This window comes from Bradyrhizobium sp. HKCCYLRH3073 (assembly GCF_051167995.1).
Classification (GTDB): Bacteria; Pseudomonadota; Alphaproteobacteria; order Rhizobiales; family Xanthobacteraceae; genus Bradyrhizobium.
In genome coordinates this window covers 1-55,794 of sequence record NZ_JBNPUD010000019.1, presented here as the reverse complement: position 1 = coordinate 55,794, position 55,794 = coordinate 1, and the positions used below count along the sequence as shown (strand labels likewise).

Here is a 55,794-nt window from a genome sequence, read left to right as displayed (position 1 = left end):
GAGGCGCGCGGAGATGCCGATGCGCAGGGCGCCGGTGACGAGCTTCAGCAGTGCCCAGCGCCCAGTTTCGTCGAGTTCATCCAGCCATTGCGCGAGCTGCCGCGGCATCTCCGTCTTGCCGAGCGTGCGCAAGGTGGTGACGACCTCGGTCAGCGTCGGCGGTGGCGGGTTGTTGTGGCCTGCGGCGTGCGATCCGGGTGTGTGCGCTTCAGGGAAACCGCCTGTGTGGCACCCCCCTCCCTGACCCTCCCCCACAAGGGGGGAGGGAACGGAGGGAGTGGTGCTCGGAGGAGCAAGAGCACTTTTCGAGCTGCCGTTCGCTATCGAATGAGATGCAAACTCCGGGTCCCACTCGGCTCCCTCCCCCCTTGTGGGGGAGGGCTGGGGAGAGGGGTACCCGGAAACGAGCTGCTCATTAGGAGCGCCCTTCGGCCACATCAGCGCGACCGTCTCCGAGAGATCGCCGACATAGTCATACGACAGCGCGAACAGCGCCGGATCGGTGCGCGCGGCGATGAGATCGCGGATCAGGGCCGGCTTGGCGTGCTTGAACGACAGCGCGCCGGTCAGCGCTGATAGCGCGTAGCCGCGATCGGGGTCCCCGACCTCGCGGAAATACGCCGTCAGCAGCCGCAGCTTGTTGTTGCGGCCGGGCTCGTAGGCGAGGCGGTCGAGCAGCTCGGCGAAGCGGTTCATGCCTCGGCGTCCTCCGTCGCCGCCACTTCGCTCTCCTCCTCGTCGCCGTAGCCGACCAGGTCGAGCGGCCGCGCGGCAAGCCCGCGCGACTGGCACCAATGCACCAGCGCGTCCTCCTGGCCATGGGTGACCCACACTTCGCTTGCGCCGGTCGCCGCGATCGTCGCGGTCAGCCCGGCCCAGTCGGCATGGTCAGAAATCACCAGCGGCAGCTCGATGCCGCGCTGCCGGGCCCTGGCGCGCACCCGCATCCAGCCCGAGGCGAAGGCGGTGACGGGATCGGGAAAGCGCCGCGTCCACAGGTCGGAGGTCGCGCTCGGCGGCGCAAGCGTGATGGTGCCGGCGAGCTCGGCCTTCTTGACGCCCTTCACAGGCCGCAGCTCGCCCAGCGCGATGCCCTTGTCCTGATAGTAGCGCGTGATCTTCTCCATCGCGCCATGCAGGTAGATCGGCCGATCATAGCCGGCCTCGCGGATCAGCGCGATCACGCGCTGCGCCTTGCCGAGCGAATACGCGCCGACCAGATGCGCGCGCTCGGGAAACAGCGCTACCGAGGCCAGCAGCTTGTTGACCTCCAGCGCCGCGTCGCCGTGACGGAACACGGGCAAGCCGAACGTCGCCTCGGTGATGAAGACGTCGCATTGCACGAGCTCGAACGGCGTACAGGTCGGATCGCGCGCATCCTTGTAGTCGCCGGAGGCGACGATGCAGGTCCCGCCGCAGGACACTTTGATCTGCGCCGAGCCCAGCACATGGCCCGCCGGGTGGAAGCTCACGGTGACGTCGCCGAGCCTGATCTCCTCGCCATAGCGGATCGGCTGCGTGTTGCCGGCAAAATTCTCGCCATAGCGCAGCCGCATGATGTCCAGCGTCTCCTGCGTCGCCAGCACCGCGCCGTGGCCGGCACGGGCGTGGTCGGAATGGCCATGCGTGATCAGCGCCCGTTCGACCGGGCGCACGGGATCGATATGAAAGCCGCCGGACTTGCAGCACAGGCCGGACGGAACGGGCAACAGAATGTCTTGCGGGCGCATCAAGTTCATATAGGTCTCGTCAGCCGGATTTTCAGCCTGTCCCATTCCCGGCCGGGATGCGCGGGCTTGACCCGCGCATCCATCTCCTGGAATGACAGCCCGCCCAGACCACGGTTCCAGCATGCCCCACCGTTTCTTCCTCTCCTCCGGCGACCTGATCGCCGACCGCCGCTACGAGTTCGCCCGCGACCTGCAATTGAAGGGCGATCTGGCCGCGGCCGCGGAGGTGATGGAGCAGGCCATCGAGGTCGCGCCGAACTTCGCCTCGGCGTGGTTCGAGCTCGGCCAGATCAGGATTGCGCTCGGCGAAACCGACAAGGCGGTCGCCGCGTTCCAGAACGCCCGGGCCGCCGATCCGGATGACCGCCATGGCGCCGGCGTGCGGCTGATGCAGCTCGGTGCCGCGCCGCTGTCGGATATGCCGAAGGCCTATGTGCAGTCGCTGTTCGACCAATACGCGCCGCGCTTCGAGTCCGAGCTGATCGAGCGGCTCAACTACCGGGCGCCGAACATCCTGTTCAAGGCCGTGCTCGCGGTGCGCGCCGCTGAGCGCAAGCCGGCCTACTTCAAGCGCGCGATCGATCTCGGCTGCGGCACCGGGCTGGGCGCGGGGGCGTTCGCCAAGAATGTCGACAGCATCATCGGGATCGACCTGTCGGCCGGCATGATCGCGGAAGCGCGCGCCACCGGGCTCTATGCCGGGCTCGAGGTCGACGATATGACGGCAGGGCTGGCGCGCCAGGACGATGCGTCTGCGGATCTCATTCTTGCTGCCGATGCGATGGTCTATGTCGGCGACCTCGGCCCGGTGTTGCGCGAGGCGCAACGTGTGCTGATGCCGGGGGGGCTGCTGACCTTCACCGTCGAGACCCATGACGGCGACGGTGTCATCATGGGCAAGGGGCTGCGCTATGCCCATGGCGCGGAATATGTCCGTGGCGTGATTGCGGCCGCGGGATTGAAGCTGGCCCATCTCGCGCCGGCGTCGCCGCGGACCGAGGAGCAATTGCCGGTGCGCGGCCTGGCCGTGGTTGCCACCAGGACTTGAGTCTACACGCTATTGAATGCGTTGCACGCGGCGTCCAATGCGGCAACTTCGCTCTTGCCGCAGCTCTCCCGATGCCAAAAAATGCCGGCAGTCCAGGGAGAGACAAAAATGAAAAAACATCTGACGCGGCGCGATTTCTGCGCCACCGCGCTTGCGACCATCGGCGCCTCGACGATCGCTTCGCCCTATGTCTGGGCCGCCGAGAAGAAGTATGACGCCGGCGCCAGCGATACCGAGATCAGGATCGGCCAGACCATTCCGCATTCCGGCCCCGGCTCGCTGTATGGTGTGCTCGGCCGTGTCGGCGAGGCCTATTTCCAGATGCTGAACGAGCAGGGCGGCATCAATGGGCGCAAGGTCAAGTTCCTGACGATGGACGATGCCTATAGCGCGCCGAAATGCGTCGAGGCGACCCGGCGGCTGGTCGAGCAGGACGAGGTGCTGGCGCTGTACGGCTCGCTCGGCACCGCGCCGCAGACCGCCGTGCACAAATACCTCAACTCCAAGGGCGTGCCGCAGCTCCTGCTCAACACCGGCGCCTCGAAGTGGAACGACCCCAAGAACTACAAATGGACCATGGCCGGCCTGCCGCTTTATCCGACGGAGGCGCGCATCCTCGCCAAGCATGTGCTGAGCGTGAAGCCGGAAGCCAAGATCGGCATCCTCTATCAGAACGACGATTTCGGCCGCGATTTCCTGGGACCGTTCAAGAAGGTGCTGGCCGATGCCGGCGGCAAGGCGCAGGTGATCATGGAGCAGACCTATGATCTCACCGAGCCGACGGTGGACTCCCAGCTCATCAACCTGTCGAAGTCCGGCGCCGACGTGTTCTACAACATCACCACCGGCAAGGCGACGTCGCAGTCGATCCGCAAGGTGGCCGAGCTCGGCTGGAAGCCGCTGCAGCTGTTGTCGGCCGGCTCGACCGGCCGCTCGATTCTCTCGGCCGCCGGACTCGAGAATGCCAAGGACATCGTCGCCATCCGATATTCCAAGGATGCCGGCGTGCCGCAATGGAAGGACGACCCGGACGTCAAGGGTTTCGAGGCGCTGCGCGCCAAGTACCTGCCCAACATCGATCCCGACAACACCATCGCCTATGCCGGCTACGGCCAGGCGGTGTCGATGGGCGAGATCCTGCGCCGCTGCGGCGACACGCTGACCCGCGAGAACGTGCTCAAGCACGCCACGACGCTCGCGGGCTTCCACTCGCCGTTCTTCCTCGATGGCGTCAACTACGCCTACACGCCGGACGACTACACGCCGATGAAGACGCTCTACATCTCGATCTTCGACGGCAAGGATTGGAGCATCTCCGAGAAGCCGATGACAGAGTAGGGATTTTCTCTCCATCGGATGATGACACCGGAGCTGTGGCCGCACTCTCCGGTGTCGTGCCGGCGAGCGCAGGGACCCATACCGCGGGGTCAATCGGTCAGGCATAACTGCCAGTCATCGTCTCGTCGGGGCCGGTGGCTATGGGTCCCTGCGTTCGCAGGAACGACAAAGGAGTTTGCTGAGGCGCTGGTGCGCTTCAGCATGGGCTGGGCCGACGGCGGAGGTGGTCGAGGCAATCGCGTGTTATCGCCCCGACCCTCGACGAACCGCGCGTGACTGCCTACCTTCCCCCGGTGCCGCCCCGCGTCTCACCAGTCCCGTCCGACGACAGCGCCGCGCTGCCTGACCATTTCGCAAAATGGTTCGCGGCGCGCGGCTGGGCGCCGCGCGCGCATCAGCTCGCGCTGCTCGACAAGGCGCGGGCCAACCGGTCGGCACTGCTGATCGCCCCGACCGGTGCCGGCAAGACGCTCGCCGGGTTCCTGCCAACCTTGGTGGAATTGGGCTCGGCCTCTGCGTCGAATGACCGATCTGCTCGCGCCAAACAATCCGCTCTCTCCTCTCCCTCCCCCCTTGTGGGGGAGGGGCGGGGAGGGGGGCCTCCGGCGGAAGTATCGATGAGTCCCGCGCCTTCACGCCGGTACGCCTCGCACGAATCCGGCGAGTCCACTGCCGCGGATCCCGATCCTTCGTCTTCGCGAGTAGCAGGAACCAACCCGGCAGCTGCAAAGGTGATTTCAACGGGGCGATCCGTCGTTCGCTCCACCGGCCTGCACACGCTCTACATCTCGCCGCTCAAGGCGCTCGCGGTCGACATCGCGCGCAATCTCGAGGCGCCGATCTCCGAGATGGGCCTGCCGATCAAGGTCGAGACCCGCACCGGCGACACGCCGGTGTCGCGCCGGCAGCGGCAGCGCCGCTATCCGCCGGACATTTTGCTGACCACACCCGAGCAGATGGCGCTGCTGCTGTCGTCGGACGATGCGCCGTTCCTGTTTTCCTCGCTGAAGCGCGTCGTGCTCGACGAGCTGCACGCGCTGGTCACCTCCAAGCGCGGCGATCTCTTGTCGCTCGCGCTGGCACGGCTGTGGCGGCTCGCGCCGGACATGCGCATGATCGGCCTGTCGGCGACGGTCGCCGAGCCCGAGCAGCTCGCGCGCTTCCTGGTGCCGCAGCCGCGCGGCGGCATCGCTGCGGCCGATGTCGTGGTCGCCGGCGGCGCCGCACCGCCGGTCGTCGAGATGCTCGACACCCAGGAGCGGTTGCCCTGGGCCGGCCACAGCGCGCGCCACGCGCTGGCCGAGATGTACGAGCTGATCAAGAAGAACAAGACCACGCTCGTGTTCGTCAACACCCGCAGTCAGGCCGAGATGCTGTTCCAGGAATTCTGGCGCATCAACGACGACAACCTCGCCATTGCCCTGCATCACGGCTCGCTCGACGTCGCACAGCGCCGCAAGGTCGAGGACGCGATGTCGGCCGGCCGGCTGCGCGGCGTCGTCTGCACCTCCTCGCTCGATCTCGGCGTCGACTGGGGCGACGTCGACCTCGTCATCAATGTCGGCGCGCCCAAGGGCTGCTCGCGGCTGATGCAGCGGATCGGCCGCGCCAATCACCGGCTCGACGAGGCCTCGCGCGCGGTGCTGGTGCCGGCCAACCGCTTCGAGGTGCTGGAATGCTCGGTGGCGATCGACGCCATCGCCGACAACGCGCAGGACACGCCGCCGCTGCGCATTGGCGCGCTCGACGTGCTGGCCCAGCACGTGCTCGGCTGCGCCTGCGCCGAGCCGTTTCTCAGCGACGAACTCTATGCGGAGGTGATCACCACCGCGCCCTATGCGTCGCTGTCGCGGGCCGATTTCGACGACGTCGTCGACTTCGTCGCCACCGGCGGCTACGCGCTGAAGACCTATGAGCGGTTCGCGCGCATCAAGCAGGATGCGAAGGGCCGCTGGCGCGTCGCCAATCCCAAGGTGCGGCAGAGCTATCGCCTGAACGTCGGCACCATCGTCGAAGAAGCGATGCTGAAGGTGCGGCTGGTGCGCGCGCGCGGCGGCGGCACGGGAGCGACCGGCGCGATCGCGCGCGGCGGCCGGCTGCTCGGCGAGATCGAGGAGGCGTTCATCGAAGGCCTCACGCTCGGCGACACTTTCGTGTTCAGCGGCGAGATCGTGCGCTACGAGGCGCTGGCCGAGGACCAGGTCTATGTCAGCAGGGCCAACGACTCCGATCCGAAGGTGCCGTCCTATATGGGCGGCAAGTTTCCGCTGTCGACCTATCTCGCCGAGCGCGTGCGCGGCCTGCTCGACGACCGCACGGCCTGGAGCGCGTTGCCGGAGCAGGTGCGCGACTGGCTGTCGTTGCAGAAGGACGTGTCGCGCATCCCGGCTCGGCGCGAGCTGCTCGTCGAGACCTTTCCGCGCTCCAACAAGCACTACATCGTCTGCTATCCGTTCGAAGGCCGGCTCGCGCATCAGACGCTCGGCATGCTGCTGACGCGCCGGCTCGAGCGGGCGCGCGCCCGGCCGCTCGGCTTCGTCGCCAATGAATATGCGCTTGCGGTGTGGGGGCTCGGCGACATGTCGCTGATGGTCAAGCAGGGGCGGCTCGACCTCGCAGCTTTGTTCGACCCGGATATGCTCGGCGACGATCTCGAGGCATGGCTCGCCGAATCCGCGCTGATGAAGCGCACGTTCCGCTCCTGCGCCATCATCTCCGGCCTGATCGCGCGGCGGTCGACGACCGAGGAGAAGACCCGCCGCCAGGTGCTGTTCTCGACCGATCTGGTCTACGACGTGCTGCGCCGGCATCAGCCCGATCACATGCTGTTGCGCGCGGCGCGCGCCGATGCCGCCACCGGCCTGCTCGATCTGAAGCGACTCGGTGATATGCTCCAGCGCATCGAGGGACGAATCACCCATCGGGAACTCGATCGCGTCTCGCCGCTGGCGGTGCCGGTGATGCTGGAAATCGGCCGCGAATCCGTCTATGGCGAGGCCGCCGACGAGCTTCTGGCCGAGGCTGCCGAGGAACTCGTGAAGGAAGCGATGGGGTAGATCGAGAAGCGAGGCGGACTTGCGGGGGACTTTCTGTGCATCGGGCATGATGGACGTCGCCGGCACCGCGCTGCGCGTCGATCTCTCCGGCGCGCTGGTGTGGGACGAGCAGCGCCTGCTCGTCGTCTCCGATCTGCATCTGGAAAAGGGCTCGAGCTACGCCTCGCGCGGCACCTTGCTGCCGCCGTTCGATACCGTCGCGACCCTCAATCGCCTCACAGCCGTGATCGCCCACTACAATCCGCGCATCGTGATCGCGCTCGGCGACAGTTTTCACGATCGCGACGCGCATACGCGCCTGACCGGCGACGATCGCGCCTGCATCGCCAACCTCCAGGTTGGCCGCGACTGGATCTGGATCACGGGCAACCACGATCCGGCACCGCGTGGCATCGGCGGCGAGGTGGTCGACGCGATCACGATCGGCGCGATCAGCTTCCGCCACGAACCGACCGGCGCGCGCGGCGAGATCGCCGGCCATCTGCATCCCAAGGCGCGCGTGGCAACACGAGCCCGCACTTTGGAGCGGCGCTGCTTCGTCTCCGACGGCGAGCGCGCCGTGATGCCGGCGTTCGGCGCCTATGCCGGCGGCCTGAGCGTGCGCGACGCAGCCTTTGCCAAGCTGTTTCCCAAGCGTGCCTTCATCGCGCATGTGCTGGGCGATACCAGGCTGCACAGCATCGCCGCGGCGCGGTGTTATTAGTTCAGTGAATGGTCGGCAGTTGGATGAATTCGGATTGCACTGATCATACCCGCAAGGAACTCCGCTGCGCCCTCTCCCCCGCGTGCGGGGGAGAGTTGGAGAGGGGGCGTCGCGCGCAGCGCTGCTGGAGCGGCCCCCTCCCTAGCCCTCCCCCGCAAGCGGGAGAGGGGACGCACCGCCGTCGTGGCGGCAGAGTGGCAGGAGGGGTAGACAGATGCTCGTCACGCCGCCTTCGCCTGCACCTTCTCGCAGAACTCGGCCAGCCGGTCCGCGAGCCGCAGCGTCGCCGGGCTGGCGTCCGGCGAGGCGACCAGCGCGACCTCGGTGCGGTCGATCGGCGCAAAGCCTTCGCGGGCCGTCAGCACGCGGTGCTCCGCCTGCACCGACATGTCGGAGAGAATGCTCAGCCCCATCCCGGCGGCAACCGCGGCCTGGATACCGGCGAGGCTCGACGATGTGTAGGCCATGTGCCAGGCGCGTCCCTCGCTCTCCAGCGCATGGATCGCGCGGGTGCGATAGATGCAGCCGAGCGGGAAGCCGATCAGCGGCAGCGAGCGGGCATCGAGGCTGACCGGATGGCTCTTGCTGGTCACCCAATAGACCTGCTCCGGCCATGCCGCGATCGCCGCGTGTGAGTCGTCGGCGCCGCGCTTGAGCAGCGCCAGGTCGAGGTCGCCGCGCTCGATGTCGCGCTTGAGGTTGAGGCTCTGGTCGGCACGCACGTCGAGCCGCAGATCGGGGTGGGCGCGCGAGAATGCAGCCAGCAGCTTGGCGAGCCGATAGGCGGCGAAGTCCTCGGGAATGCCGAGCTTCACCGCGCCGGCCGGACCCGGACGTGCCACGACGTCGCGGGCCTCCTCCGCAAGCGCGAGCAGGCGGCGGGCATAGGACAACAGCCGTTCGCCGGCCTCGGTCGGCGTGACCTCGCGGCCGTCGCGGTTGAGCAGCGTCTGGCCGAGATCGTCCTCGAGCCGCCGGATCTGCTGGCTGATCGTCGACTGCGTACGGTGGACGCGCTCGCCCGCGCGGGTGAAACCGCCCGCCTCGACCACCGAGACGAAGCTGCGCAACAGGTCCAGATCGAGCATTCCTGGCCTCCATTTGGAAAACCACTGAGTTTCAGTCTATCATTTAATTTCCAGATGGGAAAGAACAGCCCTACATCGAGGACGAAGGAGATCCCCGATGTCGTCCGTATCCTCCGTTGCGGTGACCCCCGTGAAGTCGAACCTGCTGCCGCTCGAGATCGGCCTGTTCTGCCTGCTGTGGAGCTTTGCCTTCGTCGCCGGCAAGATCGGCGTCACCTATTGTCCGCCGCTGCTGCTGCTCGCGGCGCGGTTCTCGCTCGCCGGCGTGCTCATTCTCGCGGTGCCGGCTATCCGGGGCGAGCTGCGCATGAGCTGGCGCGATGCGGCGGTGTTCGCGATCATCGGCATCGCCAACAACGCGCTCTATCTCGGCCTCGGCTACACCGGCTTGCAGACGGTGTCGGCGGGGCTCGGCGGCCTGATCGTCTCGGCCAATCCGGTGTTCACCGCGGTGTTCGCCGCCCTGCTGCTTGGCGAGCCGCTGACCCTGCGCAAGGTCGCGGGCCTCGCGCTCGGCACCATCGGCGTCGCCATGATCGTCTGGCACCGCATGTCCGTCGGCACCGACCACCTCGAAGGCATCCTCTATACGCTGGCGGCGCTGGCCTCGATCGTCACCGGCACCATCCTCTTCAAGCAACTCGCGCCGAAGGGCAGCCTGTGGGTCGGCAACGGAATCCAGAATCTCTCCGCCGGGCTGGTGCTCTGGCCGGTGGCGCTGGGCGTGTCGCACGTTGGCGAGATCGTGCTGAATGCGCAACTGATCGGTGCGTTCGCCTTCCTGGTGCTCGGCGGCTCGATCCTCGCCTACGTGCTCTGGTTTCACCTCCTGAAGGTCTGCGGTGCGACCGCCGCCAGCGCCTATCACTTCGTGATGCCGCCGCTGGCGATGATCTTCGCCTTCGTGGTGCTCGGCGAGCACGTGGCGCTGCAGGACCTGCTCGGCGTCATACCCGTCGCGCTCGGGATCTATCTGGTCACGCGGGCGCCGGCCCGCACGGTGGGAGCACAAGCATGAGCGTTGCGATCACCCTGATCGGCGGCCCGACCGCCCTGATCGAAATCGACGGTTTCCGCCTGCTGACCGATCCGACCTTCGACGATCCCGGCACATATCAGCTGCCGCACGTCACCCTGGAGAAGCTCTCGCGACCGGCGCTGACGGCAGATGCGGTCGGCGACGTCGACGCAGTGCTGCTCAGCCATGATCAGCATTCCGACAATCTCGATCATGGCGGACGGGCCTTCCTGTCCCGTGCGCGGCGCGTGCTGACCACCGAGATCGGTGCAATACGGCTCGGGGCGTCAGCCGAAGGGCTCGCGCCCTGGAGCGAAACCGAGCTGACGAAGAATGGCAGGTCGTTGAAGGTTGTGGCAACCCCGGCGCGCCACGGTCCGGCCGGCATCGAGCCGGTCGCGGGCGATGTCATCGGATTCGTGCTGCAGTCGAAAGGGTCTGCGCCGATCTATGTCAGCGGCGACACCGTGTTCTACGACGGCGTCGCCGAGGTGGCGCGGCGCTTTCGTGCGGGAATCGTGCTGCCGTTTGCTGGCGCGGCGCAGACGCGCGGGCCGTTCCACCTGACCATGGACACCAACGACACGATCGAGACGGCCCGGGTGTTTTCTGACGCGCTGATCGTTCCCGTCCACACCGATGGCTGGGCACATTTCCGGCAGAGCGCGCAGGACCTGCGCAACACGTTCGACGTACTCGGCTTCGGGGCGCGGCTGAAGCTGCTGGAGCCAGGTGTGCGGACGGTGATCGAACGCTGACCTCGCACAGCGACTAGTCCCTTCGGAACACGATCGACGCCATCCATCCCGTCATCAGCGCCATCGCGGCGGTGACCAGGCCATAGACGAAGCCGTTCTGCTTGGCGGAGGCCGCGACGAACTGCTCGAAGCCGACCTTGACGATCTCGAACGCAGTCTCGGTCTTGGTGACCAGCGCGCCGTCGGCGAGCAGCTTGATCTCGACCTCGTAGGTGCCGATCGGGACCGCAGCGGGCAACGGGATTCCGGTGCGGAACAGCGTCGGCGTGAGGAAGGTCACCGCGGACGTATCCTCGCGGTACAGGCCGTGCTGCGACTGCAGCCGCACGAAGGCGCTGCGGAACGCGTCGTTCGGGACGACATCGGCATAGTCGGGACCGACGCGCTGCGTGAGCAGCACGTTGTTGAGTCCGAGCTGCTGCCGGCGCAGCACCTCGGGCGCGGCCATCGCATCGAAGGGGCGGTTGGCGAACAGCGCCAGATAGCCGGGCACTTTCAGGAACTGGCGGGAGTCGGTGTTGATCCAGATGCCGAACTTTCGTTCCTTGCGTCGCGTCACCATGTCGGCCCGCGGTCCGCGGACGGTGACGACGAGGTCATAGGCGGTGCGGCCCGGCGGCGTCTGGATGTCCTTCTCGACCGAGCCGAACAGCACCAGCTCCTCGCCGGAATAGTTCGGCGTCACCGTCACGCGATGGTTGGAGACCGAGACGATCAGGCGCTCGGCGCGTGCGGATGCGGCGCCGGCCAGCAGCAGCATGACGATAAGGCTGGCGAGGCGGAGCGGCGTCATTGGCTGATCTCGGTCTCGCGGATCGTGAACAGGTCGTCGGGCTTGATCACGAGCTCGATCGCGAACCGGATGCCGACGGCGAGAATCAGCAGGCCGAGCAGCAGCCGCAACTGCTCGCCGCGGATCATCTGGCCGGCGCGAGCCCCGAACTGCGCGCCCGTGACGCCGCCGACCATCAGGATCAGCGCCAGCACGGCGTCGACCAGATGATTGCTCATCGCGTGCAGCATGGTCGCGATCATCATGGTCGCGAGCGTCAGGACCATCGAGGTGCCGATGACGGTCGAGGTCGGCACACGCAGCAGGTAGATCAGCAGGGGCACCAGAATGAAGCCGCCGCCGATGCCCATCACGGCGCCGAGGAAGCCGATGATCAGACCGATGGCGATCACCGGAATGACGGAGACGTAGATCTTCGAGCGCTTGAAGCGCATCTTCAGCGGCAGGCCATGAATCCAGACATGGCTGCCCGGACGCCGCACGGTCGCGACCGCGCCCTGGCGCGCGCGCATCATCGCGCGCAGGCCTTCCCAGAACATCGTGCCGCCGACGCTCGTCAGCAGCGCGACATAGGACAGCGCGATCATCAGATCGAGCTGGCCGAGCGACCGCAGCAGGGTGAAGGTGGCGACGCCGAGCCCCGTGCCGAGCGCGCCGCCGATCATCAACACCGAGGCCAGCGAGGGATCGATGGCGCGCCGCCGCCAATAGGACAGCGCGCCGGAGAACGACGAGGCGGCGATGTGGCTGGAGACCGAGGCGACCGCAACTGCTGGGGTGATGCCGACGAAGATCAGGAGCGGCGTCATCAGGAACCCGCCGCCGATGCCGAACATGCCGGAGACGAAGCCGACGGCCGCGCCCATCGCCAGCAACAGGAAGATGTTGACCGGGATGTCGGCGATCGGAAGATAAATCTGCATCCGCGCGGCCTCTGCCATCCTTCGAGCGAGCATCCCGCGCATGCCATGCAGGACGCCAAGCTCCTGCATAACCGAAAATCGCAGCGAAGGGATCAGTCATTCCCGCCCGAAGTCACATCCGCCGACGCCGAGCGTGGGGTTCTGAGGGCTCGGTCAAAGGGCCTTGAGCTGCGCGGTCACCAGCCTCATGGCCTCGGCATCGCTCGGATCGAGCCAGCGGATGTCGCGGGTCTGCGACATCGCCTCGATGACCTGCGACGATACGCCCATGCGCGTCATGTAGCCGAGGATGGCACCGGTGACGCGCTGGGTGTCGGCGACCGCGTCAGCGCCGCGGGCCTCAGACGTGAAGCGGTGCACGCCGAGCGCCGAACCATCGAGGCCGTAGCGGGTCTGCCCGCCGGCAAAGGCGAACACGCAGGCGCTGGCGCAGAAGCCCGGACGGATGCGGCCGCCGTTGTCGGCCACGCCGACGGCGGTCGCGAGTCCGTGGGCGCGGATGATCTCGCCCATCAGCACCCCCTGGTCGAGGTTGCCACCGGGCGAGGACAGCAGGATCACGTCACCCGGCTTGAGACGGGCCTCGCTGATCCGCTCACGCAGCCAGCCGGCCGCCGCTGGTCCGATGGGGCCGCTGACGGCGAGCACGGCGCGCCTGTCGCCCAGCCCGGCAAGGACGGGGTCGGCGACCAGCGCCGCCGACAGACTTGGCGAAATGTACTGATCCTTCCAGAACGACCAGGCGTCAGGCCGCGACAGGTCGCGGTAGGCGCGAATGCCCCCGCCGAGCACGATTGCAACGAAGAAGATGACGGTAGCCAGCCGGCGCCATCGGAACGCCGCAGGATAGCCGTCGGTCACGTGCTGCATTCGTTGGCGAGGAGGCGGAGCAGCGGCGACGTTCGCCGTGGTCCGCGGCGGCACGCGGGGCCCCGTCGGCGACTGCAGGAAGCGCGCGCCGTCCGGTTGTTCGTTCCCCGCTGACACCTGTCGATGCTCCTCGCGGCGCTCGTGATGATCCGCCGCGACAATCTATATCGATCGACCGCGCGACACTATGGCGGCGCGATCGCAAGCCGGGAGGATTTTTTTGGGCTGCGCGCGAGCGCTCGTCCATGTCGAGAGGGGGGGCGCTATACCCGTGTCAGCGCGGCGCCGTCGCCGCCGCGCGCTTCGCCAGGGCCGCCTTGGCGGCGGCTGCCCTGGCGATCGCCTGCGTGCCATCCCAGCCGCCGGCGGGCGCCGGCACGTTCACGGCGTCGTCGGGCTGCGGTTCGACCGTGAAGGTCTGGATCGCGAGCTTGGCCGCGGCGAGCGACTGGACATCGAGCCGCTTGGCGACATCGTCGCGCTTGCGCCCTGCGTCGACGTCACCCTGCGCTGCGGCCAGGGTGAACCATTTGTAGGATTCGGCGAGGTTCTGTTCGACGCCGATGCCACGGGCATAGAGAATGCCGAGGTTGAACTGGCTATCGGCGACGCCGCGCTCGGCGGCCTTGCGGAACCATTGCGAGGCGCTCTTGTAGTTCGCGCCCTTGCCGCCGCCGTCGGCGTCCAGGACGGCGAGATTGTGCATCGCCTTGGCATTGCCGCGCTCGGCGGCGACCACGTAGTAGCGGCGGGCGATGTCGGCGTCCTTCTTCACGCCGAGACCCTTCTCGTAGAAGGTGCCGAGACGGAAGACCGCCGGGATCAGCCCGGCCTGCGCCGCGCGGTCATACCACTTCGCGGCTTCCTCATAGTTCGCCGCGACACCCTTGCCCTCGGCAAAGCGCACGCCGACTTCGTAGGCGGCGGTCGGATCACCCTTCAGTGCGGCATTGCGCAGCGCCAGTCCGCCGATGGCATCGGGCAGCTTCTCGGAGGCGGGCACCTGCACCAAACCGAGCTTCTGGCCGTTGGCAGCGGTGGGGATCGTGCCGGTGACGTCAGTGGGGACGGCAGCGGGTAAGGTGGCTGGCTTTTCGACGTCCTGCGGGATCGCGAGCATCGCGATCGTCTCCGCTTCGCTCGGCATGGCCCGATTGTAGGACTGACGGTCGAGCGGCGTCGGCGAGGTCAACGACGGCGCGCTCTGGTCGGGCGTCGTCGGCCGCGGCGACAGGCTCGGCGAGGCCGACGGCATCTGCGCGCGCGGCGCCTCGCCCTGAGTCTCCATCGGCGAGATCGGCGGCGGCGTGCTGCCGCTGTCGAGCAGCGACATCGCGAATTTGAAGGTGCCGAGCACGATCACCACGACGCTTGCACCGACCAGGAGCGAACGGATCTTCGACCCGATGGTCGAGACCTCTTCGTCGCCCTCGGCGGTGAGAGCGAACGTCGGCTTGTCCTTGGGTTTGGCCTTGGGCTTGACAGCGTCGCTGGCGACGTCCTTGGGGAGGTCTTTCGGCGGCTCCTTGGCCTTGTCCTTCGGCTTGTCCTTCTTCGCCTTCTTGGCGTCCACAGGCTGTGCGGCCGCCGCGGCCTGCGCCGCGCGGCGCGCAGCCGCGATGAAGCTCGATGTCGACACCGGCTCCCGCTTGCCGGCGGGAAGCTCGCTCAGGGCATCCTCGGACGCGGCGATCCGCTCGGCGGGCGATGCGGTCCGGCCAGGCGGACGGGTGCCGGGTTCGAGCGGATGATCCGGTGGCAGCTCGGGGACGAAAACGGTCGGGCGGGGCGCCTGCGCTGCGTGCGGCTCCAGGATGTCGGCGATCGCCTTCGGCGGAATCGGCGGCGGCATGGCAGCCGATGGCGCCTGCGCGGCGTGGAAGTCGCGCGAGGCCGCTGCGAACGCCTGTTGACCCGCGGCCGGAGCGACAATCTGTCCCGCTGGCTCCTCGGCCGCCGGATTGGGCAGCTCCGGGCGGTAGGCAGGCTCTGGCTTGGCCGGCTCGGCATAGGCCTGGGGCGCTGTCGCGCGTGCGGCCGGCATCGGCGACTCGATTGGCGGCGCCAGCGGCGGCAGCGCGGCCGGCGGGCTCGCGGTGGCGCGCACATTGCGCAGGTCGCCTTCGATCATGGCGAGGCGGTCGACGACGTGCCCCAGCGTGTTGTGGACGGCCTCGAGCGAGTCCTGGGTGTTGCGGTCGGTCTCGGTCTGGCTGAAGCGGATGTCGGACAGCTCGCGCTTGACCATGTCGATCAGGCCGCCGTCCTGCGACGTTTCGCGCTGCGACCGGCTCTCCGCCAGCGCTGCGAAGGTCGCCTGCTGCCGTTCGAGATAGCGCAGGATGTCCTGCAGGCCATCCTCGACCCGGGTCATGTTGCCGCCGCGCGGGTCGTTGGCGGCTTCGAGCCGCTCCAGCAGGTAGCTGATCCGCTGTTCGAGATGCGTGATCGCCGATGAGCCGTCGCTGCCGACCTGCAGGCGGTCGATCCGGTCGGACAGGCCGCGCAGCGCGTCCTCGATCTGGGCGGTGTTGTCGGGCGCGGCCGCCGGCGGCTCGCGGCTCTCCAGGGTCGAGGTCAGCGCGGCGATGCGCTGTTCGAGCGCCGCAAACGACTCGTGGAACGAGTCGTGATTGTCGCGCGCCTGCGTGACCTGGTCGACCTTCGACGACAGCTGGCGGAGATCGTCCGACAGCCGTTCCAGCGCGTCGTTGGAGGCGACATTGGCGACGATCGCACGCAGCGCCGCGATGGCGCTTTCGAGCTGCTGCACGGTGCCGGGGTCGTCATTGGCGCGCAGGATCAGGTCGAGCTTGGCGCCGAGATTGCGGATCGCCTCGTCATAGACGGCGAGCTGCTCGGCAGGCTTCAGCGAGCCGACGACCTCGCGGATGTCGGTCAGCGCGCGCTCGATGCCGGCCAGAGCCTGGCCGTCGACGCCGGTGTTGCGGTTCTCGTCGATGCGGCGCGACAGCGAGCGGATCTCGTTCTCGATCGACTCGATCGCGCGGCGCGGCATCGCCTCGGTAATGGCGTGACGGATCTCGGAGAGCTCGTTGCGGAAGCCGGCGATCGACTGCTCGATGCCGTCCTCGGGGCGATGCAGCGCCTCGATCTGGCTCGTGATCTTCAGCAGATGGCGTTCGAGCAGCGAGAAATCGGGAGTGGGTGCCGCCGGTTGCGGCGGCGTCAGCGGCGCGCTGATCGGGGTCATCAGCGGCGCTGCTGCGGATGCCATGGCAGGCGCGGTCGGCGGCGCCTGGTGCGGCGGCAGCGGGCGCGCATTGTCGAGCTCGCTCTGGCGGGCGCTGATTTCGGCGACGGCCACGTCGAACGAGCCTGCGCTGAGCGCCTGGGCCGGCCGGTAGAGCTGTGCGGCGGCGCGCTCGACGCCGTCAGGACCACGATAGCGGTCCTCGGTGTCCGGCTTGCGCAGCGGCGTCGAGATCTGTGACAGGCGGGCGTCGAGCCGCGAGATCGCGTCGTTGAGCTGGCGCGCGACGCCCTGCTCGTCGCGCGGCGCATCCTTGCGCGCGACGGGGCGCGACATCTGCTCGATCTGCCGTGCGATGGAGTCGAGCCGCTGATGGATGTCGGTCACCTCGCGGGCATCGCGGCTGACGGTCGGCGTGCTGCGTGGCGCGGGGCTGCCGCGGAAATCGGGCGGGGCCGATGCGCCGAGCGTGGAGTTGATCCAGTCGTTCAGCGTCATGCCGGCGCGTTGCGCCGCGGCCTCGGCCCTTTCACGGACGGACGGGTCGATGCCTTCATTACTCCACGGTACGCGCGAATTCATGTCTCGTCCGGTTCCGCTTCCAGCGCTCCACCAAGCGCCTCCAGCCTCCCCACGCGTCCCGGACATGAACATGAACGGGTCCGCGCAGATCGTCTGCTCCAGGTCCCGACTTTTGACTTTTACGGTAAATAACGCGTTAAGTTTACCGCCGGCGCGGTCAGAAGTTTTGCGCTGTCAAACGGCGCGTATCAGCCGGCATTTTCGCGTGATGATGGATCGAGCGGCCGCACGCTGCTCGCGCCGGATATCGTCGACAGCGCGGTGATCGCCTCTTCGCACCATTCCGCCACCATGCGCTCGTGGCGCAGTCCGAGCCGCAGGTTGAGAAGCTTGCCCATATCGGCAGGGGCGACGCTGCCATCAGCGTAATGCTTCTTGAGGATGCGGTCGTAGCGCTCGGCACGGTCGCGATGATGTTCCAGCCGCGCCATCAGGTCGGCCCGGATCGGCCCGATGTCGGCGGCGCCCAGCGCATAGAGCCGGACGAGAAGATCGTCCTTCGTGGAAGCCGGTGTGCTCGGCCGCGCCGCCCAGCTGCGGAACGCCGCGCGGCCCTCGGGGGTCAACGTGTAGACCAGCTTGTTGGGCTTGCCGGTCTGCACCACCTCGCGACCCTGGATGTAGCCGCGGTCGCGCAGCCGCGACAGCTCGCGATAGATCTGCTGGTGGTCCGTCTTCCAGAAGAAGCCGATCGAGGAGTCGAACGTCTTGGCGAGCTCGTAGCCCGTCATCGGATGTTCGGTAAGGCAGGCGAGGATGGCGTCGCCGAGGGCCATGGCCGGAAACTGCTCCCGTTTTTCTGATCGTGTTCTGCCCCGCTCCACGCTTGACATTATGCACACTGGCGCATATGCGTCAATGTGCATATGGGGTGGTTGTGGTGCTGGCCTGTTCCGCCCCGAGGAGACGCCCAATGACAATGACCGGCCTCGATGGATGGTACGGCTATATGAGGTCTCACGATCTCGGCGCTTTGCGGGAGCTGCTGCACCCGGACGCCGTATTCGAAAGTCCCGTCGTGCATACGCCGCAGCGTGGCCGCGACATCACCTTCAAATATCTCGCAAGTGCCGAGAAAGTCCTGGGCGGTCCCGGATTCAAGTATGTCGGGGAGTGGCGTAACGCCACGGGCGCCGTGCTCGAATTCGAGAACGAGATCGAAGGCATCAAGCTCAACGGCGTCGACATCATCAGCTTCGACGACGCCGGTCTGATCACCCATTTCAAGGTCATGGTGCGCCCGCTCAAGGCGATCAACCTGCTGCACCGCCTGATGGGCGAACAGCTCGCCGCGATGAGCAAGCCGTCGTGACGTGACCGACGGCCGCAACGTGACGGCTGCCGCAAGTGCCTCAAACCCGCTACAGTCCGCGGCCTGCATTGTCTGCCGCGTCCGTGGAAATCCCAGTCTGAAACTTCAGCCTTCCTGCCGGAGACGCCGATGCCGATCTACAAAGCCCCCGTGGAAGATGTCACCTTCCTGCTCAACGACGTGTTCCAGATCGACCGCTACGACAATCTGCCGGGCTTCTCCGATGCCTCGGCCGATGTCCGCGAGGCGATCCTCGGCGAAGCCGCCAAGCTCGCCGAAGAGGTTCTGCACCCGCTGAATCGCGTGGGCGATCTCGAGGGCTGCAAGCGCCATGACGACGGCAGCGTGACAACGCCGAAGGGCTTCAAGGACGCCTACAAGCAGATCGTCGAGGGCGGCTGGCTCGGCCTGTCGGCACCGACCGAATATGGCGGCCAGGGCCTGCCGGTGACGCTCAGCCAGACCGTCAACGAGTTCCAGTGCTCCGCCAACATGGCCTTTTCCATGTATGGCGGCCTTACGATGGGCGCGACGGCGGCGCTCATCGTGCACGGCAATGAGGAGCAGAAGAAGACCTACGTGCCGAAGATGGTCGCCGGCGAATGGACCGGCACCATGAACCTGACCGAGCCGCATTGCGGCACCGATCTCGGTCTCTTGCGCACCAAGGCGGTGCGCCAGGCCGACGGCAGCTTCAAGATCTCCGGCACCAAGATCTTCATCTCCGCGGGCGAGCATGACCTCGCGGACAACATCATCCACCTCGTGCTCGCCCGCATCGAGGGTGCGCCGGCCGGCATCAAGGGCGTGTCGCTGTTCGTGGTGCCGAAGTTCATGGTCAACGCCGACGGCTCGGTCGGTGCGCGCAATGGCGTCAGCTGCGGCTCGATCGAGCACAAGATGGGCATCCACGGCAACTCGACCTGCGTGATGAACTACGACAACGCCACCGGCTGGCTGATCGGCGAAGAGAACAAGGGCATGCAGGGCATGTTCGTGATGATGAACGAGGCCCGGCTCGGCGTCGCCGTGCAGGGTCTCGCGCAGTCCGAGGTCGCCTATCAGAACGCGGTGGCCTATGCGCGCGAGCGCATCCAGGGCCGCTCGCTGACCGGCGCCAAGGCGCCGGACAAGGCCGCCGATCCGATCATCGTGCATCCCGACGTGCGCCGCACCCTGCTGTCGATCCGCGCCTTCAACGAGGCCGCGCGCGCGATGGTGGTGTGGACCTCGCTGAAGAGCGACGTCGCGCACCGCTCGGCTGACCCGAAGGACCGCCAGGCGGCCGACGACCACATGGGCCTGATGACGCCGGTCATGAAGGGCTACATGACCGACATGGGCTTCGCCAACGCCGTCCAGGCGCAGCAGATGTATGGCGGCCACGGCTACATCGCCGAGCACGGCATGGAGCAGTTCGTGCGCGATGCCCGTATCGCCATGATCTACGAAGGCGCCAACGGCATCCAGGCGCTGGACCTCGTCGGCCGCAAGCTGCCGCGCGACGGCGGCCGTGCGGTGATGGCGTTCTTCAACGAGGTCGGGACCTTCGCCAAGGAGCAGGGCGGCAATGACGCGATGAAGCCGTTCGTAGCTCCCTTGTCGACCGCGCTCGGCCATCTGCAGCAGGCCACGACCTGGCTGATGCAGAACGCGATGACCAAGCCGGACAATGCCGGCGCCGCCGCGACCGACTACATGCATCTCTTTGCGCTGGTCACCTTCGGCTACATGTGGGCGAAGATGGCCAAGGTCGCGCAGGACAAGATTGCGGCCGGTGACAGCTCGACCTATCTCACCACCAAGCTGGTGACGGGGCGCTTCTTCATGGAGCGCGTGCTGCCAGAGACGGCGGCGCATCTCGCCCGCCTCCAGGCCGGCTGCGCGACCGTGATGGAATTGCCGGCGGAAGCCTTCTGAGGATCAGACGAGAGCCGGTGCGCGCCGCGCGCCGGCTCCGTCGTCAATGCCAACAACAAATCTGACCAGATGAGGAGGGCGTGATGCCTGAGGCCTTTATCTACGACCACGTACGGACTCCCCGCGGCCGCGGCAAGGCCGACGGCAGCCTGCATGAGGTGACCGCGCTCGCGCTCGCCACCGTGCCGCTGAAGGCGCTGAAGGACCGCAACAACATCCCTGAGGACGCGGTCGACGACGTCGTGCTCGGCGTGGTCGATCCGGTCGGCGAGGCCGGCTCCGACATCGCGCGCTTCGCCGCGCTGAATGCGGGTCTCGGCGATGCCGTTCCGGGCATTCAGATCAGCCGCTTCTGCGCCTCCGGCCTTGACGCCGTGAACTTCGCCGCGGCGCAGATCATGAGCGGCCAGCATGAGCTGGTCATCGGCGGCGGTGCGGAATCGATGAGCCGCGTCGGCATCGGTGCTTCCGGCGGTGCCTGGCCGATGGATCCGTCGATGGCGGTGCCCGCCTACTTCATGCCGCAGGGCGTCTCGGCGGACCTGATCGCGACCAAATACGGCTTCTCGCGCGACGACGTCGACGCCTATGCGGTCCAGAGCCAGCAGCGCGCCGCGAAGTCCTGGGAGGAAGGCCGCTTCGACAAGTCGGTTGTGCCGGTCAAGGACATCAACGGCCTGACCATCCTCGCCAAGGACGAGCACATGCGTCCGTCGACGACGATGCAGTCGCTGGCGCAGTTGCAGCCGTCGTTCGTGCAGATGGCGCAGATGGGCGGCTTCGACGCAGTGGCGATCCAGTCGCATCCGGAGATCGAGCGCGTCAACTACGTGCATCACGCCGGCAACTCCTCCGGCATCGTCGACGGCGCAGGTGCGGTGCTGCTCGGCAGCAAGGAGGCAGGCGCGAAGTATGGCATGAAGCCGCGCGCGAAAATCCGCGCCTTCGCCAATATCGGCTCGGAGCCCGCGATGATGCTGACCGGTCCGGTCGACGTCACCGAGAAGCTGTTCGAGCGCTCCGGCATGAAGAAGTCGGACATCGACCTGTTCGAGCTCAACGAAGCCTTCGCCTCGGTCGTGCTGCGTTACATGCAGGCGTTCGAGATCGACAAGGACAAGATCAACGTCAATGGCGGCGCGATTGCGCTCGGCCATCCCCTGGGCGCCACCGGCGCGATGATCCTGGGCACCGTGCTCGACGAGCTCGAGCGCACCGGCAAGGCGACCGCGCTGGTGACGCTGTGCATCGGCGGCGGCATGGGCACCGCGACCATCATCGAGCGGGTGTGACAACCGTAGGGCGGGTTAGCCGGAGGCGTAACCCGCCGTGTTGCGAGAGGCGGTGGGTTACGCTGCGCTAACCCACCCTACGATCGACGAATACAGGACAACGCCGCGCCGACCGGCTGCTGGCACCGAGGGAGATCCATATGGCCTTCAAGAACTTCAAGCTCGAAACCGATGCCGACGGCATTGCGCTGATCACCTGGGACATTCCGGGCCGTTCGATGAACGTGCTGGACGAGACCTCGACCAACGAGCTCGAGGCCATCGTCAAGCAGACCACCGCCGACGCCGCCATCAAGGGCGTCGTCATCACCTCGGCCAAGGAGGCGTTCTGCGCCGGCGCCGATCTGTCCATGCTCGAAGGCATGAACCGCATCTATGCGGATGTGCTGAAGAGCAAGGGTGAGGAAGCCGCCAACCAGATGCTGTTCGACACCAGCCGGCGCTTCTCGCAGATCAACCGCTCGATGGAGACCTCGGGCAAGCCGTGGGTCGCCGCGATCAACGGCCTCGCGCTCGGCGGCGGCTTCGAGATCACCCTGTCGTGCCACTACCGCGTCGCGGCCGAGAACCCGAAGACCCGCCTCGGCCTGCCCGAGATCAAGGTCGGCCTGTTCCCCGGCGCCGGCGGCACCCAGCGCGTGCCGCGCATCGTGCAGCCGCAGGACGCCATGAACCTGCTGCTGAAGGGCGAAGCGCTGACGCTGGACAAAGCCAAGGCGCTCAAGCTGGTCGATGCGATCGTGCCGGCCGCGGATCTCATCAAGGCGGCCAAGGACTGGATCAAGGGTGGCGGCAAGGCGGTTCAGCCGTGGGACGAGAAGGGCTTCAAGCTGCCCGGCGGCCCGGTGTTCTCGAAGAACGGCATGATGATGTTCCCGGCCGGCAACGCCATCTATCGCCGCGAGACCTACGACAACTATCCGGCCGCGCGCGCCATCATGAGCTGCGTGTATGAGGGCCTGCAGTTGCCGATCGACGCCGCGTTGCGGGTCGAGTCGCGCTACTTCACCAAGATCCTGCGCTCCAAGGAAGCGGCGGCGATGATCCGCAGCCTGTTCCTGTCGATGCAGGAATTGAACAAGGGCGCGCGTCGTCCGGCCGACGTGCCCGCGACCAAGCTGAAGAAGATCGCCGTCATCGGCGCCGGCTTCATGGGCGCGTCCGTCGGCTATGTCTCGGCGCGCGGCGGCCTCGAGGTGGTGCTGATCGATCGCGACCAGGAGAGTGCCGACAAGGGCAAGGCCCACGCGCAGAGCGTGATCGATGGCCTCGTCAAGAAGGGCCGCGCCAAGCCGGGCGAGGCCGAGGCGATCATGGGCCGCATCACCGCCACCGCCGACTACGCCGCGCTGAAGGATTGCGATCTCGTCATCGAGGCCGTATTCGAGGACCGCAAGGTCAAGGCCGAGACCTATGCCAAGGCGCAACAGCACCTGAAGGACGGCGCGATCTTCGCGTCGAACACCTCGACTTTGCCGATCACCTCGCTGGCCGAGGAGTTCAAGGACCAGGGCCGCTTCATCGGCATCCACTTCTTCTCGCCGGTCGAGAAGATGATGCTGGTCGAGATCATCATGGGCAAGGCCACCGGCGACGTAGCGCTGGCGACCGCGCTGGACTATGTCCGCACCATCGGCAAGACCCCGATCGTCGTCAACGACTCCCGCGGCTTCTTCGCCAACCGCTGCGTGATGCGCTACATCGCCGAGGGCAACGAGATGTTCCTCGAAGGCGTGCCGCCGGCGATGATCGAGAACGCGGCCAAGATGGCCGGCATGCCGGTCGGCCCGCTGTCGCTGTCGGACGAGGTCGCGCTCGATCTCGGCCTGAAGATCATGAAGGCGACCGAGCACGATCTCGGCCCCAACGCGATCAACCAGGACCACAAGAAGCTGATGGTCGAGCTGGTCGAGAAGCAGGGCCGCTTCGGCCGCAAGAACGCCAAGGGCTTCTATGACTATCCCGAGAAGGGCAAGGGTCAGAAGAGCCTGTGGCCGGATCTGGCCAAGCTGCAGCCGAAGCATCTCGATCCGGATACGCTGGATGTCGAGGAGCTGAAGCAGCGCTTCCTGGTGGTGCAGGCGGTCGAAGCCGCGCGCACGGTCGAGGACCACGTCATCACCGACGTGCGCGAGGCCGATGTCGGCTCGATCCTCGGCTTCGGCTTCGCGCCGTTCACCGGCGGCACGCTGTCCTACATCGACTTCATGGGCACCAAGAAGTTCGTCGAGCTGTGCCACACCTTCACGGCGAAGTACGGCTCGCGCTTCGCGCCGCCGAAGCTCCTGGAGGAGATGGCCGCTAAGGGCGAAACCTTCTACGGCCGCTTCCCGCCGAAGAAGGCGGCGGCTTAGTCCTGTTGTGAGTTAGCACGGAGCCGGCCTCGCCCGATCTCCGTTCCCTCCCCCCTTGTGGGGGAGGGTTAGGGAGGGGGGTAGCCACAGGCGACGGTGTCCGTGGCTACCCCCCTCTCTATCTCTCCCCCACAAGGGGGGAGAGAACCTACTGCCCGGGTGGCAGCAGAGAGCTCTTTCAACAGCGAGCTCACCCCGCCTTCATCAGCCCTTCCTTGGTCAGCGCTTCCTGCACCTTGGGGCGGGCCGCGACGCGGTTCTTGTAGGCCACGAGATTCGGCATCGCCGACAGGTCGAACTTCATCCGGTCGGCCCAGGTCAGGATGGTGAACAGATAACCGTCGGCCACCGTGAACTGGCTGCCCATCAGGTAGTCGCGGCCGGCGAGCTGGCCGTCGATGTACTTGAACTTGCCCATCACCCGGTCCTTGAAGAACGCCTTGGCCTCGTCGGCGAGCACGGGAGAGAACATCGGGCCGAAGTTCTTGTGCAGCTCGGAGGTGATGAAGTTCAGCCACTCCAGCAGCTTGTAGCGCTCGCCGCTGTCGCGCGCCGGCGCCAATCCCTTGTCCTTGGCCTGGTCGGCGATCATCTGGACGATGACCGGTCCCTCGGTCACGATTTCGCCGCTCGGCAGCCCCAGGGCCGGCACCTGGCCCTTCGGATTGACCTTGAGATAATCGTCGCCATTTTCCAGGGTCTTGGCGCGCAGATCGACCTTGACCAGATCATAGGGCAGGCCGGCCTCGAGCAGGGCGATATGGGGCGAGAGCGAGCAGGCGCCGGGTGAATAATAAAGCTTCATCTTGTATTCCCTCCGTGAGACCTTTTCTTCGTGGAACCGGTCGGGGCGCCACATCCGCCTTTACATGCAGATGCATGGAATAGTCAAGATTGATGCAGCTGCATCGAATGCGCTAGACTGCGCATCTGAGGATACGAGCCGGCCCATGAAACGCAAACCATCGACCGAGGCGACCGCCGCCTGGATCCGCCTGATGCGGGTCCAGAGCCGGGTGCTGGACTGCGTCGAGCAGGAGCTGAAGAAGGCCGGGTTCCCGCCGCTCGCATGGTATGATGCGCTTCTCGAACTGTCGCGCGCGCCCTCCGGCGAGCTGCGTCCGGTCGAGCTGGAGCGGCAGATGCTGATCCCGCAATATTCCACCTCCCGGCTGATCGACCGTCTGGTCGACGAAGGTCTGGTCGTCCGGCGCGAATGCAAGATGGACAAGCGCGGCCAGTTCGTCGAGATCACCGAGGCCGGGCGCGAGCTGCAGAAGCGGATGTGGTCGGCCTATTCGGCCGCGATCGAGAAGCATGTCGGCTCCAAGCTGTCGGATACCGACGCCGCAAAGCTCTGCATGCTGCTGGATCGCCTCGGCTGCTCCTGTGGTCAGGCCGCTCCGTTGGCGGCCGGAGAGGGCGCAGCGATCCGATGAAGCATCCGTTCCCATTCACATCCGCGGCCCCCTGGGGTCCGCGGCCCTTCCTGTCACCACGCGCGACCCTCGAAGCGCTTCTGAACCGAGACTCCCATGGCGCGTGACCAGATCGATATGACCCCGCTGCAGTCGCGCGACGAGCTCGTGGCCTGGCTGGCCGCCGGCGTGAAGCCGCCGTCCGCCTTCCGCATCGGCACCGAGCACGAGAAGACGCCGTTCACGCTCGACGGTCACCGCCCGGTCCCCTACGAGGGTGCGCGCGGCATCGGCGCGCTGCTCGAAGGCATGAAGCTCTTGCTCGGCTGGGAGCCGATCATGGAGCGCGGCAACATCATCGGGCTCTATGACGTCACCGGCGGCGGCGCCATTTCGCTGGAGCCCGGCGGCCAGTTCGAGCTGTCCGGCGCGCCGGTCGAGACCGTGCACCAGACGCATGCGGAGCTGATGGCGCATCTGGCGCAGGTGCGCGAGATCGCGACCCCGCTCGGTATCGGCTTTCTCGGCCTCGGCATGACGCCGTCCTGGTCGCGCGCCGAAATTCCGATGATGCCCAAGGGCCGCTACAAGATCATGACCAGCTACATGCCGAAGGTCGGCAGGTATGGCCTCGACATGATGTACCGGACCTGCACAGTGCAGACCAATCTCGACTTCTCCTCCGAAGCCGACATGGTCAGGAAGCTCAGGGTCTCGGTGGCGCTGCAGCCGATCGCAACCGCGCTGTTCGCCAATTCGCCGTTCACCGAGGGCAAGCCGAATGGCTACCTCACGTTCCGCTCCGAGATCTGGCGCGACACCGACAATCAGCGCTCGGGCATGATCCCGTGGGCGTTCGAGGACGGCATGGGCTTCGAGCGCTGGGTCGACTACGCGCTCGATGTTCCGATGTATTTCGTGAAACGCGAGGAGACCTATATCGACGTTTCCGGCACTTCGTTCCGCGACTTCTTCGCCGGCAAGAATCCGGCGATGCCGGGCGAGCGGCCGACGCTGTCGGATTGGGCCAATCACCTCTCGACGATCTTCCCCGAGGTGCGTCTGAAGCGCTACCTGGAAATGCGCGGTGCCGACGGTGTGCCATGGGGCCGGCTACCGGCGCTGCCGGCGTTCTGGGTCGGCCTGCTCTACGACGATGTCAGCCTCGATGCGGCCTGGGACCTCGTCAAGGACTGGACCGCGTTCGAGCGCCAGAACCTGCGCGACGACGTGCCGCGCCTCGGCTTCAAGACGCGCATCCGCAATCGCTACGTGTTCGAGGTGGCGAAGGAGTGCCTGACGCTCGCCCATCACGGCCTGCGCCGCCGCAACCGCGTCGATCAGAATGGCCGCGACGAGAGCCGCTATCTCGAGCCGCTCGATCAGATCATCGATTGCGGCCGCTCGCCGGCGGAGGAGATGCTGGAGAAGTTCGACGGCCCGTGGGGCGGCTCGGTCGAGCCGGCCTACGACGAATATGCGTTCTGATCGGAACGGCCGTCCCTGCAGCCGTCGCAGGTTCGCTGCGTCGCCTGTTCCACGTTGAGGCGGTTGGCGGCTCGGGTCCCCTGTTCTCTGTTGCGATTTGTGTCTCAGGATCGATTCAGCGCCTGGGCGCCGCTGCTTTGCCTTCCGCAGCTCCCCCAGTCCGGGCCGTTCATCCGCCATACAGGTTCGTGGCGATCAAATGACTGCCTAAAAACTCGCAAGAAAACTCGAACATTAACAATGGGTCGGATGGTTCAGCGGCGGCGCGTGGGGCGCTTCATCGGGGCATGGCTGAGGGCACTGGCGTGCCTGTTCGTGGCTGCCTGCCTGACGCCGGCTTCAGCCCAGACCTATTCCGATCGCCCCGGCGGCGACTACATGAGCGCGCCGATCGCCTCCGGCGACCCGGCCGATTGCGCGCTGCTGTGCGAGCACGACCGGCGCTGCCGCGCCTGGAGCTTCAGTTATCCGACCGTGATGGAAGCGGGTGCGGTGTGCTGGCTGAAGAACAGCGTGCCGTCGCGGGTGCCGGACAATTGCTGCGTTTCCGGCGTGCGCGGCGCTGGTGTCGTCGAGATCCGCAACGATGCGGTCGAGACGTCGATCGACCGTCCCGGCGGCGACTACCGCAGCTTCGACATCAAGACCACTGATCTGAAGGGCGGCGACAAGGCCGAGAAGGCCGCCGACAAGGGCGACAAGAGCAGCGGCGACAAGGCGGCGGACAAGAAGGAAGAAAAGGCCGCCGACGCCGAGGAGATCTGCAAGGCCGCCTGCACCGGCGACAACAAGTGCCGCGCCTGGACCTTCGCCCGACCCGGCTATGCCGGCAAGGAGGCGCATTGCTTCCTGAAGAAGGAAATCAAGCCGCCGCGGCGCAAGGCGGGCTTCACGTCGGGCGTCGTTCGCTGACCTGGCAAACGTCCGGCCCGCAGATTTTCTGCATCGTCGGGTAACATTGCATCCGTCTCCTGCGTATTGAACGACGGCACCGGACGGCTTTCGCCGCCGGCTGCCTGTCGCAACGCAGAGATCGGGTGTGTCATGACGTTTTCGCGCAGGTTCTTCGTCACCGCAGCAGTCGCTGCCACGTTTGCTTTCGCGGGGCTGAAGGCGGCCTCCGCCATCGAGACCGCCTATTCGGACGCCGCCTTCAAGGCTGCTCAAGCGGCTGGGCAGCCGATCCTGATCGAGATCCATGCCGGATGGTGCCCGACCTGCAAGGCGCAGAAGCCGATCATCGACAAGCTCGCGGCAGAACCCAAATTCAAGGACCTCAAGATTTTCCGCGTCGACTTCGACGACATGAAGCCGGTGGTGAAAGCGTTCGGCGCGCAGATGCAGTCGACCCTGATCACCTTCAAGGGAACCACCGAGACCGGACGTTCGGTCGGCGACACCAAGGAAGCCTCGATCGCGGCGCTGCTCGACAAGAGCCTGTAGCGCATCATGCTCGCGCTGCTGCTGGCCTTCGTGGCCGGCCTGCTCTCGATCCTGTCGCCCTGCGTGCTGCCGCTGGTGCCGATCGTGCTCGGCGCGGCGGCCTCCGCGCATCCGCGCGGTGCGCTGGCGCTCGCGGCCGGCCTTGCGCTGTCCTTCACCGGTATCGGCCTGTTCATCGCGCTCGCAGGTAACGGCCTCGGCCTCGATGCCGGCGCGTTCCGTCTTGTCGCAGCGATCATCATGCTGGCGATCGGCGTCGTGCTGCTGGTGCCGTCCTGGCAGGCGCAACTCGCCGTCGCAGGTGGACCGGTGCAGCGCTGGGCCGACTGGCATTCCCAGGGCTTCGCAACGTCGGGCGCCGGCGGCCAGTTCATGATCGGGCTGCTGCTCGGCGCGGTGTGGTCGCCCTGTGTCGGTCCGACCTTGGGCGCGGCGTCGCTGCTGGCCTCGCAGGGACGCGACCTCGTGATGGTGAGCCTGACCATGCTGGCCTTCGGCCTCGGCGCCGGCCTGCCGCTGGTCGTGCTCGGGGTGCTGTCGCGAACGACCATGGTACGCCTGCGCGCGCGGCTGCTGTCGGCCGGCAAGCTCGGCAAGATGCTGATGGGGGCGGCCTTCGTCGTCGTCGCGGTCGCGATCCTCAGCGGCGTCGACAAGCAGCTCGAGGCGTGGCTGGTCGCCGTCTCGCCGGCGTGGCTGACGGAGCTGACGACGTCGATCTAACGTCCGAGCTGCATAGGCGGACCCACAACTCAGTGTCATTCCGGGGCGTGGCTCCGCGCGCCCCGGAATGAGCTGTTGCTATCCGCGCGGATCATTCCTCAGGAGCGATCACCGTGATCTCCGGCCACAGTGCCTTCCAGCGCGCCGCCTTGGCCGTGTAGTTCGTCACCGAGAAATTGGCCGTATAGTTCGGACGCACGATCATCTGGGCGATGTCGTCGAGGCCCTTGGGGGCATAGAGCTCGTAGCCGCCAGAAGCCGGTCGGATGCCGACCTGCGTGTTCACGGTGAGGAAGCGATCGATGCCGTCGGTGGACCGTGTCACGGCAGGGTAGGGCCGGCCGTGCTTGGTCGGATACCAGAGATGCACGCGCGCCTGATTGCGGACTTCGACTTTGGCATCGACCCGATCGAGACAGGATGCCATGCGCCGGATCACGGCATCCTCGGCATCCCACGACGTGTCGGGATCGAAGTAGAAGATATCGTAGTCGTTGATGCCGTGATCGACCGGGCGGCCGGTGCGCACGTTCCAGACCGTCTGGGTCAGGCAGCCGGCGACGATCCACGCATCAGGCAGCGTCGTCACGCGCAGCATATCCAGGATCGCCGTGTTGACGGGATTGCGGAGCGCTGACGCGACGAAGTCCTCTTCGGTCATGCCCGTGGATAGCATGCAAATGGCATCCGATCATGCGGACATTGCTGCACCCACCGCACCGGATGCGGGAAAAAGCCGAGCGCTCAACCGCAATCGAACGCGGCGACGGCTTTCCGGGACGCCAGTGCCCGCCACTGCCGCCGCAGCAGCGGCGCGACGTCAGCGGCTCTCGCCTCGGACAGCCGCAGCAGCACGATTGGATAATCGCGGTAGTGATCAGTGAAATAGAACAGCTTCGGCCGGCTTTCCACCAGCATCGCGCGTTCGTCCGGCGGCACGCCCGGAAGGACGAGACTGTCCCCGTCCTCCTTCAGGCGCGCCAGCATCTTGTTGCGCACCTTCAGCGCTGACGTCCCATAGGACGTGCCGTCCTCGACCTCCGGCCATGCCAGCGCGAGCGCCCTGACATCGTCGAAGGTCATCGGCGTTCGTTCAACGCACCGCGGTGAAGAAGCGATCCAGCCGGAAGCCGGACAGCCAGGCCCAGACCGGCTGGTTCTTGTAGCCAAGGTCCCAGGAGCCGACCACGGCATCGGCGCGGCCGACGAGATTGTCGATCGGCAGCAGGCCGACGCCGCCATCGCGCAAGGCCACGCGGCTGTCGGCGGAGTTGTCGCGGTTATCGCCGAGCACGAACAGCTTGCCGGGCGGCACCGTCACCTCCGGCGTGTTGTCGAGACGGCCGTTGTCGCGCATCTTGAAGATCAGGTGCGAGACGCCGTTCGGCAGCGTCTCGACGTAGCGATAGGCCGGATCGTTGCGGCCGGTGTCGTCCTCGGCATCGCCGATGCCGTCCGGCTTCAGCGCGGCCGCCTGGCCGTTGATGTAGAGCTGACCCTGGCGCATCTGGATGCGGTCGCCGGGCAGGCCGACGACGCGCTTGACCCAGGCCTGCGAGGTGTCGCCCGGCCAGCGGAACACGACGACGTCGCCGCGCTTCGGCGTCTCGCCGAACAGGCGGCCGGTCTCCGGCAGCGTGATCTGCATCGGCAGCGACGAGGTGCCGTAGCCGTAGGGGAATTTGGAGGCGAGCAGGGCGTCGCCGATCATCAGGGTCGGCTCCATCGAGCCCGACGGCACGTAGAACGGCTCGGCGATCGCGCCCTTGGCGACGAACACCACCATGACGACCGCGACGAGCTGCGCGAGCTGGCCGCCCCAGGTGCTTTCCTTGCGGACGGCGCCCGTGCGCGGGGCCTTGGTGCTGGTCTTGTCCGTGGACATCTTCTCAAGGCTCATCGGCCCGTGCCTCCGACCGTAATGCGATCCATGCGAAGCGTCGGCTGGCCGACGCCGACCGGCACGCCCTGGCCGTTCTTGCCGCAGGTGCCGATGCCGGTGTCCAGCGACAGATCGTTGCCGATCATGCTGATGCGGTTGAGGTCGGTCGGACCGTTGCCGATCAGCATCGCGCCCTTCACCGGCGCGCCGACCTTGCCGTTCTCGATCCTGTAGGCCTCGGTGCACTGGAAGACATATTTGCCCGAGGTGATGTCGACCTGGCCGCCGCCGAAATTGACGGCGTAAATGCCGTTCTTGACGGAGGCGATGATCTCGGCCGGATCGCGCTCGCCGGCCAGCATGTAGGTGTTGGTCATGCGCGGCATCGGCACGTGTGCGTAGCCCTGGCGGCGGCCGTTGCCGGTCGGCGCCATGTTCATCAGCCGGGCGTTCTGGCGGTCCTGCATGTAGCCGACCAGGATGCCGTCCTCGATCAGCACGGTGCGGCTGGTCGGCGTGCCCTCGTCGTCGATCGACAGCGAGCCGCGGCGCGAGGCCATGGTGCCGTCATCGACCACGGTGACGCCCTTGGCGGCGACCGGCTTGCCCAGCAGCCCGGCGAAGGCGGAGGTCTTCTTGCGGTTGAAGTCGCCCTCGAGGCCGTGGCCGACCGCCTCGTGCAGCATCACGCCGGGCCAGCCGGCGCCGAGCACGACGTCCATCTCGCCGGCGGGGGCGGGCACGGATTCGAGGTTGACCAGCGCCTCGCGCAGCGCGCCGTCGGCGGCCTCGCGCCAGGCCTTGGTCTCGATGAAGCGGGCATAGGCCTCGCGGCCGCCATAGCCCTTGCTGCCGCTCTCCTGGCGGTCGCCCTGGCCGGCGACGACGGAAACATTGACGCGCACCAGCGGGCGGATGTCGCGATAGCTCTCGCCGTCGGGACGCAGGATCTCCACGACCTGCCAGGTCGCGCCGAGGCTCACGGTCACTTGGCGCACGCGCGGATCCTTGTCGCGCAAATACGCGTCGATCTCGCCGAGCAGCTTGACCTTGCTTTCGAACCCCGGGGCGTCCAGCGGATTGTCGTCGCCATAGAGCCGGACGTTGGTGTGCGGCGGCGCGCTCGCGAACGTGCCGGAATAGCCGCCGCGCACGGCGCTGACGGCATCGGCCGCGCGCATCAGGGCCGGCAGCGAGACGTCGGAGGAATGGGCATAGCCGACTGCATCGTCCTTCACCGCGCGCAGGCCAAAACCCTGGCTGGTGTCGTAGGTCGCCTGCTTCAGCCGGCCATTGTCGAAGGTCAGTGCCTCGGTCTGGCTGTATTCGAAGAACAATTCGCCGTCATCGGCGCCGGCCAGGCCACGCCCGACCTCGCTCCGGACCGCATCACGGTCCAGGTTGGCGCGCTCGAGCAGGGAGGTGGTGGGAGCAGTCATGTGTCAATCCGTTGTCGGAGCGTTCATTCCAAGATAGTTGTTTTGACGCCGGGGCGCGAGGGGCTGGATGATTACCGAACTGACATGGTTGAGATCGTTCCCATCACGTCCGCTCACATCGAGAGCTTCCACCGCACGCTCGATTACGTCGCGCGCGAACGGCGCTATCTGTCGTTCGTGCAGGCGCCGCCGCTCGAGTCGACGCGCGCCTTCATTCTGAACAACATCCACGAGGGATATCCGCAATTCGTCGCTCTCTCGGCCGGGGAGGTGGTGGGCTGGTGCGATGTGACGCCCAAATCAGGGCCAATCGATGCCCGGATCGGGGTGCTCGGCATGGGCCTAATGCCGCAGTTCCGGCACCAGGGCCTGGGCCGACGACTGATGGCGGCGGCGCTCGAGGCGGCGCGGGTGGCCGGCTTCTCGCGCGTCGAGCTCACCGTTTACCGCAGCAACACCAACGCCATCAGGCTGTACCAGCAGGCCGGATTCCTGCTCAAGGCGGTGCAGCCGCGGGAGCCCGGCGATGACGGGTTCGACAAGACCCTGCTGGTGATGGCGCTGGCGCTCGACGCACCACGCTGAGATCGCGTCACACCGTCTCACGGCCCGATCACGGCATCGTGCGAATTCCGTCAATCGCAGCCGACGTCAGGGCAGCTTGTCGAAGCCCTCGGCGAGGCCGTTGAGGCTCAGCGGGAAGCCGATGCCTTCCTCCGGCGTCTCGAAGATGATGAAGGTCGCGGTCTTCGCCGTCTTGAGCTGGCCGAGCAGCTTGTCCTCCAGCACCACCTCGGCGACGCAACCATTGGGCAGACAGCGCACGAAGCCGGCGCGGCCGACGTCCTGGTTGTCGAGCTTCAGGCCGAGGCCGGACGGCAGCAGCACGCCGAGCGGCGCCACCACACGCATCAGCCGGCTCTTCTGGTCGGCGGTCTTCAGCATGATCACGGTAAGGCCGGCATTGGAGCGGTCCTCGGCCACGACGCTCTGGATCAGCGCGCACTGCTCGGCCTGCGCGCCGGGCGGCGTGTCGCAGCGGATCTGCCAGTCGCCATGCACCGAGCGCACCGCGCCCTGCGCCCACGCCGTATGCGGCACGCCGACGACCGTCGCAGCGATCATCGCGACCGCGGTCGCTGCGGCGGAGGTCATCGCGGCAACACGCGTGAGTCGCGCACGCACCGCGCTGAATCGGTACAAACGGCGCGAGTCATTCGCAGCTGGGGTCGACATGTCAGCTGTCCTGTCCGTTGAAACCCTGATCCGGGTCGGTGCCATGACAATTTCCTGTGGGTGATCTGCGCGTCCGACGCCATGATACGGCAATGATGGCGTCTTGAGGACAGCGTCATCGGCGTACGGCACGAAACGATACCCAAAATGGCCGCACCCTGGTGGGCGCTGCCGCTGCGCCTCGCCGAATCAGCCTCGCAAACGGCCGTGTCCCGTTTGCCTACATCGCGCCGCGCGCCTGTCAAGCGCCCGTTGCCCGCGAAATCACGGCATGCGGCAATCTCCCGGAAAATACGCTCGTCGCGACGAACAGCGCGGCGCGCGATATCAGGCGCAAGACTGCATTGCGATAGATCAAGAATTATGGTTTGAGAAGAAAGATTTCGTCATTCCAGTGAACTGGCCCAGGTGCTTTTCTATGCATCCGCCCGAAGGCCATTTGTCAGGAGAGCGGATCGAACGGCGCGCCGCTGCGTGAAGCGGGCGGTGCGCCGAGGGGGAAAGTTCTGAAGGGAGCGCGACGGCATGAAGATGTCGAAAGGCCAATTGAGCGCCTTGCTGGGGTTGGCCGTAACGGGCGTGACGCTCGTGTCGGGTGGAGCGGCGTTTGCTGAAACGGGCCAGCCGGCGCCATGGGAAGTCAAGCTGCAGGAGGCCGCGACGCCGGTGATGGAGAACATCACCTGGTTCCACGGCCTGCTGCTGACGATCATCACCATCATCACGCTGTTCGTGCTGGCGCTGCTGATCGCCGTGGTGGTCAAGTTCAACGCGCGCGCCAACCCGGTGCCGTCGCGGACGACCCACAACACGCTGATCGAGGTGGCCTGGACGCTGATCCCGGTGCTGATCCTGGTCATGATCGCGGTGCCGTCGTTCCGGCTGCTGTTCCTCGAGCTGGACGTGCCGAAGGCCGATATGACCATCAAGGCCACCGGCAAGCAGTGGTACTGGAGCTACGCCTATCCCGACAACGGCAAGTTCGAGTTCGACTCGCTGCTGGCGCAGGACAAGCAGCCGCGCCTGCTCGCCGTCGACAACGAGATGGTCGTGCCGGTCAACAAGGTGATTCGCGTCCAGACCACGGGCGCCGACGTGATCCACTCCTGGGCGATCCCGTCGTTCGGCGTCAAGATCGACGCCATTCCCGGCCGCCTCAACGAGACCTGGTTCAAGGCGACCAAGGTCGGCATGTATTACGGCCAGTGCTCCGAACTGTGCGGCAAGGATCACGCCTACATGCCGATCGCGGTGCGCGTCGTGAGCGATCAGGAATTCACCGCCTGGGTCGAGGACGCCAAGAAGAAGTACGCCAGCGCGCCCACGAGCACCTATGCGTCGGCTGCGGGCGTGTCGCAGTAGCCGAGCGCGGATGAACGCTAAGATTGAGGGCCGCCTTGGCGGTCCACGGGGACACTGAGGATTGGACAATGGCGACGAACGTAGCGACCCATGCAGGCCATGACGATCACGCGCACGACCACCCGACCGGATGGCGGCGCTGGATCTATTCGACCAACCACAAAGATATCGGCACGATGTATCTGATCTTCGCGGTCTGCGCCGGCATCATCGGCGCCGCCATGTCGATCGCGATCCGCATCGAGCTGATGTATCCGGGCGTGCAGCTCTTCCACGAGAACCACACCTACAACGTGTTCGTGACCTCGCACGGCCTGATCATGATCTTCTTCATGGTCATGCCGGCGATGATCGGCGGCTTCGGCAACTGGATGGTGCCGCTGATGATCGGCGCGCCGGACATGGCGTTTCCGCGCATGAACAACATCTCATTCTGGCTGCTGCCCGCCTCGTTCGCGCTGCTGCTGACCTCGACCTTCGTCGAGGGCGAGCCCGGCGCCAACGGCGTCGGCGCCGGCTGGACGATGTATGTGCCGCTGTCGACCTCCGGCCATCCCGGACCGGCGGTGGATTTCGCGATCCTGTCGCTGCATCTCGCCGGTGCGTCGTCGATCCTCGGCTCGATCAACTTCATCACCACCATCTTCAACATGCGCGCGCCGGGCATGACCCTGCACAAGATGCCGCTGTTCGTGTGGTCGATCCTGGTGACGGTGTTCCTGCTGCTGCTGTCGCTGCCGGTGCTCGCCGGCGCCATCACCATGATGCTGACCGATCGCAATTTCGGCACCACCTTCTTCGATCCGGCCGGCGGCGGTGATCCGGTGCTGTTCCAGCACCTGTTCTGGTTCTTCGGCCATCCGGAAGTGTACATCCTGATCCTGCCCGGCTTCGGCATGATCAGCCAGATCGTGTCGACCTTCTCGCGCAAGCCCGTGTTCGGCTATCTCGGCATGGCCTACGCCATGGTCGCGATCGGCGGCATCGGCTTCGTGGTGTGGGCGCACCACATGTACACGGTCGGCATGTCCTCGGCGACGCAGGCCTATTTCGTCGCCGCCACCATGGTGATCGCGGTGCCCACCGGCGTGAAGATCTTCTCCTGGATCGCCACGATGTGGGGCGGCTCGATCGAGTTCCGTGCTCCGATGCTGTGGGCGGTGGGCTTCATCTTCCTGTTCACGGTCGGTGGCGTCACCGGCGTCGTGCTGGCGAACGCCGGCGTCGACCGCGTGCTGCAGGACACCTATTACGTCGTCGCGCACTTCCACTACGTGCTGTCGCTCGGCGCGGTGTTCGCCATCTTCGCGGGCTGGTACTACTGGTTCCCGAAGATGTTCGGCTACATGTACAACGAGACCATCGCCAAGGCGCACTTCTGGGTGACCTTCATCGGCGTGAACCTCGTGTTCTTCCCGCAGCACTTCCTCGGCCTGTCGGGCATGCCGCGCCGCTACATCGACTATCCCGATGCCTATGCCGGCTGGAACCTGGTCTCGTCGATCGGCTCCTATATCTCCGGTTTCGGCGTGCTGATCTTCATCTACGGAATCGTCGACGCCTTCATGCGCAAGCAACAGGCGGCGAACAACCCGTGGGGACCGGGCGCGACGACCTTGGAATGGACTCTCTCCTCGCCGCCGCCGTTCCACCAGTTCGAGGTGCTGCCGAAGGTGCAGTAACCCTGCTCTCGCGATGCGGCGCCGATCCGGCGCCGCGTCGATATCCGCCGGCAGCGCGCTTGACGGTGCGCCGTCGGAATCCTTGAGGCGAGGTGCTGACGCGATATGCGTCGGGGCCGTTTGAATTGAAGTCTGGATTCGTCGTGTCGGTCATTGATCAGAACGCCATTGCCGTCGGCCCGCGGATTTCCGAGGCCGATGTCGGCGACTATCTCGCGCTCCTCAAGCCGCGGGTGATGTCGCTCGTGATCTTCACGGCGCTGATCGGCCTGCTCATTGCTCCGGGCCATTTCCACCCGGTGCTCGCCATCACCTCGCTGCTGTGCATCGCCGTCGGCGCCGGCGCCTCCGGGGCGCTGAACATGGCGCTGGAAGGCGATATCGACTCGCTGATGTCGCGCACCGCCAACCGTCCGATCCCGCGCGGACGCATCACCCGCCCGGAGGCGCTGGCCTTCGGCATCACGCTGTCGTTCTTCTCGGTGCTGACGCTGGGCATCCTCGTCAACTGGTTCGCCGGCGCCCTGCTCGCCTTCACCATCTTCTTCTACGTCGTCGTCTACACGCTGTGGCTGAAGCGCTGGACCGCGCAGAACATCGTCATCGGCGGCGCCGCCGGCGCCTTGCCGCCGGTGGTCGCCTGGGTGTCGTCCACCGGATCGATCGCGCCGGAGCCGCTCTGGCTGTTCCTGATCATCTTCTTCTGGACCCCGCCGCATTTCTGGGCGCTGGCGCTGTTCCGCAGCGATGACTACGCCCGCGCCGGCGTGCCGATGCTGCCGGTGGTCGCCGGCCCCGACGCGACCCGGCTGCAGATCCTGCTCTACACCATCGTCCTCGTGGCGATCGCCGCTGCGCCGTGGCCGCTCGGCTATTTCGACGCCGTCTACGGCGTCGTCTCGCTGGCGCTCGGCGCCGGCATGCTGTGGCTCGCGGTCGAGGTGTTCCGCAAGCGCGAGCGCAGTGCCTCGCTGCGCGCCAACCGCAAGCTGTTCGCCTTCTCGATTCTTTATCTGTTCGTGCTGTTTGCGACGCTCGGACTCGAAGCGGTCGCGCGCATGATCGCGCCGCTGATCTGGTAAGAGGCGCGAGACTGGAAAACATGGCGACCACGATGGCGGATCGAAACGAGTCAGAGGGCATCGTCCTCACCGAGGCGCAGCTGCGCAGCCGGCGCCGCCGCTCGATCGCGATCGCGCTCGCGCTCGGCGTGCTGGTGGTGCTGTTCTTCGCGGTGACCATGGTGAAGGGTCCCGCGGTGCTGAATCGGCCGATGTAGAGACGCGATGCAGGACGGGACGAAGCAGACCGCGATGGAGACAACCGACCAGAACGTTCCGGCGACCGCGCCGGCCGCGCCGCGCCGCGGCCTCAGCCGCGATGCGCTGGTCGGCGGCATCTGCGGCGCCGTCGCGGTGCTGATGGTGGGCGCGGCCTATGCCGCCGTGCCGTTCTACAACTGGTTCTGCCGCGCCACCGGCTTCAACGGCACCACGCAGGTGGCGACATCGGCGCCATCCGCGGCGCCGCTGGCGCGCCGGATCTCCGTGCGCTTCGACTCCAATGTCGCCGGCGGTCTGCCCTGGAAGTTCGAGCCGGAGAAGACCGAGATCGATGTCGCGATCGGCGAGGTGGTCACGGTCTACTACAAGGTCACCAACGAGGCGGCGCGCACCACCATGGCGCAGGCGGCCTACAACGTGTCGCCGCTGACATCAGGCGCCTACTTCCAGAAGATCAACTGCTTCTGCTTTACCGAGCAGACCATGGCGCCGGGCGAGACCCGCGAGATGGCGGTGGTGTTCTACGTCGATCCGGCGATAGCAGCAGATCACGAGAACGACAGCTTGAAGACGATCACGCTGTCATACACCTTCTATCCCGTCCGCGACACGCCGAAGCCGGTCGCTGCGGGCGAGCCGGACAAGCCGCGGGGCAGCCTATGACTGTGCGGAAATCCGATATCCGGGGACCATCGCTGTTGAACGACACCGTGCCGGCGCGACCGGCATCGATCTGGGGAGAGACTTGCCATGGCTGAGGCGCACGCCAAGCATCACGACTACCATCTCGTCGATCCGAGCCCTTGGCCGTTCGTCGGCTCGGTCTCGGCCTTCATCATGGCGTTCGGCGCGATCGGCTGGATGCACAAGATGTACGGCGCCGCGCCGATCGTGTTCGGCATCGGCACCATCGGCGTGCTCTACACCATGGCGAGCTGGTGGGGCGACGTCATCAAGGAAGCGCAGTACAAGGGCGACCACACCCGCGTGGTGCAGCTGCATCACCGCTACGGCATGATCCTGTTCATCGCCTCCGAGGTGATGTTCTTCGTCGCCTGGTTCTGGGCCTATTTCAATGCCGCGCTGTATCCGAACTACGAGGTGCAGGCGACCCGCGACGCCCTGTTCGGCGGCGTCTGGCCGCCGAAGGGCATCGAGACCTTCGATCCCTGGCATCTGCCGCTGCTCAACACGCTGATCCTGCTGACCTCGGGCACCACGGTGACCTGGGCGCACCACGCGCTGCTCGAGGGCGACCGCAAGGGCCTGAAATACGGCCTGATCCTCACCATCCTCCTGGGTGCGACCTTCACCTGCGTGCAGGCCTACGAGTACAGCCACGCGACGTTCTCGTTCGCCGGCCACGTCTACGGCTCGACCTTCTTCATGGCGACGGGCTTCCACGGCTTCCACGTCCTGGTCGGCACGATCTTCCTGATCGTCTGCCTGGCGCGCGCCTATGCCGGCCACTTCACGCCCAAGCAGCATCTCGGCTTCGAGTTCGCCGCCTGGTACTGGCACTTCGTCGACGTGGTCTGGCTGTTCCTGTTCATCTGCATCTACGTCTGGGGCCACGGCGCCGAGGCGATGGCCCACGGCGCGCACTGAAGCCGGCGCGCACCGGTTCCGTCGAACGTGCTAAGAAGGGGCGGCCGTCGGGCCGCCCTTTCTCGTTTGCGGCGGCGCCCGGCGGTTGATCGAAATGTGATCCGCCGTCGCCGCCTCCGGTTGTATCACCAGGGGGCGCCGCCCGGCCGCCCAGGGGCAAGACACCATGACCACGCATCCGCCCGTCACTTTGGCCCAGACCGTCCTGCGCGGGCTCGCCTGCCGCTGCCCGCGCTGCGGCCAGGGCAAGCTGTTCGACGGCTTCCTCAACCTGCGCAAGCGTTGCGAAGCCTGCGATCTCGACTATGCCTTCATCGACACCGGCGACGGTCCGGCGATCTTCATCATGATGCTCGCCGGCGCCATCGTGGTCGGCGCCGCCCTGATCGTCGAGGTGAAGTATCAGCCGCCGTTCTGGGTCCATGCCGCGCTCTGGGGGCCGCTGATCCTGGTGACGACGCTGCTGCCGCTGCGCGCGATGAAATCGCTGCTGATCGCCCTGCAATTCCACCACAAGGCCGCCCCCGGCCGTTTGGTGGACAAGACGCCGCGATGAACGGTCCGAGTTCCGCGGAGCGGCGCTCCGGTTTTGAAGCGCTGCTCAGGTCCTGCCGTTGCGGTCTGTCTCTCGGGACATGGGTCAAGCCGCTTCCGGACGCGGAAGAAAAGGTAAGCCCTCGCCGCAAACACGCTGCGCTCCCTCCCCCCTTGTGGGGGAGGGTTGGGGAGGGGGGTAGCCTCAACGGCAGTCTTTGCTGGGGCACCCCCACCCCCAACCCCTCCCCGCAAGGGGGAGGGGAGCGCACTGTCCGCGCGGTGAAAGCGGGAGGCTATCTCACGCGTGTGGACACCATCGAACTCAAGCTGGCGCGCAGCGTCGGGGTCGCCGCATGACCTCCGCCCGTCCCACCACCTCATCCCGCGCCTTCGCCGCCTTCACCTTCGTCATGGTCGCACTGTTCATCGGCCTCGGCGTCTGGCAATTGCAGCGCCGCGCCGAGAAGCATGCGCTGATCGCCGCGCTGACCGATCGCGTCGCTGCCGCACCCGCACCGCTGCCCCCGCCGAGCGACTGGCGCACGCTCACGCCGGAGCGCGACGAATTCCGCCGCGTCAGCTTCACCGCGACCTATGCAAAGCTGCCGGATGCGATGGTCTACAGCGCCGGCTCGGCCGTGCGCGAGGACGTCTCTGGGCCGGGCACCTGGGCGTTCCTCCCCGCGCGCCTGCCGTCTGGCGAGACCATCGTGATCGACGCCGGCTTCGTCGCCAACACCATGCAGGAGCGCAGCATCCAGGATCGCCAGGTCGGCAAGCTCGTCACCGGCGAGCCCGTGACTTTCACCGGCTATCTGCGCTTTCCCGAGGCCGCCGGCCTGCTCACCGCGGCCGAGAGCCGCGACAAGCGGCTGTGGTTCACGCGCGACCATCGCGCGATGGCCAAGACGCTCGGCTGGGGCGAGGTCGCGCCGTTCTACATCGACCTGGAAACGCCGGTGCCGGACAACGGCATCCCAAAACCCGGTCCGCTGTCGCCGCATCTGCGCGACGAGCACATGCAATACGCGATCACCTGGTTCTCACTCGCCGCGGCGCTGATCGTGGCCTTCGCGGTGTGGGCGAGGGGACGGCGCAGATCCGCTCGATGACGCGTAGCCCGCGTGAGCGACAGCGATATGGGGGCCGCTGTCGATCCCGCATGTCGCGGCCTGCTAAGAAGTCAAATATTGGTCAAGATGAGACGGGCGGCTGTCTTAGGAGCCGAAGTTGAGTGATGATGGTGTTGATCTTCTGCGGACATTCCGTGATCCGCTGATCGGGTTGCCACTTTCCCACGTGTGGCGAGGCGCTGGCTCGGCCATTTTCTTGGAGTTTGGGCATCTCACCAGCTGTACCCGGCGCGACGGAACGCTTGGTAATCCGGAGGGAGAGTTTGGCCTGATGATCGAGTGGAGCTGGCGTATCGAAGACAACTCGTCGATCTTGTGCGGAAGCTGGAGCGAGGAGTCCTTGTGGGCGGCAACATTTGATCACATCCGTAACAAGACCGTCGTGGAGTTTTCGGTCGTTGGACGATTACCCGAAATCGCCGTAGGTCTGTCGGATGAGCTCTACGTGACATCCTTCATGACAGCCGAAGGCGATCCGGCTTGGGTGCTGTTCGACCGACGAGAGGACATCGTGAGAATATTGGGCGTTCGGCAGGGGCGTGTGGAGGCAGTAACTGCCAGCCGATGACCTCCTAGCCCGCATGAGCGAAGCGACATGCGGGTTCAGCACCGGCCCCCGCATGTCGCTTCGCTCATGCGGGCTACGGCGGGCAAAACGGCGCTTGACTTAGAGCGCGCTCGAACCCGTAGCCTGCCTGGCGTCGTGAATGGAGATAAAGCGCGCATGAAGATCGGCGAGCTGGCGAGGCAGTCGGGGCTGACGCCCCATACGATCCGCTACTACGAGCGGATCGGGCTGCTGCCCAGGGCCGATCGCGATCATGCCCGCCAGCGGGACTACGACGCATCGATCCTGACCTGGATCGAATTCCTCGGCCGCCTCAAGGCCACGGGAATGCCGATCCGGGACATGCTGCGCTACGCCGAGCTGCGCGCGGGCGGCGCTGCCACCGAGCCGGAACGATGCCGGCTGCTGGAGCGTCATCGCGAGGCGGTCCGGGCGCGCGTCGCCAGCCTGCAGGATTGCCTTCTCGTTCTCGACGGCAAGATCGCCGGCTATGCCGGCAGCAGCGAGAGGACGAACGACGATGACGCGATCAACGCCCAGCCAAGCCACGACGACGAGCCCGATGCCGGGCGGCACGCCATCCGGCGCCAACACCGATCAGGATCGGCTGGCGCGCGGCCGGCGCGCGCTCGATAGTATCGACGGCGAGGCCGGCCACAATGTGATCGCGGCGCTCGCCGACATCGCGCCGGACTTCGCCACCTACGTGATCGAGTTTCCGTTCGGCGACATCTATTCACGCCCCGGCCTCGATCTGCGCAGCCGCGAGATCGCGACCATCGCGGCGCTGACCGCGCTCGGCAATGCCAGCCCGCAGCTGAAGGTTCATATCCATGCTGGCCTCAACGTCGGCCTCAGCCGCGACGAGATCACCGAGGTGATCATGCAGATGGCGGTCTATGCCGGCTTCCCCGCCGCGCTCAACGGATTGTTCGCAGCGAAGGCGGTGTTCGCCGAGGCCGACGCGAAGGCGGGTGAGGCCGTCTCGGTTTGAGCGGCGGGCTACGCACCTACGCACCGCGCCTCGCCACCGCGATCGTCGCGATTCTGCCCCGAGTCGCCCGACGGGCTATTCGCAACGGCATGAGCTGGCGTCCGATATCAAGAATTCGGCCGCGCCGGAAAACTGATTATGTAAGCATCCTCAACGCGCTGATGAGTTCAGCATCGACCGGCGGCAATTTTTTACTTTCATTTTTTCCGAAATCATGGTTGTCTCTTCCCATTCCGCCTCGCCAGCGAGGGACGTACGCGTCGTCACGGACGTGAGGTGGGATGCGATGGACGGGTCGGCTGCAACTGACGAGTGCGGCCGACACGGACGGCGAAGTCGCGTGGTCCTGATACCCCGACGCTGGTATCAAGTTGGCGCTGGTGCCGATGCATCGCGTCGATGACGGTGGCCAAAAAGCCCGGTGCACCGAGGAGAGCGCGTATAAGTCGTAAGCCATCGCGCAGGGAAGGCCGGGTCGCTCTGGCTGAACCTGTGGTTCCTGCCCCGTGCATTCTTGTTCGCACGGGGGCCGCGGGTGCCAGCCGGCATCCGGTCTTCCCTGCGCCCTCCGTTCGAAGGAGGGAGACATTCCGCAAAGCTCGGGCGCCGATCGCGCCGCGAGACCGCTGCTCCGCGCGCCCCGGAATGACGAGGTGGAGAGGTCGTGCCGATATCCCATCGTTCGTTCGCGTGTTCGAAGTGTCCGGCTGAAAGCCGCAAGCACCGCCATCGTCCCCGCGACGGCGGGGATCCAGTACGCCGCAGCGGCGCGGGTGAGCATAGCCGCCGCGGCGTACCGGATCGCCCGGGTGAATCGGGCGATGACGGCGGAGCTGGTAGGATGGAGAGGTGGACCGACCAGGGCTGCCCATCTCGCGCGGGTCACCGTAACGCCGCCGTAACCCGTCCCCATGACGATCCCACCGGCAACAACCGGTTTCGCAGCCCGTCCAAAACCATTATGGTGCCGGACCATGTTGCCGCCGGGCGGTTCCGATTTCGAATTCAATCAACGGGTTATGGCCTGGTGACGCAGGTCAGGAGAGCGGTTTGACGCGCTATGTTTCGACCCGCGGGGAAGCCCCCGCGCTCACTTTCTGCGATGTGATGCTGACCGGGCTCGCCCGTGACGGCGGCCTGTACGTGCCCGAGACCTGGCCGCAGCTGACGCCGGCGACGATCGCGTCGTTCTTCGGCCGGCCCTATTGGGAGGTCGCCGTCGAGGTCATCAAGCCGTTCGTCGCCGGCGAGATTTCCGACGAGGAGCTCGGCCGCATGGCCAACGAGGCCTATGCGACCTTCCGTCACCCCGCCGTGGTGCCGCTCGACCAGACCGCACCGCATCAGTTCGTGCTGGAGCTGTTCCACGGCCCGACCTTGGCGTTCAAGGACGTGGCGATGCAGCTGATCTCGCGGCTGATGGACCACGTGCTCGCCAAGCGCGGCGAGCGCACCACCATTGTCGTGGCGACGTCGGGAGATACCGGCGGCGCCGCGGTCGATGCGTTCGCCGGCCGCGACAATGCCGACCTCATCGTGCTGTTTCCGCATGGCCGCATCTCCGAGGTGCAGCGGCGGATGATGACCACGTCGGGCGCGGCGAACGTGCATGCGCTGGCCATCGAAGGTCATTTCGACGACTGCCAGGCGATCGTGAAGGGCCTGTTCAACCATCACGGCTTCCGCGATTCGGTCAGGCTGTCGGGCGTCAACTCGATCAACTGGGCGCGCGTCGTCGCCCAGGTGGTCTACTACTTCACTTCGGCGGTCGCGATCGGCGCGCCGCACCGCGCCGTCGACTTCACCGTGCCGACCGGCAATTTCGGCGACATCTTCGCCGGCTACGTCGCCAAGCGCATGGGTCTGCCGGTGCGCACCTTGCGCGTCGCGACCAATGTCAACGACATCCTCGCCCGGACGCTGACGACCGGCATCTACGAGGTGCGCGAAGTGCATGCGACGGCTTCGCCCTCGATGGACATCCAGGTGTCGTCGAATTTCGAGCGGCTGCTGTTCGAAGCCGGCGGCCGTGACGCCGGCACCGTGCGGCGGCTGATGGACGACCTCAAGCAGTCCGGCCGCTTCGTGCTGCCGGATGCGATGCTGGCGGCGATCCGCGCCGATTTCGATGCCGGACGCGCCGACGAGACCGAGACCGCCGCTGCGATCCGCGCCGCCTTCCGCGAGGCCGGCGATCTCGTCGATCCGCATACGGCGGTGGCGCTGGCGGTGGCCGATCGCGACGGCACGGATCTGTCGGTGCCGAACATCGTGCTGTCGACGGCGCATCCCGCCAAATTCCCTGACGCGGTCGAGGCCGCCTGCGGGATGCGGCCGCATCTGCCGGTGTGGCTCGAAGGGCTGATGAGCAAGCGCGAGGACATCAGGATCATGCGGAACGACCAGGCCGAGGTGGAGAAGTTCATCCGCTCGGTCAGCCGGGCCGCCAAGCAGGGAATTGCATGATGGGTGTGGAAGTCACCAAGCTGCCGACGGGGCTGACGGTCGTCACCGACACGATGCCGCATCTGGAGACGGCCGCGCTCGGGGTCTGGGCTGGCGTCGGCGGCCGCGACGAGAAGCCGGACGAGCACGGCATCTCGCATCTGCTCGAGCACATGGCGTTCAAGGGCACGACGACGCGCAGCGCCCGCGAGATCGTCGAGACCGTCGAGGCGGTCGGCGGCGATCTCAATGCCGGCACCTCGACTGAGACCACGGCCTATTACGCCCGCGTGCTGAAGGCGGACGTGCCGATGGCGCTCGACGTGCTCTCCGACATTCTCGCCAATCCGTCCTTCGTGCCGGAGGAACTGGAGCGCGAGAAGAACGTAATCGTGCAGGAGATCGGCGCGGCGCAGGACACGCCCGATGACGTCGTGTTCGAGCATCTCAACGAGCTGTGCTTTCCAGACCAGCCGATGGGCCGTTCGCTCCTCGGCACCGCCAAGACGCTGGAGGCGTTCGATCGCGACAAGCTGCACGGCTATCTGTCGACGCATTACCGCGGCCCCGACATGGTGGTCGCCGCCGCCGGTGCCGTCGACCATCAGCGGGTGGTCGAGGACGTGACGAAGCGCTTTGCCAGTTTCAATGGCGGCGAGGGGCCGAAGCCGCTGCCGGCGGCGTTCGGCAAGGGCGGCTCGCGGGTCGTGCATCGCGATCTCGAGCAGGCGCATCTGACGCTTGCGCTCGAGGGCGTGCCGCAGGCCGACCCGTCGCTGTTCTCGCTGCAGGTGTTCACCAACATCCTCGGCGGCGGCATGTCGTCCCGGCTGTTCCAGGAGGTGCGCGAGAACCGGGGGCTCTGCTACTCCGTCTACACGTTCCACGCGCCCTACAGCGACACGGGGTTCTTCGGCCTCTACACCGGGACCGATCCGGCCGACGCCCCCGAGATGATGGAGGTCGTGGTCGACATCATCGGCAATGCGGTGGAGACCCTGAGCGAGGCCGAGGTCGCCCGCGCCAAGGCGCAGATGAAGGCCGGGCTCTTGATGGCGCTGGAGAGCTGCAGTGCCCGTGCCGAGCAATTGGCGCGGCATATCCTGGCCTATGGCCGGCCGCAGACCTTGCAGGAGATGGTCGCCAAGATCGAGGCGGTCAGCGTCGAGAGCACGCGCGATGCGGCGCGGGCGCTGCTCGCACGCAGCAAGCCGGCGGTCGTCGCGCTCGGCACCGGCAGGGGTCTGGACACGGCGGTCACTTTCGCCGAAGGTCTGACCGGTTCGCGATCGAAGGCCCAACTGCACTGAGCGTGGTTCGGCTCGGTGCGGTCCGCGCGCATTTGAATCTCGCCAGATCTTGGCCTTGGAGATCTCGGCATTGGAGATCTGGGGTGGGTCGGAGCAGGCTTCGACCCGGAAAGAGCAGGGGGAGCATCACAGATGGCCCTGTTTCGCTTGCCATCCAACGGACCGGCTGCGCTGGCTCCGCGCGGCCAGGGCCTGCTGCTGCGTGCGCCGCAGATGGCCGATTACGCGCAATGGGCGCGGCTGCGCGAGATCAGCCGCGACTATCTCACGCCGTGGGAGCCGATCTGGCCGTCCGACGACCTGACGCGCTCCGGCTTCCGCCGCCGGCTGCGCCGCTATGCCGAGGACATCTCGGCCGACCGGTCCTATCCGTTCATCGTCTTCCGCGAGCAGGATGGCGCCATGCTCGGCGGCATCACGCTCGCCAATGTCCGCCGCGGCATCGTTCAGGCCGGCACCATCGGCTACTGGATGGGGCAGCCGTTCGCGCATCATGGCTACATGACGGCGGCGCTGCGGCTGCTGCTGCCGACCCTGTTCGGCGAGCTCAATCTGCACCGGGTCGAGGCGGCCTGCATCCCGACCAATATGCCGTCGATCCGCGTGCTGGAGAAATGCGGCTTCACCCGCGAGGGCCTGGCGCGTCGCTACCTCTGCATCAACGGGGTCTGGCAGGACCACTATCTCTACGGCCTGCTGCACGAGGATTTCCGGGGGTAGCAATCGTGATCGTGATTGCCGCGGGAGAGGCCGATCGGGGCTGGTTCCGGGCTCTGAAATGGGTATAGACGCCTTGGCTGGGCGACCGAGTTGCCGGGGATATCAGACGATGCGAGAGACGAGCGTGATCAGGGCTGGGACGTTGGCAGCCGTGCTGCTGGCCTTGGGAGCCGCGAGCGCGGCGCCGCCGGCAGCCGCCCAATCGCTGACCGACCGCTTCAAGAGCCTGTTCGGCGGCGGCTCGGACGACAAGGGGCAACAGAATCTGCCCGCCAGCGGCGGACCGCCGGTCGATCCGACCGATGGCCTGACCTGTCCGCCGGTCAATATTCGCGCCGGCGCCTCGACCTACGCCGTGGCCGCGCCCGGCAAGCAGGCGGTCGGCAACGACGTCCGGTTCCAGGCGTCGATCACCAAGACCGCGCGTGAATGTAATCTCAACGGGGCCGAGATCACCGCCAAGATCGGCATTCAGGGGCGCATCGTCGCCGGCCCCGCGGGCGCGCCGGCGAGCGTCGACATTCCGATGCGCATTGCCGTGGTCCAGGGCGGCATCGGCGAGAAGGTGATCGCGACCAAGTCGTATCGCACCACGGTGCAGATGACCGAGGACGGCAGCGTGCCGTTCACGATCGTCGCCGAGGACATGGTCTATCCGGTGCCGCCGCCCGGCGCCAATGCCGACAATTACGTCTTCTACATCGGCTTCGACCCGCAGGCCCTGACCCCGGAGCGGCCGCACGGCAAGAAGCGGAGGTGACGATTGCCCTTGCGCGAAGCGGTCGCCGGAGAGTGTGAATAGCAAAAGGCCGGTGCGATGGAATCGCACCGGCCTTTTGAAGATGATGGATGAGATGGGCTGCCGCTCAGTTCAGCTTGCGGCCGACTTCGGCGATGCCCTTGGCGACGAGGTCTTCGCCAAGAGCGCCCTTGACCGACTGAGACAGCACGGTCGCTGCCGCCTGGACGGCGGCCTCCGCCGCAGCGGACCTGACGTCGGCGAGAGCCTGGGCTTCGGCGAGGGCGATCTTGCCCTCGGCGGCCTTGGTGCGACGGGCGACGAAGTCTTCCATCTTGGCCTTGGCCTCCGCCGCGATGCGCTCGGCTTCCGCCTTTGCGCTGGTGACGATCTCCTCGGCCTCACGCTCGGCGCTGGCGCGGCGGGTCTTGTAATCGGCGAGCACCTTGGCCGCCTCTTCCTTGAGCCGCTTGGCCTCCGCGAGCTCGTTCCTGATGCGCTCGGCGCGGTGGTCGAGCGCCGTCAGGACCATGCGGTGGACACCGAGATAGGCGAACAGGCCCATCAGGATCACGAAGGCGATCGCGACCCAGGTTTCCGGATCAGCAAGCAAATGCATCAGGCTGTTCCCTTCAACGATGCATCCACCGCAGCCTCGACCGTCTTGGCTGCGGGGGCCTTGCCGGTGAGCTGCTTCACGATCGCGCTGGCTGCATCTGCGGCGATGCCGCGGACATTGCTCATTGCGGTCGTGCGCGTGGTGGCGATGGATGCCTCAGCCGCCGCGAGCTTGGTTGCGAGGCTGTCTTCCAGCGCCTTGCGCTCGGCGTCCGAAGAGGCCGCGAGCTTCTCGCGGGTCTCGGCTCCGATCGCCTGGGCACGGGCACGAGCCGTCGCCAGCTCGCTCTCATATGCCTTCATCGCGGCTTCGGATTCATCCTTCAGCCGCTGCGCTTCAGCCAGATCGCCGTCGATTGACTTCTGGCGGGCGTCGATGACGGCCCCGACCTTCGGCAGCGCCACACGCGAGACGATCACGTACAGCGCCACGAAGGCGATCACCAGGGAGACGATCTGGGACGGAAAGGTTTCCTTCGAGAACGGAGGGAAACCATGCCCGCCATCGGCCTCCGTATGGGCGCTTGCGGTGCCCTTGGCCTCGCCGCCCTTGGCTTCGCCATGACTTTCAGCCACGGGCTTCTCCTGTCCGGCTCAGGCCGTCTTAGACGGCGTACAGCAGGAGCAGCGCGATCAGCAGCGAGAAGATGCCGAGCGCTTCGGTCACCGCGAAGCCGAAAATCAGGTTGCCGAACTGGCCCTGGGCGGCCGACGGATTGCGCAGAGCGGCCGACAGGTAGTTGCCGAAGATGATGCCGATGCCGGCACCCGCGCCACCCATGCCGATGCAGGCAATGCCCGCGCCAATGTACTTCGCTGCAACCGGATCCATGAAACGAACTCCTTTGAGGGGTTTGGTAGAGAGGGCCGGATCAGTGGCCCGGATGGATAGCATCGTTGAGATAGATGCAGGTGAGGATCGTGAAGACGTAGGCCTGGAGGAACGCGACCATCAGCTCGAGGCCGGTCAGCGCGACCGTGAGGCCGAGCGGCAACAGCGCGCCGACCTTGCCGACGAAGCCGAGCGCACCGAGCATGGTCACGAAGCTCGCGAACACCTTCAGGGTGACGTGGCCGGCCAGCATGTTGGCGAACAGACGGACGCTGTGCGAGATCGGACGGGAGAAGAAGGAGATGATTTCGATCACGACCACCAGCGGCAGGATCACCGCGGGGATGCCGGAGGGGACGAACAGCTTAAAGAACTTCAGGCCGTTCTTGTAGAAGCCGTAGATGATGACCGTCAGGAACACCAGCAGCGCCAGCGCGAAGGTGACGATGATGTGGCTGGAGACGGTGAAGGTGTAGGGGATGATGCCGACGATGTTCGAGACGAAGATGAACATGAACAGCGAGAACACCAGCGGGAAGAACGTCATGCCGTGCGAGCCGGCGCTGGTTCTGATGGTGTTGGCGACGAATTCGTAGGACAGCTCGACCACCGACTGGAACCGGCCCGGCACGAGCGCGCGCCCTGCGGCCATCATCATGACGGCGATCAGCACGACCGCGAGCAGCATGTACGCGGACGAATTGGTGAAGGCGATCTCCTGATTGCCGATGTGGCCGATCGTGAAGATCTTGTTGAGGTGGAATTGATGGATCGGATCGATCATCCGCGTGGCGTCTCAGTTGTTCACCGGCCACGCCGGCGCTTTGCAATTCACTCGTTGGTCTTCCGCGCGAGGTCTTCCGCGCATGTCTCACTGGCGGGGCCTGTCGGGAGCTATGCCTGCGGATCTCACCACGTTCAACACGCCGGCCGCGAAGCCGAGCAGGAAAAACACGATGAATCCAAAGGGCGATGTCGACAGCAAGCGGTCGAAGCCCCAGCCAAGCACCGCACCGACGAGGACACCGGCGATCAACTCGGAGGACAGTCGCAGGCCACGCGCCATGGCCGAAGCCCGGGCTGCAGTGTCACCGCCGCCGTTTCCAGGTTGATCAGCCCCGATCTTTCGGCCGTCGCGAAATTCGGACAACCGTTGGTCGAGACTTCCGAGCCTTGCGGAAAGCGCAACCTCATCGGGCGACTTGTCGCGATCCCCGTGTCCGCCGCTCTCGTTCGTGCCATCCGCCATGTGCTTATCCGCCATGTGTGGAGACCCGATCCGTTGCCGCGAGTGTCAGGAAATAGCGCCCCATCGCCCTTTAAAGCCGCGCGGACCATACTGACCGCATCCCCCCAAGTCAAGATTGCGTGTTGAACTGTTAGATGCCTGATTCTGCTCGTCTTCTCGGCTTTTTCGTCAGATCGGTCGCGCGTGTCACCGCGCCGCATCAACAGTGTTCTGTGCAACTGCGATCTTGCCCCTGTCAGGGCCCTCTGATCCGATGTCGCTGAACTCCAACCAGCACGGGAACCCGCATGTCGCGCCAGATCGATTACTATTTCTCGCTGCAGTCGCCATGGGCCTATATCGGCCACCGGCTGTTCCGCGACATCGCCGCGAGCCACGGCGCGAGCGTCAACCTCAAGCCGGTCATGCTGGTGGATCTGTTCGCCGAGACCGGCGGGCTTCCGCTGGCCAAGCGCCATCCGGCGCGGCAGCGCTATCGCATCGTCGAGCTGAAGCGGTGGCGCGACAAGCGCGGTCTCGATTTCCACATCCAGCCGAGCAACTGGCCGTTCAATGCCCGGCTCGCCGACGGCGTCGTCATTGCGGCGCAGCAGGCCGGCCTCGATCCGGAGCCCTATCTGCAGCGCGCCTTCCCGGCCATCTGGGAGCAGCAGCTCAATCTTGCGGATGCCGAGGTGATCGCCGGCCTGGCCGATGCAGCCGGACTGCCGGGCCGCGATCTCGTGACGCAGGCGGCGAGGGACGTGGTCGGGGCGGCCTACGAGCAGAACCGGCAGGACGCGATCGCGGCCGACGTGTTCGGCTCGCCGGCCTACGTGCTGGATGGCGAGATATTCTGGGGGCAGGACCGGCTCGAACTGCTGGCGGACGCGTTGAAATCCGGTCGCTCCGCCTATACGTCCGAAACATAGGTGCGGCCTGTGGCAGCGGATCGCACCTGAGGCAACGTCATGGCCGCGACACAATGTCGGCGTGCATGGCGGCGGTTGCGAATGCGCCTGGGAGAGCCAGCCATGAGTCTCACGAAGCCCTACCGGCCGCCGCTCCTCGCGCTGCTGGCGTTGAGCTGCCTGGGCGGAGAGGCGTTTGCGGTCGAGGACACAACGCCTGACGGCGACAAGGGACGCTACACGATGTCGACGACATCGGACGGCGTGATCCGGCTCGATACCAAGACCGGTGCGGTCTCGATGTGCAACAACAGCGGTGGATCGGGCTTTGCCTGCTACGCGGTGCCTGATGAGCGCGCCGCGCTGGACGCCGAGATCGGCCGTCTGCAGGCGGAGAATGAAAAGCTCAAGGGCCAGCTCGCGTCGCGCGACCAGAGCATCTCCGGCAAGATCGACGAGCCGCTGCCGAAGGACCAGGCGCTGCCCAAGTCCGATCAATTGAAGAAGGCGGAGCCTCGAGCCGGAGAGTCGAAGTCTGCTGACGGAACGCGAAAGCTCGAGATCCCGCTGCCCAGCGACCAGGACATGGACCGCATGATGGGGTTCCTCGAGCAGGCGTGGCGGCGGCTGCTCGACATGGCGACGCGGGTGCAGAAGGACGTCTCGGGCAGGATCTGAGACCGCTTCGAGGAGGCTGCATCCATGTCGGCACGATCGGCCTCGCGCACGGCACCTTCGGTTGTTGCGATCGATACGGTGGTGACGTCGATTCTGACGGTGCAGACTTCGGGCCGCGGCTTCACCGATCTCACGCGCGAGGTCGAGGCATTCCTGCGTGAAGTCTCCGCCAGGGAAGGCGCGGTGACCCTGTTCGTTCGCCACACCTCGGCGTCGCTGACGATCCAGGAGAATGCCGATCCCACCGTGCTGCACGATCTCACCACGGCGCTGGCGCGGCTGGCGCCGGAGGATGCCGGCTGGGTGCACGACACCGAGGGGCCCGACGACATGCCGGCGCACATCAAGACCATGCTGAGCTCGGTCTCGCTGCAGGTGCCGGTGCAGGACGGCCGCATGATGCTCGGCACCTGGCAGGCGCTCTATCTGATCGAGCATCGCGCGCGTCCGCATAGGCGCGAGCTGGTGTTGCAGTTCATCGGCGCGGCCTGAGGCCATAAAGAGAAAATCCGTGGGTCTGAAATGCGGAACGGCCGCGGAGTGATCCGCGGCCGTTCGCTCGGAGGAGATGCGGGCGGAGGTGCTGCCCGCGTCCTGATCAGTGCTGCTGGATGTCGACGTCCTTGGTCTCCGGCAGGAACAGGAAGCCGACGACCGCCGTGATCACCGCGAAGAAGATCGGGTACCACAGGCCGGCATAGATGTCGCCGGTGGAGGCCACGATCGCGAAGGCGGTTGCCGGCAGCAGGCCGCCGAACCAGCCGTTGCCGATGTGGTAGGGCAGCGACATCGAGGTGTAGCGGATCTTGGTCGGGAACAGCTCGACCAGCATCGCGGCGATCGGGCCGTACACCATGGTGACGAAGATCACCAGGATGAACAGCAGGCCGATGATCGCGGCGACCTGCGGACGGAAGACGTCGAACGGATGCGCCATCTTCACGATCGACGGATCACCCGCCTTCGGATAGCCGGCCTGGCCGATCGCGGCCGTCAGCGCCGGGTTGCTGGTCTTCGCATCGGTGTAGGGCACTTCCTTTCCGTTGAAGGTGACCTTCACGCCGGAGCCGGCCGGACCATAAACGGTCGAGTACTTGACCGAGGACTGGGCCAGGAAGGCGCGGGCGGTGTCGCAAGGCGCGGTGAAGACGCGGGTGCCGACCGGGTTGAACAGATCGCCGCAGCCGGCGGGATCAGCCACCACTTCCACCTTCGTCGCCTCGATCGCCTTCTCCAGCGCCGGGTTGGCGTTGGTGGTGATCATCTTGAAGATCGGGAAGAAGGTCAGCGCCGCGATCAGACAGCCGCCCATGATGATCGGCTTGCGGCCGATCTTGTCGGACAGCATGCCGAACACGATGAAGAAGCCGGTGCCGAGCAGCAGCGACCAGGCGATCAGCAGGTTGGCGGTGTAGCCGTCGACCTTCAGGATCGATTGCAGGAAGAACAGCGCGTAGAACTGGCCGGTGTACCAGACCACGCCCTGGCCCATCGTGGCGCCGATCAGCGCCAGCAACACGATCTTGGCGTTGCCCCAGTTCGCGAACGCTTCCGTCAGCGGCGCCTTCGAGCTCTTGCCCTCGTCCTTCATCTTCTGGAACACGGGCGATTCGTTCAGGCGCAGACGGATCCAGACGGAGACGCCAAGCAGCAGCACCGAGACCAGGAACGGAATGCGCCAGCCCCATTTGGCGAAGTCGGCCTCGCCGATGATGGTGCGGGTGAACAGGATGACCAGCAGCGACAGGAACAGGCCCATCGTCGCCGTCGTCTGGATGAAGGATGTGTAGTAGCCGCGCTTGCCCATCGGGGCGTGCTCGGCGACATAGGTTGCGGCACCGCCATACTCGCCGCCGAGCGCGAGGCCCTGCAGCAGGCGCAGGCCGATCAGGATCACCGGCGCCGCGAAGCCGATGGTCGCGGCGTTCGGCAGCAGGCCGACGATGAAGGTCGACAGGCCCATGATCAGGATCGTGACCAGGAAGGTGTATTTGCGGCCGACGATGTCGCCGATGCGGCCGAACACGATGGCGCCGAACGGACGCACCAGGAAGCCGGCGGCGAAGGCGAGCAGTGCGAAAATGTCGCGGGTGGCCGGCGGATAGTCGCTGAAGAACTGCGCGCCGATGATCGAGGCCAGCGACCCGTAAAGATAGAAGTCGTACCACTCGAAGACGGTGCCGAGAGAGGAGGCCAGAATGACGAAGCGTTCGTCCTTCGTCATGCCTCCAGCTCTCGCTTGTGTGGCTACCATTGTTGACATCGGCATTCGCTCCCCATGATTGTTGTGATGATGGCTTTCGCCTCCGCATGCCGGACTTGGACGGCGCAGGTCGCGGAGACCTTGCTCTTCAGTAACATTGCAGTGAAACCCGCCCCAATACGACTTTCGGCTCTGCCCTCTGCGGCGCGCGGGAAAGATGGGGACATTGCGGCGGATCAAGTTCGCTGAGCGGCCGACGCGCTATCGATGTTGCGTTGCACAAGGTTCGGATTAACCGCCTTCCCTGCAAGTGGAATTGGACGCTTGCATGCAACCGGTGGCCGGGCGAGTATTTTACGGAAAACCGGGCGCGTGCAGTTGCAGCATGTCGTCGGTCTCGCAAGGTCAAGTCTGGATTCATGGCGGCTGCCAGCACTCATCTCGTCATTGCCGATGATCACCCGTTGTTCCGCAATGCCTTGCGGCAGGCAGTCGCGAGCGTGCTCGCGGAGGCCGTGGTCGACGAGGCCGGCTCGTTCGAGGACCTCACCGCTTTGCTGGAAAAGGATTCCGAGGTCGATCTGGTGCTGCTCGACCTCACCATGCCCGGCATCTCCGGCTTCTCGGGCCTGATCTATCTGCGCGCGCAATATCCGGCGATCCCGGTCGTCATCGTGTCGGCGAGCGACGACGGCGCGACGATCCGCCGCTCGCTCGATTTCGGCGCCTCCGGCTTCATCCCGAAGCGGTTCGGCGTCGACACCTTGCGCGATGCCATCAAGAAGGTGATGGACGGCGAGGTCTGGGTGCCGCCCGACACCGACCTGGCCGCCGGCGCCGATCCTGAAATGACCAGGCTGCGCGACCGCCTGGTCACCTTGACCCCGCAGCAGGTGCGCGTGCTGATGATGCTGTCGCAGGGCCTGCTCAACAAGCAGATCGCCTACGAGCTCGGCGTCTCCGAGGCGACCATCAAGGCGCACGTCTCGGCCATTCTGCAGAAGCTCGGCGTCGAGAGCCGGACCCAGGCGGTGATCGCCGCGGCGAAGATCGCGGGGAGTGCGTGGCGGCAGGACGTGCCGACGGGGAAGTGACGGTCGCATCGCGCTAGGTAGCGTCACCCCGGGCAGGCTGCTGTGCGGCGGCCACGTGTGATTGCCAAACGAGCTTTCAATTGGTTTGCTCGTCATGCGCGGGCTTGTCCCGCGCATCCACGTCGCGCATCGTGCGCCGAAATGCGTGGATGGCCGGGACAAGCCCACGACTGTCCGGTTCAGCTTCCGCATATTGCGAGGCTCAACTGTTGTGGGTTTTT

55 protein-coding genes (1 of these 55 only partly in view) are annotated in these 55,794 nt (G+C 66.2%); 35 read left to right on the top strand and 20 right to left on the bottom strand.

Annotated elements, in window-relative coordinates:
• Both ACQR1X_RS29755 and ACQR1X_RS29750 read right to left on the bottom strand, forming a co-directional pair.
• Window positions 1-696: the beginning of an ATP-dependent DNA ligase gene (locus ACQR1X_RS29755; protein ID WP_434900159.1), read on the bottom strand. 1,191 nt of this gene lie to the left of the window's left edge; only the first 696 of its 1,887 coding nucleotides appear in the window; it begins with the start codon at window positions 694-696; its stop codon lies off the left edge, out of view.
• Entirely contained in the window at window positions 693-1,730 is a 1,038-nt protein-coding gene (locus ACQR1X_RS29750) for a ligase-associated DNA damage response exonuclease (protein ID WP_434900173.1), read from the bottom strand. The genes ACQR1X_RS29755 and ACQR1X_RS29750 overlap by 4 nt, the downstream gene beginning before the upstream one ends.
• Before the next feature lie 121 nt (window positions 1,731-1,851).
• Here ACQR1X_RS29750 and ACQR1X_RS29745 point away from each other — a divergent pair, with 121 nt between their 5' ends.
• From ACQR1X_RS29745 to pdeM, 4 genes are all read left to right on the top strand, one after another.
• Window positions 1,852-2,778, top strand: coding sequence for a methyltransferase domain-containing protein (locus tag ACQR1X_RS29745; protein ID WP_434874828.1), 927 nt, complete (start codon window positions 1,852-1,854; stop codon window positions 2,776-2,778).
• A gap of 108 nt (window positions 2,779-2,886) precedes the next feature.
• Entirely contained in the window at window positions 2,887-4,116 is a 1,230-nt protein-coding gene (locus ACQR1X_RS29740) for an ABC transporter substrate-binding protein (protein ID WP_316181968.1), read from the top strand.
• Window positions 4,117-4,409: 293 nt separating this feature from the next.
• Window positions 4,410-7,172 carry a ligase-associated DNA damage response DEXH box helicase gene (locus ACQR1X_RS29735; RefSeq protein WP_434900172.1) on the top strand — a complete coding sequence of 921 codons (2,763 nt, stop codon included), beginning with the start codon at window positions 4,410-4,412 and terminating at the stop codon, window positions 7,170-7,172.
• Window positions 7,173-7,221: 49 nt separating this feature from the next.
• Window positions 7,222-7,875, top strand: a complete 654-nt coding sequence (gene pdeM, locus ACQR1X_RS29730) for a ligase-associated DNA damage response endonuclease PdeM (protein WP_434900171.1) — start codon at window positions 7,222-7,224, stop codon at window positions 7,873-7,875.
• Window positions 7,876-8,096: 221 nt separating this feature from the next.
• Here pdeM and ACQR1X_RS29725 read toward each other — a convergent pair whose 3' ends face one another.
• Entirely contained in the window at window positions 8,097-8,963 is an 867-nt protein-coding gene (locus ACQR1X_RS29725) for a LysR family transcriptional regulator (protein WP_434900158.1), read from the bottom strand.
• A 97-nt stretch (window positions 8,964-9,060) separates the two neighbouring features.
• Here ACQR1X_RS29725 and ACQR1X_RS29720 point away from each other — a divergent pair, with 97 nt between their 5' ends.
• Both ACQR1X_RS29720 and ACQR1X_RS29715 read left to right on the top strand, forming a co-directional pair.
• Complete coding sequence (locus ACQR1X_RS29720; protein WP_434900157.1) at window positions 9,061-9,981, top strand: DMT family transporter; 921 nt, start codon at window positions 9,061-9,063, stop codon at window positions 9,979-9,981.
• The gene (locus ACQR1X_RS29715) at window positions 9,978-10,739 is read left to right on the top strand and encodes an MBL fold metallo-hydrolase (protein ID WP_315801559.1); all 762 of its coding nucleotides are present in this window, start codon (window positions 9,978-9,980) and stop codon (window positions 10,737-10,739) included. The genes ACQR1X_RS29720 and ACQR1X_RS29715 overlap by 4 nt, the downstream gene beginning before the upstream one ends.
• Before the next feature lie 13 nt (window positions 10,740-10,752).
• Here ACQR1X_RS29715 and ACQR1X_RS29710 read toward each other — a convergent pair whose 3' ends face one another.
• The 5 genes from ACQR1X_RS29710 to ACQR1X_RS29690 form a co-directional block, all read right to left on the bottom strand.
• Window positions 10,753-11,532: a TIGR02186 family protein gene (locus ACQR1X_RS29710; RefSeq protein ID WP_315801558.1), complete on the bottom strand. Its 780-nt coding sequence runs from the start codon at window positions 11,530-11,532 to the stop codon at window positions 10,753-10,755.
• Window positions 11,529-12,455 carry a sulfite exporter TauE/SafE family protein gene (locus tag ACQR1X_RS29705; RefSeq protein WP_316181963.1) on the bottom strand — a complete coding sequence of 309 codons (927 nt, stop codon included), beginning with the start codon at window positions 12,453-12,455 and terminating at the stop codon, window positions 11,529-11,531. The genes ACQR1X_RS29710 and ACQR1X_RS29705 overlap by 4 nt, the downstream gene beginning before the upstream one ends.
• 153 nt (window positions 12,456-12,608) lie before the next feature.
• A complete protein-coding gene (locus ACQR1X_RS29700; protein WP_434900156.1) occupies window positions 12,609-13,442 on the bottom strand; it encodes a hypothetical protein in 834 nt (277 codons plus the stop codon).
• Between the two features lie 157 nt (window positions 13,443-13,599).
• Entirely contained in the window at window positions 13,600-17,121 is a 3,522-nt protein-coding gene (locus ACQR1X_RS29695; RefSeq protein ID WP_434900155.1) for a hypothetical protein, read from the bottom strand.
• A gap of 188 nt (window positions 17,122-17,309) precedes the next feature.
• Window positions 17,310-17,897, bottom strand: a complete 588-nt coding sequence (locus tag ACQR1X_RS29690; RefSeq protein ID WP_315801554.1) for a PadR family transcriptional regulator — start codon at window positions 17,895-17,897, stop codon at window positions 17,310-17,312.
• 137 nt (window positions 17,898-18,034) lie between these two features.
• Here ACQR1X_RS29690 and ACQR1X_RS29685 point away from each other — a divergent pair, with 137 nt between their 5' ends.
• From ACQR1X_RS29685 to ACQR1X_RS29670, 4 genes are all read left to right on the top strand, one after another.
• Window positions 18,035-18,433: a nuclear transport factor 2 family protein gene (locus tag ACQR1X_RS29685; protein ID WP_315717936.1), complete on the top strand. Its 399-nt coding sequence runs from the start codon at window positions 18,035-18,037 to the stop codon at window positions 18,431-18,433.
• Window positions 18,434-18,562: 129 nt separating this feature from the next.
• A complete protein-coding gene (locus tag ACQR1X_RS29680) occupies window positions 18,563-20,353 on the top strand; it encodes an acyl-CoA dehydrogenase C-terminal domain-containing protein (RefSeq protein WP_315801553.1) in 1,791 nt (596 codons plus the stop codon).
• A gap of 83 nt (window positions 20,354-20,436) precedes the next feature.
• Complete coding sequence (locus tag ACQR1X_RS29675) at window positions 20,437-21,645, top strand: acetyl-CoA C-acetyltransferase (protein WP_315801552.1); 1,209 nt, start codon at window positions 20,437-20,439, stop codon at window positions 21,643-21,645.
• Window positions 21,646-21,785: 140 nt separating this feature from the next.
• Entirely contained in the window at window positions 21,786-23,999 is a 2,214-nt protein-coding gene (locus ACQR1X_RS29670) for a 3-hydroxyacyl-CoA dehydrogenase NAD-binding domain-containing protein (protein WP_315801551.1), read from the top strand.
• Window positions 24,000-24,189: 190 nt separating this feature from the next.
• On the opposite strand, the gene gstA is transcribed toward ACQR1X_RS29670, so the two are convergent.
• Window positions 24,190-24,804 carry a glutathione transferase GstA gene (gene gstA, locus ACQR1X_RS29665; RefSeq protein ID WP_315801550.1) on the bottom strand — a complete coding sequence of 205 codons (615 nt, stop codon included), beginning with the start codon at window positions 24,802-24,804 and terminating at the stop codon, window positions 24,190-24,192.
• A 145-nt stretch (window positions 24,805-24,949) separates the two neighbouring features.
• Here gstA and ACQR1X_RS29660 point away from each other — a divergent pair, with 145 nt between their 5' ends.
• The 5 genes from ACQR1X_RS29660 to ACQR1X_RS29640 all read left to right on the top strand — a co-directional run bounded on the left by ACQR1X_RS29660 (window position 24,950) and on the right by ACQR1X_RS29640 (window position 29,071).
• Window positions 24,950-25,438, top strand: a complete 489-nt coding sequence (locus ACQR1X_RS29660; RefSeq protein ID WP_315801549.1) for a MarR family winged helix-turn-helix transcriptional regulator — start codon at window positions 24,950-24,952, stop codon at window positions 25,436-25,438.
• A 96-nt stretch (window positions 25,439-25,534) separates the two neighbouring features.
• The gene (locus tag ACQR1X_RS29655) at window positions 25,535-26,905 is read left to right on the top strand and encodes a glutamate--cysteine ligase (RefSeq protein WP_434891682.1); all 1,371 of its coding nucleotides are present in this window, start codon (window positions 25,535-25,537) and stop codon (window positions 26,903-26,905) included.
• Between the two features lie 249 nt (window positions 26,906-27,154).
• On the top strand, window positions 27,155-27,817 hold the full coding sequence (locus ACQR1X_RS29650; protein ID WP_316182063.1) for a PAN domain-containing protein: 663 nt from the start codon (window positions 27,155-27,157) through the stop codon (window positions 27,815-27,817).
• 132 nt (window positions 27,818-27,949) lie between these two features.
• Entirely contained in the window at window positions 27,950-28,348 is a 399-nt protein-coding gene (locus tag ACQR1X_RS29645; RefSeq protein ID WP_315801547.1) for a thioredoxin family protein, read from the top strand.
• Window positions 28,349-28,354: 6 nt separating this feature from the next.
• Window positions 28,355-29,071: a cytochrome c biogenesis CcdA family protein gene (locus tag ACQR1X_RS29640; RefSeq protein ID WP_434891683.1), complete on the top strand. Its 717-nt coding sequence runs from the start codon at window positions 28,355-28,357 to the stop codon at window positions 29,069-29,071.
• A gap of 91 nt (window positions 29,072-29,162) precedes the next feature.
• Here ACQR1X_RS29640 and ACQR1X_RS29635 read toward each other — a convergent pair whose 3' ends face one another.
• The 4 genes from ACQR1X_RS29635 to tldD form a co-directional block, all read right to left on the bottom strand.
• Entirely contained in the window at window positions 29,163-29,732 is a 570-nt protein-coding gene (locus ACQR1X_RS29635; protein ID WP_316218234.1) for a nucleotidyltransferase family protein, read from the bottom strand.
• Between the two features lie 83 nt (window positions 29,733-29,815).
• Window positions 29,816-30,154 carry an MmcQ/YjbR family DNA-binding protein gene (locus tag ACQR1X_RS29630; protein ID WP_434874819.1) on the bottom strand — a complete coding sequence of 113 codons (339 nt, stop codon included), beginning with the start codon at window positions 30,152-30,154 and terminating at the stop codon, window positions 29,816-29,818.
• Between the two features lie 10 nt (window positions 30,155-30,164).
• Window positions 30,165-30,971, bottom strand: coding sequence for a signal peptidase I (gene lepB, locus ACQR1X_RS29625; RefSeq protein WP_409997896.1), 807 nt, complete (start codon window positions 30,969-30,971; stop codon window positions 30,165-30,167).
• Window positions 30,968-32,392, bottom strand: coding sequence for a metalloprotease TldD (gene tldD / locus ACQR1X_RS29620; protein ID WP_315801544.1), 1,425 nt, complete (start codon window positions 32,390-32,392; stop codon window positions 30,968-30,970). The genes lepB and tldD overlap by 4 nt, the downstream gene beginning before the upstream one ends.
• Window positions 32,393-32,476: 84 nt before the next feature.
• On the opposite strand from tldD, the gene ACQR1X_RS29615 reads away from it, so the two are divergent.
• The gene (locus tag ACQR1X_RS29615; protein WP_315801763.1) at window positions 32,477-32,977 is read left to right on the top strand and encodes a GNAT family N-acetyltransferase; all 501 of its coding nucleotides are present in this window, start codon (window positions 32,477-32,479) and stop codon (window positions 32,975-32,977) included.
• A 66-nt stretch (window positions 32,978-33,043) separates the two neighbouring features.
• Here ACQR1X_RS29615 and ACQR1X_RS29610 read toward each other — a convergent pair whose 3' ends face one another.
• Window positions 33,044-33,673 (bottom strand): invasion associated locus B family protein, encoded by a 630-nt coding sequence (locus ACQR1X_RS29610; RefSeq protein WP_434891684.1) that lies wholly within the window; start codon window positions 33,671-33,673, stop codon window positions 33,044-33,046.
• Between the two features lie 480 nt (window positions 33,674-34,153).
• Between ACQR1X_RS29610 and coxB the strand changes: the two genes are divergently transcribed.
• The 15 genes from coxB to ACQR1X_RS29535 all read left to right on the top strand — a co-directional run bounded on the left by coxB (window position 34,154) and on the right by ACQR1X_RS29535 (window position 48,030).
• Window positions 34,154-34,990 (top strand): cytochrome c oxidase subunit II, encoded by an 837-nt coding sequence (gene coxB / locus ACQR1X_RS29605; RefSeq protein WP_315801542.1) that lies wholly within the window; start codon window positions 34,154-34,156, stop codon window positions 34,988-34,990.
• A 68-nt stretch (window positions 34,991-35,058) separates the two neighbouring features.
• Window positions 35,059-36,672: a cytochrome c oxidase subunit I gene (ctaD, locus tag ACQR1X_RS29600; RefSeq protein WP_315801541.1), complete on the top strand. Its 1,614-nt coding sequence runs from the start codon at window positions 35,059-35,061 to the stop codon at window positions 36,670-36,672.
• A gap of 143 nt (window positions 36,673-36,815) precedes the next feature.
• Window positions 36,816-37,754 carry a heme o synthase gene (locus ACQR1X_RS29595; protein ID WP_315801540.1) on the top strand — a complete coding sequence of 313 codons (939 nt, stop codon included), beginning with the start codon at window positions 36,816-36,818 and terminating at the stop codon, window positions 37,752-37,754.
• Window positions 37,755-37,774: 20 nt separating this feature from the next.
• The gene (locus ACQR1X_RS29590; protein WP_315801539.1) at window positions 37,775-37,951 is read left to right on the top strand and encodes a CoxF protein; all 177 of its coding nucleotides are present in this window, start codon (window positions 37,775-37,777) and stop codon (window positions 37,949-37,951) included.
• A 34-nt stretch (window positions 37,952-37,985) separates the two neighbouring features.
• Window positions 37,986-38,618, top strand: a complete 633-nt coding sequence (locus tag ACQR1X_RS29585) for a cytochrome c oxidase assembly protein (protein WP_315801762.1) — start codon at window positions 37,986-37,988, stop codon at window positions 38,616-38,618.
• An 87-nt stretch (window positions 38,619-38,705) separates the two neighbouring features.
• Window positions 38,706-39,563, top strand: coding sequence for a cytochrome c oxidase subunit 3 (locus ACQR1X_RS29580; RefSeq protein WP_315801538.1), 858 nt, complete (start codon window positions 38,706-38,708; stop codon window positions 39,561-39,563).
• Window positions 39,564-39,729: 166 nt separating this feature from the next.
• On the top strand, window positions 39,730-40,119 hold the full coding sequence (locus tag ACQR1X_RS29575; protein WP_315717920.1) for a DUF983 domain-containing protein: 390 nt from the start codon (window positions 39,730-39,732) through the stop codon (window positions 40,117-40,119).
• Window positions 40,120-40,453: 334 nt separating this feature from the next.
• Window positions 40,454-41,212, top strand: a complete 759-nt coding sequence (locus tag ACQR1X_RS29570; protein ID WP_434847364.1) for an SURF1 family protein — start codon at window positions 40,454-40,456, stop codon at window positions 41,210-41,212.
• A 118-nt stretch (window positions 41,213-41,330) separates the two neighbouring features.
• Window positions 41,331-41,801, top strand: a complete 471-nt coding sequence (locus tag ACQR1X_RS29565; RefSeq protein ID WP_434900154.1) for a hypothetical protein — start codon at window positions 41,331-41,333, stop codon at window positions 41,799-41,801.
• A 156-nt stretch (window positions 41,802-41,957) separates the two neighbouring features.
• Complete coding sequence (locus ACQR1X_RS29560) at window positions 41,958-42,437, top strand: MerR family transcriptional regulator (protein ID WP_316237326.1); 480 nt, start codon at window positions 41,958-41,960, stop codon at window positions 42,435-42,437.
• Window positions 42,364-42,795: a carboxymuconolactone decarboxylase family protein gene (locus ACQR1X_RS29555; RefSeq protein WP_434895723.1), complete on the top strand. Its 432-nt coding sequence runs from the start codon at window positions 42,364-42,366 to the stop codon at window positions 42,793-42,795. The genes ACQR1X_RS29560 and ACQR1X_RS29555 overlap by 74 nt, the downstream gene beginning before the upstream one ends.
• A 1,050-nt stretch (window positions 42,796-43,845) precedes the next feature.
• Window positions 43,846-45,261 (top strand): threonine synthase, encoded by a 1,416-nt coding sequence (thrC, locus tag ACQR1X_RS29550; RefSeq protein ID WP_434900153.1) that lies wholly within the window; start codon window positions 43,846-43,848, stop codon window positions 45,259-45,261.
• On the top strand, window positions 45,261-46,550 hold the full coding sequence (locus ACQR1X_RS29545; RefSeq protein ID WP_315801761.1) for a M16 family metallopeptidase: 1,290 nt from the start codon (window positions 45,261-45,263) through the stop codon (window positions 46,548-46,550). Before thrC ends, ACQR1X_RS29545 begins: the two co-directional genes overlap by 1 nt.
• Before the next feature lie 132 nt (window positions 46,551-46,682).
• Entirely contained in the window at window positions 46,683-47,270 is a 588-nt protein-coding gene (locus ACQR1X_RS29540) for a GNAT family N-acetyltransferase (RefSeq protein ID WP_316181937.1), read from the top strand.
• Between the two features lie 142 nt (window positions 47,271-47,412).
• On the top strand, window positions 47,413-48,030 hold the full coding sequence (locus ACQR1X_RS29535; protein ID WP_315801760.1) for a hypothetical protein: 618 nt from the start codon (window positions 47,413-47,415) through the stop codon (window positions 48,028-48,030).
• A 106-nt stretch (window positions 48,031-48,136) separates the two neighbouring features.
• Here the strand turns inward: ACQR1X_RS29535 and ACQR1X_RS29530 are convergent, their stop codons facing one another.
• The 5 genes from ACQR1X_RS29530 to ACQR1X_RS29510 all read right to left on the bottom strand — a co-directional run bounded on the left by ACQR1X_RS29530 (window position 48,137) and on the right by ACQR1X_RS29510 (window position 50,708).
• Window positions 48,137-48,628 carry a F0F1 ATP synthase subunit B family protein gene (locus tag ACQR1X_RS29530; RefSeq protein ID WP_315801532.1) on the bottom strand — a complete coding sequence of 164 codons (492 nt, stop codon included), beginning with the start codon at window positions 48,626-48,628 and terminating at the stop codon, window positions 48,137-48,139.
• Window positions 48,628-49,203, bottom strand: coding sequence for a F0F1 ATP synthase subunit B family protein (locus ACQR1X_RS29525; protein WP_434900152.1), 576 nt, complete (start codon window positions 49,201-49,203; stop codon window positions 48,628-48,630). Before ACQR1X_RS29525 ends, ACQR1X_RS29530 begins: the two co-directional genes overlap by 1 nt.
• A gap of 28 nt (window positions 49,204-49,231) precedes the next feature.
• The gene (locus ACQR1X_RS29520; RefSeq protein WP_006615622.1) at window positions 49,232-49,459 is read right to left on the bottom strand and encodes a F0F1 ATP synthase subunit C; all 228 of its coding nucleotides are present in this window, start codon (window positions 49,457-49,459) and stop codon (window positions 49,232-49,234) included.
• Window positions 49,460-49,499: 40 nt separating this feature from the next.
• Complete coding sequence (locus tag ACQR1X_RS29515; protein ID WP_316181934.1) at window positions 49,500-50,243, bottom strand: F0F1 ATP synthase subunit A; 744 nt, start codon at window positions 50,241-50,243, stop codon at window positions 49,500-49,502.
• A gap of 87 nt (window positions 50,244-50,330) precedes the next feature.
• A complete protein-coding gene (locus tag ACQR1X_RS29510) occupies window positions 50,331-50,708 on the bottom strand; it encodes an AtpZ/AtpI family protein (RefSeq protein WP_315801529.1) in 378 nt (125 codons plus the stop codon).
• A gap of 287 nt (window positions 50,709-50,995) precedes the next feature.
• Here ACQR1X_RS29510 and ACQR1X_RS29505 point away from each other — a divergent pair, with 287 nt between their 5' ends.
• The 3 genes from ACQR1X_RS29505 (at window position 50,996) to ACQR1X_RS29495 (ending at window position 52,768) form a co-directional block, all read left to right on the top strand.
• Window positions 50,996-51,619 (top strand): 2-hydroxychromene-2-carboxylate isomerase, encoded by a 624-nt coding sequence (locus ACQR1X_RS29505; RefSeq protein WP_316218197.1) that lies wholly within the window; start codon window positions 50,996-50,998, stop codon window positions 51,617-51,619.
• 102 nt (window positions 51,620-51,721) lie between these two features.
• A complete protein-coding gene (locus ACQR1X_RS29500) occupies window positions 51,722-52,276 on the top strand; it encodes a hypothetical protein (RefSeq protein ID WP_315801527.1) in 555 nt (184 codons plus the stop codon).
• Window positions 52,277-52,300: 24 nt separating this feature from the next.
• A complete protein-coding gene (locus ACQR1X_RS29495; RefSeq protein WP_315801526.1) occupies window positions 52,301-52,768 on the top strand; it encodes a secondary thiamine-phosphate synthase enzyme YjbQ in 468 nt (155 codons plus the stop codon).
• Window positions 52,769-52,874: 106 nt separating this feature from the next.
• On the opposite strand, the gene ACQR1X_RS29490 is transcribed toward ACQR1X_RS29495, so the two are convergent.
• Complete coding sequence (locus ACQR1X_RS29490; protein WP_315801525.1) at window positions 52,875-54,545, bottom strand: MFS transporter; 1,671 nt, start codon at window positions 54,543-54,545, stop codon at window positions 52,875-52,877.
• 353 nt (window positions 54,546-54,898) lie between these two features.
• Between ACQR1X_RS29490 and ACQR1X_RS29485 the strand changes: the two genes are divergently transcribed.
• Complete coding sequence (locus ACQR1X_RS29485; RefSeq protein ID WP_315801524.1) at window positions 54,899-55,573, top strand: response regulator transcription factor; 675 nt, start codon at window positions 54,899-54,901, stop codon at window positions 55,571-55,573.
• The last annotated feature ends 221 nt before the right edge of the window (window positions 55,574-55,794 follow it).

Coding starts and splice junctions, on each gene's coding strand:
- ACQR1X_RS29740 (WP_316181968.1), top strand. CDS start 2,887: ATGAAAAAACATCTGACGCGGCGCGATTTCTGCGCCACCGCGCTTGCG.
- ACQR1X_RS29685 (WP_315717936.1), top strand. CDS start 18,035: ATGACAATGACCGGCCTCGATGGATGGTACGGCTATATGAGGTCTCAC.
- ACQR1X_RS29495 (WP_315801526.1), top strand. CDS start 52,301: ATGTCGGCACGATCGGCCTCGCGCACGGCACCTTCGGTTGTTGCGATC.
- ACQR1X_RS29585 (WP_315801762.1), top strand. CDS start 37,986: ATGGAGACAACCGACCAGAACGTTCCGGCGACCGCGCCGGCCGCGCCG.
- ACQR1X_RS29750 (WP_434900173.1), bottom strand. CDS start 1,730: ATGCGCCCGCAAGACATTCTGTTGCCCGTTCCGTCCGGCCTGTGCTGC.
- ACQR1X_RS29560 (WP_316237326.1), top strand. CDS start 41,958: ATGAAGATCGGCGAGCTGGCGAGGCAGTCGGGGCTGACGCCCCATACG.
- ACQR1X_RS29580 (WP_315801538.1), top strand. CDS start 38,706: ATGGCTGAGGCGCACGCCAAGCATCACGACTACCATCTCGTCGATCCG.
- ACQR1X_RS29515 (WP_316181934.1), bottom strand. CDS start 50,243: ATGATCGATCCGATCCATCAATTCCACCTCAACAAGATCTTCACGATC.
- ACQR1X_RS29725 (WP_434900158.1), bottom strand. CDS start 8,963: ATGCTCGATCTGGACCTGTTGCGCAGCTTCGTCTCGGTGGTCGAGGCG.
- ACQR1X_RS29675 (WP_315801552.1), top strand. CDS start 20,437: ATGCCTGAGGCCTTTATCTACGACCACGTACGGACTCCCCGCGGCCGC.
- ACQR1X_RS29635 (WP_316218234.1), bottom strand. CDS start 29,732: ATGACCGAAGAGGACTTCGTCGCGTCAGCGCTCCGCAATCCCGTCAAC.
- ACQR1X_RS29645 (WP_315801547.1), top strand. CDS start 27,950: ATGACGTTTTCGCGCAGGTTCTTCGTCACCGCAGCAGTCGCTGCCACG.
- ACQR1X_RS29655 (WP_434891682.1), top strand. CDS start 25,535: ATGGCGCGTGACCAGATCGATATGACCCCGCTGCAGTCGCGCGACGAG.
- ACQR1X_RS29670 (WP_315801551.1), top strand. CDS start 21,786: ATGGCCTTCAAGAACTTCAAGCTCGAAACCGATGCCGACGGCATTGCG.
- ACQR1X_RS29510 (WP_315801529.1), bottom strand. CDS start 50,708: ATGGCGGATGGCACGAACGAGAGCGGCGGACACGGGGATCGCGACAAG.
- coxB (WP_315801542.1), top strand. CDS start 34,154: ATGAAGATGTCGAAAGGCCAATTGAGCGCCTTGCTGGGGTTGGCCGTA.
- ACQR1X_RS29570 (WP_434847364.1), top strand. CDS start 40,454: ATGACCTCCGCCCGTCCCACCACCTCATCCCGCGCCTTCGCCGCCTTC.
- ACQR1X_RS29705 (WP_316181963.1), bottom strand. CDS start 12,455: ATGCAGATTTATCTTCCGATCGCCGACATCCCGGTCAACATCTTCCTG.
- pdeM (WP_434900171.1), top strand. CDS start 7,222: ATGGACGTCGCCGGCACCGCGCTGCGCGTCGATCTCTCCGGCGCGCTG.
- gstA (WP_315801550.1), bottom strand. CDS start 24,804: ATGAAGCTTTATTATTCACCCGGCGCCTGCTCGCTCTCGCCCCATATC.
- ACQR1X_RS29490 (WP_315801525.1), bottom strand. CDS start 54,545: ATGCCGATGTCAACAATGGTAGCCACACAAGCGAGAGCTGGAGGCATG.
- ACQR1X_RS29715 (WP_315801559.1), top strand. CDS start 9,978: ATGAGCGTTGCGATCACCCTGATCGGCGGCCCGACCGCCCTGATCGAA.
- ACQR1X_RS29610 (WP_434891684.1), bottom strand. CDS start 33,673: ATGGCACCGACCCGGATCAGGGTTTCAACGGACAGGACAGCTGACATG.
- ACQR1X_RS29720 (WP_434900157.1), top strand. CDS start 9,061: ATGTCGTCCGTATCCTCCGTTGCGGTGACCCCCGTGAAGTCGAACCTG.
- ACQR1X_RS29540 (WP_316181937.1), top strand. CDS start 46,683: ATGGCCCTGTTTCGCTTGCCATCCAACGGACCGGCTGCGCTGGCTCCG.
- lepB (WP_409997896.1), bottom strand. CDS start 30,971: ATGAGCCTTGAGAAGATGTCCACGGACAAGACCAGCACCAAGGCCCCG.
- ctaD (WP_315801541.1), top strand. CDS start 35,059: ATGGCGACGAACGTAGCGACCCATGCAGGCCATGACGATCACGCGCAC.
- ACQR1X_RS29555 (WP_434895723.1), top strand. CDS start 42,364: ATGCCGGGCGGCACGCCATCCGGCGCCAACACCGATCAGGATCGGCTG.
- ACQR1X_RS29575 (WP_315717920.1), top strand. CDS start 39,730: ATGACCACGCATCCGCCCGTCACTTTGGCCCAGACCGTCCTGCGCGGG.
- ACQR1X_RS29690 (WP_315801554.1), bottom strand. CDS start 17,897: ATGGCCCTCGGCGACGCCATCCTCGCCTGCCTTACCGAACATCCGATG.
- ACQR1X_RS29695 (WP_434900155.1), bottom strand. CDS start 17,121: ATGAATTCGCGCGTACCGTGGAGTAATGAAGGCATCGACCCGTCCGTC.
- tldD (WP_315801544.1), bottom strand. CDS start 32,392: ATGACTGCTCCCACCACCTCCCTGCTCGAGCGCGCCAACCTGGACCGT.
- ACQR1X_RS29710 (WP_315801558.1), bottom strand. CDS start 11,532: ATGACGCCGCTCCGCCTCGCCAGCCTTATCGTCATGCTGCTGCTGGCC.
- ACQR1X_RS29745 (WP_434874828.1), top strand. CDS start 1,852: ATGCCCCACCGTTTCTTCCTCTCCTCCGGCGACCTGATCGCCGACCGC.
- ACQR1X_RS29615 (WP_315801763.1), top strand. CDS start 32,477: ATGGTTGAGATCGTTCCCATCACGTCCGCTCACATCGAGAGCTTCCAC.
- ACQR1X_RS29500 (WP_315801527.1), top strand. CDS start 51,722: ATGAGTCTCACGAAGCCCTACCGGCCGCCGCTCCTCGCGCTGCTGGCG.
- ACQR1X_RS29680 (WP_315801553.1), top strand. CDS start 18,563: ATGCCGATCTACAAAGCCCCCGTGGAAGATGTCACCTTCCTGCTCAAC.
- ACQR1X_RS29630 (WP_434874819.1), bottom strand. CDS start 30,154: ATGACCTTCGACGATGTCAGGGCGCTCGCGCTGGCATGGCCGGAGGTC.
- ACQR1X_RS29520 (WP_006615622.1), bottom strand. CDS start 49,459: ATGGATCCGGTTGCAGCGAAGTACATTGGCGCGGGCATTGCCTGCATC.
- ACQR1X_RS29640 (WP_434891683.1), top strand. CDS start 28,355: ATGCTCGCGCTGCTGCTGGCCTTCGTGGCCGGCCTGCTCTCGATCCTG.
- ACQR1X_RS29530 (WP_315801532.1), bottom strand. CDS start 48,628: ATGCATTTGCTTGCTGATCCGGAAACCTGGGTCGCGATCGCCTTCGTG.
- ACQR1X_RS29505 (WP_316218197.1), top strand. CDS start 50,996: ATGTCGCGCCAGATCGATTACTATTTCTCGCTGCAGTCGCCATGGGCC.
- ACQR1X_RS29485 (WP_315801524.1), top strand. CDS start 54,899: ATGGCGGCTGCCAGCACTCATCTCGTCATTGCCGATGATCACCCGTTG.
- ACQR1X_RS29545 (WP_315801761.1), top strand. CDS start 45,261: ATGGGTGTGGAAGTCACCAAGCTGCCGACGGGGCTGACGGTCGTCACC.
- ACQR1X_RS29650 (WP_316182063.1), top strand. CDS start 27,155: ATGGTTCAGCGGCGGCGCGTGGGGCGCTTCATCGGGGCATGGCTGAGG.
- ACQR1X_RS29590 (WP_315801539.1), top strand. CDS start 37,775: ATGGCGACCACGATGGCGGATCGAAACGAGTCAGAGGGCATCGTCCTC.
- ACQR1X_RS29660 (WP_315801549.1), top strand. CDS start 24,950: ATGAAACGCAAACCATCGACCGAGGCGACCGCCGCCTGGATCCGCCTG.